The sequence below is a fragment of the Paenilisteria portnoyi genome, from assembly GCF_014322795.1.
Classification (GTDB): Bacteria; Bacillota; Bacilli; order Lactobacillales; family Listeriaceae; genus Listeria_A; species Listeria_A portnoyi.
In genome coordinates this window covers 57,672-115,342 of the sequence record NZ_JAASTT010000005.1, presented here as the reverse complement: position 1 = coordinate 115,342, position 57,671 = coordinate 57,672, and the positions used below count along the sequence as shown (strand labels likewise).

The 57,671-nt window shown below is 43.2% G+C and carries 50 protein-coding genes and 1 other annotated feature (2 of these 51 cut by a window edge); of the genes, 40 read left to right on the top strand and 10 right to left on the bottom strand.

What is annotated here, in order from left to right; all coding sequences use genetic code 11:
- Positions 1 to 87, bottom strand: the 5' portion of a protein-coding gene (locus HCJ66_RS05370; protein ID WP_036066947.1) for a YjzD family protein. The gene continues 102 nt to the left of window position 1, outside the view; 87 of the gene's 189 nt are visible here — the first part of the coding sequence; it begins with the start codon at positions 85 to 87; the stop codon falls past the left edge of the window.
- Positions 88 to 763: 676 nt separating this feature from the next.
- On the opposite strand from HCJ66_RS05370, the gene HCJ66_RS05365 reads away from it, so the two are divergent.
- The 4 genes from HCJ66_RS05365 (at position 764) to HCJ66_RS05350 (ending at position 4,144) form a co-directional block, all read left to right on the top strand.
- Positions 764 to 1,702, top strand: coding sequence for a beta-ketoacyl-ACP synthase III (locus HCJ66_RS05365; RefSeq protein ID WP_181676066.1), 939 nt, complete (start codon positions 764 to 766; stop codon positions 1,700 to 1,702).
- A gap of 219 nt (positions 1,703 to 1,921) precedes the next feature.
- The gene (fabF, locus tag HCJ66_RS05360) at positions 1,922 to 3,160 is read left to right on the top strand and encodes a beta-ketoacyl-ACP synthase II (RefSeq protein ID WP_187132203.1); all 1,239 of its coding nucleotides are present in this window, start codon (positions 1,922 to 1,924) and stop codon (positions 3,158 to 3,160) included.
- Between the two features lie 119 nt (positions 3,161 to 3,279).
- The gene (locus HCJ66_RS05355; RefSeq protein WP_181676064.1) at positions 3,280 to 3,744 is read left to right on the top strand and encodes a MarR family winged helix-turn-helix transcriptional regulator; all 465 of its coding nucleotides are present in this window, start codon (positions 3,280 to 3,282) and stop codon (positions 3,742 to 3,744) included.
- Positions 3,728 to 4,144: an organic hydroperoxide resistance protein gene (locus tag HCJ66_RS05350; protein ID WP_187132202.1), complete on the top strand. Its 417-nt coding sequence runs from the start codon at positions 3,728 to 3,730 to the stop codon at positions 4,142 to 4,144. Before HCJ66_RS05355 ends, HCJ66_RS05350 begins: the two co-directional genes overlap by 17 nt.
- A 53-nt stretch (positions 4,145 to 4,197) precedes the next feature.
- Here HCJ66_RS05350 and trpS read toward each other — a convergent pair whose 3' ends face one another.
- Positions 4,198 to 5,199, bottom strand: coding sequence for a tryptophan--tRNA ligase (gene trpS / locus HCJ66_RS05345; RefSeq protein WP_187132201.1), 1,002 nt, complete (start codon positions 5,197 to 5,199; stop codon positions 4,198 to 4,200).
- A 51-nt stretch (positions 5,200 to 5,250) separates the two neighbouring features.
- Positions 5,251 to 5,482, bottom strand: a binding site (T-box leader).
- A 48-nt stretch (positions 5,483 to 5,530) separates the two neighbouring features.
- Positions 5,531 to 5,881 carry a DUF3899 domain-containing protein gene (locus HCJ66_RS05340; RefSeq protein ID WP_181676062.1) on the bottom strand — a complete coding sequence of 117 codons (351 nt, stop codon included), beginning with the start codon at positions 5,879 to 5,881 and terminating at the stop codon, positions 5,531 to 5,533.
- Positions 5,882 to 6,125: 244 nt separating this feature from the next.
- Here HCJ66_RS05340 and HCJ66_RS05335 point away from each other — a divergent pair, with 244 nt between their 5' ends.
- The 10 genes from HCJ66_RS05335 (at position 6,126) to pepF (ending at position 19,208) form a co-directional block, all read left to right on the top strand.
- The gene (locus HCJ66_RS05335; RefSeq protein ID WP_187132200.1) at positions 6,126 to 7,784 is read left to right on the top strand and encodes a peptide ABC transporter substrate-binding protein; all 1,659 of its coding nucleotides are present in this window, start codon (positions 6,126 to 6,128) and stop codon (positions 7,782 to 7,784) included.
- Between the two features lie 617 nt (positions 7,785 to 8,401).
- Positions 8,402 to 10,069, top strand: a complete 1,668-nt coding sequence (locus HCJ66_RS05330) for a peptide ABC transporter substrate-binding protein (protein WP_187132199.1) — start codon at positions 8,402 to 8,404, stop codon at positions 10,067 to 10,069.
- Positions 10,070 to 10,412: 343 nt separating this feature from the next.
- Positions 10,413 to 11,339 carry an oligopeptide ABC transporter permease gene (gene opp3b, locus HCJ66_RS05325; RefSeq protein WP_181676059.1) on the top strand — a complete coding sequence of 309 codons (927 nt, stop codon included), beginning with the start codon at positions 10,413 to 10,415 and terminating at the stop codon, positions 11,337 to 11,339.
- Between the two features lie 2 nt (positions 11,340 to 11,341).
- Positions 11,342 to 12,361: an oligopeptide ABC transporter permease gene (gene opp3C, locus HCJ66_RS05320; RefSeq protein WP_187132198.1), complete on the top strand. Its 1,020-nt coding sequence runs from the start codon at positions 11,342 to 11,344 to the stop codon at positions 12,359 to 12,361.
- A gap of 17 nt (positions 12,362 to 12,378) precedes the next feature.
- Positions 12,379 to 13,458 (top strand): ABC transporter ATP-binding protein, encoded by a 1,080-nt coding sequence (locus HCJ66_RS05315; protein ID WP_187132197.1) that lies wholly within the window; start codon positions 12,379 to 12,381, stop codon positions 13,456 to 13,458.
- The gene (locus HCJ66_RS05310; RefSeq protein ID WP_187132196.1) at positions 13,451 to 14,416 is read left to right on the top strand and encodes an ABC transporter ATP-binding protein; all 966 of its coding nucleotides are present in this window, start codon (positions 13,451 to 13,453) and stop codon (positions 14,414 to 14,416) included. Before HCJ66_RS05315 ends, HCJ66_RS05310 begins: the two co-directional genes overlap by 8 nt.
- A 317-nt stretch (positions 14,417 to 14,733) precedes the next feature.
- Positions 14,734 to 15,129 carry a transcriptional regulator SpxA gene (spxA, locus tag HCJ66_RS05305; RefSeq protein ID WP_036059428.1) on the top strand — a complete coding sequence of 132 codons (396 nt, stop codon included), beginning with the start codon at positions 14,734 to 14,736 and terminating at the stop codon, positions 15,127 to 15,129.
- 297 nt (positions 15,130 to 15,426) lie between these two features.
- A complete protein-coding gene (mecA, locus tag HCJ66_RS05300; protein ID WP_187132195.1) occupies positions 15,427 to 16,080 on the top strand; it encodes an adaptor protein MecA in 654 nt (217 codons plus the stop codon).
- Positions 16,081 to 16,216: 136 nt separating this feature from the next.
- Positions 16,217 to 17,329 carry a competence protein CoiA family protein gene (locus HCJ66_RS05295; RefSeq protein WP_187132194.1) on the top strand — a complete coding sequence of 371 codons (1,113 nt, stop codon included), beginning with the start codon at positions 16,217 to 16,219 and terminating at the stop codon, positions 17,327 to 17,329.
- A gap of 67 nt (positions 17,330 to 17,396) precedes the next feature.
- Positions 17,397 to 19,208 carry an oligoendopeptidase F gene (gene pepF / locus HCJ66_RS05290; protein ID WP_187132193.1) on the top strand — a complete coding sequence of 604 codons (1,812 nt, stop codon included), beginning with the start codon at positions 17,397 to 17,399 and terminating at the stop codon, positions 19,206 to 19,208.
- A 448-nt stretch (positions 19,209 to 19,656) separates the two neighbouring features.
- On the opposite strand, the gene HCJ66_RS05285 is transcribed toward pepF, so the two are convergent.
- Positions 19,657 to 21,027 (bottom strand): Nramp family divalent metal transporter, encoded by a 1,371-nt coding sequence (locus tag HCJ66_RS05285; protein ID WP_187132192.1) that lies wholly within the window; start codon positions 21,025 to 21,027, stop codon positions 19,657 to 19,659.
- A gap of 127 nt (positions 21,028 to 21,154) precedes the next feature.
- Between HCJ66_RS05285 and HCJ66_RS05280 the strand changes: the two genes are divergently transcribed.
- The 6 genes from HCJ66_RS05280 to HCJ66_RS05255 all read left to right on the top strand — a co-directional run bounded on the left by HCJ66_RS05280 (position 21,155) and on the right by HCJ66_RS05255 (position 30,390).
- On the top strand, positions 21,155 to 22,693 hold the full coding sequence (locus HCJ66_RS05280; RefSeq protein ID WP_187132191.1) for a TIGR02677 family protein: 1,539 nt from the start codon (positions 21,155 to 21,157) through the stop codon (positions 22,691 to 22,693).
- Positions 22,677 to 23,813, top strand: coding sequence for a TIGR02678 family protein (locus tag HCJ66_RS05275; protein ID WP_187132190.1), 1,137 nt, complete (start codon positions 22,677 to 22,679; stop codon positions 23,811 to 23,813). The genes HCJ66_RS05280 and HCJ66_RS05275 overlap by 17 nt, the downstream gene beginning before the upstream one ends.
- Positions 23,810 to 27,916: a TIGR02680 family protein gene (locus HCJ66_RS05270; protein WP_187132189.1), complete on the top strand. Its 4,107-nt coding sequence runs from the start codon at positions 23,810 to 23,812 to the stop codon at positions 27,914 to 27,916. The genes HCJ66_RS05275 and HCJ66_RS05270 overlap by 4 nt, the downstream gene beginning before the upstream one ends.
- Complete coding sequence (locus tag HCJ66_RS05265; RefSeq protein ID WP_187132188.1) at positions 27,894 to 29,138, top strand: DUF2399 domain-containing protein; 1,245 nt, start codon at positions 27,894 to 27,896, stop codon at positions 29,136 to 29,138. Before HCJ66_RS05270 ends, HCJ66_RS05265 begins: the two co-directional genes overlap by 23 nt.
- 185 nt (positions 29,139 to 29,323) lie before the next feature.
- Positions 29,324 to 29,902: a bifunctional transcriptional activator/DNA repair enzyme AdaA gene (locus HCJ66_RS05260; RefSeq protein WP_187132187.1), complete on the top strand. Its 579-nt coding sequence runs from the start codon at positions 29,324 to 29,326 to the stop codon at positions 29,900 to 29,902.
- Positions 29,899 to 30,390, top strand: coding sequence for a methylated-DNA--[protein]-cysteine S-methyltransferase (locus HCJ66_RS05255; protein ID WP_246438567.1), 492 nt, complete (start codon positions 29,899 to 29,901; stop codon positions 30,388 to 30,390). The genes HCJ66_RS05260 and HCJ66_RS05255 overlap by 4 nt, the downstream gene beginning before the upstream one ends.
- Here HCJ66_RS05255 and HCJ66_RS05250 read toward each other — a convergent pair.
- The 3 genes from HCJ66_RS05250 to HCJ66_RS05240 form a co-directional block, all read right to left on the bottom strand.
- Entirely contained in the window at positions 30,387 to 30,686 is a 300-nt protein-coding gene (locus HCJ66_RS05250) for an MGMT family protein (protein WP_187132230.1), read from the bottom strand. The genes HCJ66_RS05255 and HCJ66_RS05250 overlap by 4 nt on opposite strands.
- Before the next feature lie 72 nt (positions 30,687 to 30,758).
- A complete protein-coding gene (gloA, locus tag HCJ66_RS05245) occupies positions 30,759 to 31,142 on the bottom strand; it encodes a lactoylglutathione lyase (protein WP_222717413.1) in 384 nt (127 codons plus the stop codon).
- Between the two features lie 62 nt (positions 31,143 to 31,204).
- Entirely contained in the window at positions 31,205 to 32,050 is an 846-nt protein-coding gene (locus HCJ66_RS05240; RefSeq protein ID WP_187132186.1) for a YihY/virulence factor BrkB family protein, read from the bottom strand.
- A gap of 292 nt (positions 32,051 to 32,342) precedes the next feature.
- Here HCJ66_RS05240 and HCJ66_RS05235 point away from each other — a divergent pair, with 292 nt between their 5' ends.
- From HCJ66_RS05235 to HCJ66_RS05185, 11 genes are all read left to right on the top strand, one after another.
- Positions 32,343 to 32,969 (top strand): MBL fold metallo-hydrolase, encoded by a 627-nt coding sequence (locus HCJ66_RS05235; protein WP_187132185.1) that lies wholly within the window; start codon positions 32,343 to 32,345, stop codon positions 32,967 to 32,969.
- Positions 32,970 to 32,984: 15 nt separating this feature from the next.
- Positions 32,985 to 33,383, top strand: coding sequence for a VOC family protein (locus tag HCJ66_RS05230; RefSeq protein WP_181676027.1), 399 nt, complete (start codon positions 32,985 to 32,987; stop codon positions 33,381 to 33,383).
- A 4-nt stretch (positions 33,384 to 33,387) separates the two neighbouring features.
- Positions 33,388 to 34,254: an AraC family transcriptional regulator gene (locus HCJ66_RS05225; RefSeq protein WP_181676026.1), complete on the top strand. Its 867-nt coding sequence runs from the start codon at positions 33,388 to 33,390 to the stop codon at positions 34,252 to 34,254.
- Positions 34,255 to 34,326: 72 nt separating this feature from the next.
- Entirely contained in the window at positions 34,327 to 35,403 is a 1,077-nt protein-coding gene (locus tag HCJ66_RS05220) for a Gfo/Idh/MocA family protein (protein WP_187132184.1), read from the top strand.
- Positions 35,400 to 36,137 carry a sugar phosphate isomerase/epimerase family protein gene (locus tag HCJ66_RS05215; protein WP_187132183.1) on the top strand — a complete coding sequence of 246 codons (738 nt, stop codon included), beginning with the start codon at positions 35,400 to 35,402 and terminating at the stop codon, positions 36,135 to 36,137. Before HCJ66_RS05220 ends, HCJ66_RS05215 begins: the two co-directional genes overlap by 4 nt.
- Positions 36,137 to 36,859, top strand: coding sequence for a ThuA domain-containing protein (locus HCJ66_RS05210; RefSeq protein WP_187132182.1), 723 nt, complete (start codon positions 36,137 to 36,139; stop codon positions 36,857 to 36,859). Before HCJ66_RS05215 ends, HCJ66_RS05210 begins: the two co-directional genes overlap by 1 nt.
- Before the next feature lies 1 nt (position 36,860).
- On the top strand, positions 36,861 to 37,829 hold the full coding sequence (locus HCJ66_RS05205; RefSeq protein ID WP_187132181.1) for a sugar phosphate isomerase/epimerase family protein: 969 nt from the start codon (positions 36,861 to 36,863) through the stop codon (positions 37,827 to 37,829).
- Complete coding sequence (locus HCJ66_RS05200; RefSeq protein WP_187132180.1) at positions 37,829 to 38,878, top strand: Gfo/Idh/MocA family protein; 1,050 nt, start codon at positions 37,829 to 37,831, stop codon at positions 38,876 to 38,878. Before HCJ66_RS05205 ends, HCJ66_RS05200 begins: the two co-directional genes overlap by 1 nt.
- 249 nt (positions 38,879 to 39,127) lie before the next feature.
- On the top strand, positions 39,128 to 39,892 hold the full coding sequence (locus HCJ66_RS05195; protein ID WP_181676020.1) for a DUF2653 family protein: 765 nt from the start codon (positions 39,128 to 39,130) through the stop codon (positions 39,890 to 39,892).
- Positions 39,893 to 40,154: 262 nt separating this feature from the next.
- On the top strand, positions 40,155 to 41,213 hold the full coding sequence (locus HCJ66_RS05190) for a Glu/Leu/Phe/Val dehydrogenase (protein ID WP_187132179.1): 1,059 nt from the start codon (positions 40,155 to 40,157) through the stop codon (positions 41,211 to 41,213).
- Positions 41,214 to 41,288: 75 nt separating this feature from the next.
- Positions 41,289 to 41,966: a histidine phosphatase family protein gene (locus tag HCJ66_RS05185; protein ID WP_187132178.1), complete on the top strand. Its 678-nt coding sequence runs from the start codon at positions 41,289 to 41,291 to the stop codon at positions 41,964 to 41,966.
- A gap of 53 nt (positions 41,967 to 42,019) precedes the next feature.
- On the opposite strand, the gene HCJ66_RS05180 is transcribed toward HCJ66_RS05185, so the two are convergent.
- On the bottom strand, positions 42,020 to 43,051 hold the full coding sequence (locus HCJ66_RS05180) for a YdcF family protein (RefSeq protein ID WP_187132177.1): 1,032 nt from the start codon (positions 43,049 to 43,051) through the stop codon (positions 42,020 to 42,022).
- A 211-nt stretch (positions 43,052 to 43,262) separates the two neighbouring features.
- On the opposite strand from HCJ66_RS05180, the gene HCJ66_RS05175 reads away from it, so the two are divergent.
- Positions 43,263 to 44,393: an Lmo2079 family surface lipoprotein gene (locus HCJ66_RS05175; RefSeq protein ID WP_187132176.1), complete on the top strand. Its 1,131-nt coding sequence runs from the start codon at positions 43,263 to 43,265 to the stop codon at positions 44,391 to 44,393.
- A 160-nt stretch (positions 44,394 to 44,553) separates the two neighbouring features.
- On the opposite strand, the gene HCJ66_RS05170 is transcribed toward HCJ66_RS05175, so the two are convergent.
- Positions 44,554 to 48,378 carry an immunoglobulin-like domain-containing protein gene (locus HCJ66_RS05170; protein ID WP_187132175.1) on the bottom strand — a complete coding sequence of 1,275 codons (3,825 nt, stop codon included), beginning with the start codon at positions 48,376 to 48,378 and terminating at the stop codon, positions 44,554 to 44,556.
- Positions 48,379 to 48,620: 242 nt separating this feature from the next.
- Here HCJ66_RS05170 and tsaE point away from each other — a divergent pair, with 242 nt between their 5' ends.
- From tsaE to HCJ66_RS05145, 5 genes are all read left to right on the top strand, one after another.
- The gene (gene tsaE, locus HCJ66_RS05165) at positions 48,621 to 49,079 is read left to right on the top strand and encodes a tRNA (adenosine(37)-N6)-threonylcarbamoyltransferase complex ATPase subunit type 1 TsaE (protein WP_187132174.1); all 459 of its coding nucleotides are present in this window, start codon (positions 48,621 to 48,623) and stop codon (positions 49,077 to 49,079) included.
- Positions 49,076 to 49,759, top strand: coding sequence for a tRNA (adenosine(37)-N6)-threonylcarbamoyltransferase complex dimerization subunit type 1 TsaB (gene tsaB / locus HCJ66_RS05160; protein ID WP_187132173.1), 684 nt, complete (start codon positions 49,076 to 49,078; stop codon positions 49,757 to 49,759). The genes tsaE and tsaB overlap by 4 nt, the downstream gene beginning before the upstream one ends.
- Complete coding sequence (gene rimI / locus HCJ66_RS05155) at positions 49,752 to 50,198, top strand: ribosomal protein S18-alanine N-acetyltransferase (RefSeq protein WP_187132172.1); 447 nt, start codon at positions 49,752 to 49,754, stop codon at positions 50,196 to 50,198. The genes tsaB and rimI overlap by 8 nt, the downstream gene beginning before the upstream one ends.
- Positions 50,198 to 51,223: a tRNA (adenosine(37)-N6)-threonylcarbamoyltransferase complex transferase subunit TsaD gene (gene tsaD / locus HCJ66_RS05150; protein WP_187132228.1), complete on the top strand. Its 1,026-nt coding sequence runs from the start codon at positions 50,198 to 50,200 to the stop codon at positions 51,221 to 51,223. The genes rimI and tsaD overlap by 1 nt, the downstream gene beginning before the upstream one ends.
- Positions 51,224 to 51,337: 114 nt before the next feature.
- Entirely contained in the window at positions 51,338 to 53,308 is a 1,971-nt protein-coding gene (locus HCJ66_RS05145) for a KUP/HAK/KT family potassium transporter (RefSeq protein ID WP_187132171.1), read from the top strand.
- A gap of 46 nt (positions 53,309 to 53,354) precedes the next feature.
- Here HCJ66_RS05145 and HCJ66_RS05140 read toward each other — a convergent pair whose 3' ends face one another.
- Complete coding sequence (locus HCJ66_RS05140; RefSeq protein ID WP_187132170.1) at positions 53,355 to 55,301, bottom strand: ABC-F family ATP-binding cassette domain-containing protein; 1,947 nt, start codon at positions 55,299 to 55,301, stop codon at positions 53,355 to 53,357.
- A 378-nt stretch (positions 55,302 to 55,679) separates the two neighbouring features.
- On the opposite strand from HCJ66_RS05140, the gene HCJ66_RS05135 reads away from it, so the two are divergent.
- The 3 genes in view from HCJ66_RS05135 to HCJ66_RS05125 are tightly spaced (at most 58 nt apart) and all read left to right on the top strand, a layout consistent with a single transcriptional unit that may run on beyond the window.
- Positions 55,680 to 56,321, top strand: coding sequence for a redox-sensing transcriptional repressor Rex (locus HCJ66_RS05135; protein WP_036064009.1), 642 nt, complete (start codon positions 55,680 to 55,682; stop codon positions 56,319 to 56,321).
- 58 nt (positions 56,322 to 56,379) lie between these two features.
- Positions 56,380 to 57,192: an aminoglycoside 6-adenylyltransferase gene (locus HCJ66_RS05130; RefSeq protein ID WP_222717412.1), complete on the top strand. Its 813-nt coding sequence runs from the start codon at positions 56,380 to 56,382 to the stop codon at positions 57,190 to 57,192.
- 2 nt (positions 57,193 to 57,194) lie between these two features.
- A protein-coding gene (locus HCJ66_RS05125) for a DNA glycosylase AlkZ-like family protein (RefSeq protein ID WP_222717411.1) crosses the window boundary here: on the top strand, positions 57,195 to 57,671 show its start. 600 nt of this gene lie beyond the right edge of the window; the window shows 477 of its 1,077 coding nt (coding positions 1-477); it begins with the start codon at positions 57,195 to 57,197; the stop codon falls past the right edge of the window.

Below are 57,671 nucleotides of genomic sequence, written 5' to 3'. Positions count from 1 at the left end.
GTAAGTCGTTGCAATAACCGAAGCCGCAACATACTCAGACATTTGAGCTAAAATAAACACCCAGAAAAATGTAATGATATAACGCATGACACAACACCTCCGTTCAAGGATTCCTCGATTCATTCTAGCATAAAAAAGAGCGATTGAACAAGTATTTGTTTATGGCAAGATAGGATAAGAATAGCTTTAAGTATAAGAATAATCTAGGGCGTATAAATAAAATGGAAAAGGCGTTGTGAAATTATCATGATAATCGTGTTTTAGTAACCATCATGATAAAATACAATTATTGTGATAAATCGAAAGGTAGTTGACTATGAAAATAGAACCCTTGAGGAAAATATTCGATGTAATATTTAAAGTTGACAATCATAGATTATTTTAAAGTTTATAGGTAAACGATAAAGTAAACTAGAAGATTTCTATTGTTAAAAATATGAATCTCTGTTAAAATTAGGACCAGGTAATAAAAAAAGCCGAACACGCCGGTTCATCCCCGACAGAAATAGTGACAAGCATGGTGAAAGCCATCACTTAGGCTTTTGCCGTGTTTGTCACTATTTTCGAGGGGGTGGCGTGCGAGGCTAGATTGGGGAAAATACCAACTCCCCCTCGCCAATTATCCACAAAAAAATTGGCGAGGCTCAAAACCCCCAAAGTTACCACCAAACCATTAGCAAAACCAGCAATTATACTTTTTTATATGTTATATCCGAAGCGAGTTAAGGCGCTTCACAACTAATTTTTCTTGGAGGAATACGAAATGAATGCAGGTATTTTAGGTGTAGGTAAATATGTACCAGAACGCGTCCTTACAAACGCAGATTTAGAAAAAATGATGGATACATCCGACGAGTGGATTCGCTCAAGAACAGGAATCGAAGAACGCCACATCGCGCGTGAAGATGAATATGTACACGATATGGCTTATGAAGCAGCAAAAGCAGCGATCGAAAACGCAGGATTAACACCAGCAGACATCGATTTAATTATCGTGGCGACAGTAACACAAGAATCCAATTTCCCATCCGTGGGTAACATTATTCAAGACCGTTTAGGCGCAAACAACGCCGCAGCAATGGATTTAGGAGCAGCGTGTGCCGGTTTCACATTCGGAACAGTAACAGCCGCACAATTCATCCAAACAGGCGCATACAAAAATATTGTCATTGTCGGCGCTGACAAACTATCCAAAATTACAGATTGGGATGATCGCAGTACCGCGGTTCTTTTCGGCGATGGTGCAGGTGCAATCGTGATGGGGCCAGTATCTGACGGTCGTGGCTTATTATCCTTTGATCTAGGTTCAGACGGATCAGGTGGAAAATACCTCAACCTCAATGAAAAACGTAAATTGTACATGAACGGCCGCGAAGTTTTCCGTTTTGCAGTACGTCAAATGGGGGAAGCATCATTACGCGTCCTCGAAAAAGCAGGGATGGCAAAAGAAGAATTAGACTTGCTTATCCCGCATCAAGCAAACATCCGCATCATGGAAGCATCACGCGAACGCTTAGACTTACCAGAAGAAAAACTGATGAAAACCGTTCACAAATACGGCAATACATCGGCATCTTCTATTGTATTAGCGTTAGTTGACGCTGTAGAAGAAGGTCGCGTGAAAGACGACGATAATTTACTATTAGTCGGATTTGGCGGCGGTCTAACATGGGGCGCGCTAATCCTCAAATGGGGTAAATAAAACACAACAATGTCTGGGATAACGCACGATTCAATCCCAGACTATTTTTCAAATTAGGAAGGAAATACGTCTTTTTGAGAAATCGTATTTTATTTATGATATAATGAAGGTGTCTTTTTATATTTTGTTATTAGTAATAGCATTTTTTGTATGACCAACTACTGCTAAATTAGCGGAAGTTATTTTTTGTGTGATAATTGTAGAAGAGGAGATGAAAAAATGGAGAACAAACGTGTGGTAGTAACGGGTGTTGGTGCCGTTACGCCAATAGGTAATGACGCCGATACAGCCTGGGAGAATGCTAAAAAAGGTGTAAACGGTGTTGGAGAACTTACACGACTTAACCCGGATGATTTCCCAGTTAAAATCGCTGCGGAATTGAAGGATTTTGATATTGAGAAGTACCTTGATAAGAAAGATGCGCGCAAAATGGACCGTTTCACGCATTACGCGATTGCAAGTTCGGATATGGCGGTTGCGGATGCAGGCTTAACGATTGACGACTCGAATGCAACGCGCGTTGGTGTTTGGATTGGTTCGGGAATTGGCGGTATGGAAACGTTTGAAACACAATACGAAACCTTTTTAAATCGCGGACATCGCCGTGTTAGCCCGTTTTTCGTACCGATGATGATTCCCGATATGGCGAGTGGTCAAGTATCGATTCGTCATGGTGCAAAAGGGATTAACTCAGCGACCGTAACGGCTTGTGCGACTGCGACAAACTCGATTGGTGACGCGTTTAAAGTCATTCAACGTGGTGACGCGGACGTGATGATTACAGGTGGTGCTGAGGCGCCGATTACGAAAATGTCTGTGGCTGGTTTCGTTGCAAATAAAGCCCTATCACTTAATTCTGACCCTGAAACAGCATGTCGTCCATTCGACGTGGATCGCGACGGTTTTATCATCGGAGAAGGCGCTGGTATTTTCATTTTAGAAGAATTAGAACATGCCAAAGCCCGCGGTGCAAAAATTTATGCGGAAGTGGTTGGTTATGGCGCGACAGGCGATGCCTACCATATTACAGCGCCAGCTCCAGGCGGAGAAGGTGCCGCTCGTTCGATGCAAATGGCGTTAAAAGACGCAGAAATCGGCGTAGATGGCGTGGATTATATCAATGCCCATGGTACGAGTACACCATACAACGACGATTACGAAACACAAGCAATCAAAACCGTTTTCGGTGACAATTCTAAAAAACTCGCAATCAGCTCTACAAAATCAATGACAGGCCACACACTAGGCGCGTCCGGCGGTATTGAAGCCATTTTCAGCGTGCTAGCAATTCGCGATAGTGTCGTGCCACCAACGATTCATTTGAACAATCCAGACCCAGTCTGCGATTTAGATTATGTTCCAAACGTAGCTCGTGAAATGAACGTCGATGTAGCGATGTCCAACTCTTTTGGTTTTGGCGGACACAACGCAACATTAGTATTCAAGAAATATCAATAAAAAATGCAAGAGAGATGCCAAATTTTGAGGTGTCTCTCTTTTTTTGAGCAACAAACTAGCATTTCTTTCAATAGTAGCTTACAATTAAATTGTGCACAAATTAATTAGGAGGAAGAACGATGGCAAGCCAAAAACGAATCCTAGACGAACAACTATGTTTTTCGATTTATACCGCTTCACGCGAATTCACGAAATTTTATCGGCAAGCATTGGAACCTTTTCAACTTACTTATCCGCAATATTTAGTCCTTTTGGCGCTTTGGGAAGAACCGAAGCAATTAGTGAAAGAGCTAGGAAGCCACCTATCACTCGACAGCGGAACCTTAACGCCGATGTTGAAGCGAATGGAAGGCATGGGACTAGTCAAGCGATCACGCAGCAAGGAAGACGAACGAAAAGTATACATCGAGCTCACCGAAAAAGCAGGGCAAATGAAGTCAGCCGTTTTAGAAAGTGTGGCGGACTGCATTTCCAAGCTCGCATTCACCGAGCAAGATTATAAACAGATGTTACAGGGAATAAAAGAACTGACAACCAAAATTCAAGAAAATAATGGAGGAACAAAAAATGAAAAAATTATATGAAACAACAGTAATCAATACCGGTGGACGTAAAGGGGAAGTACATTCTCCAGATAATATTTTCTTCCAAGACATCGTATCACCAAAAGAACTAGGCGGCGAGGGCGGTTCAGGCTCTAATCCAGAACAATTATTTGCAGCTGGTTACTCCGCATGTTTCAATAGTGCGCTAGAGCTCGTGATGTCCAAACAAAAAATTGAAGCAGCAAGCACCGTAGAAGGAACCGTATCGTTATATAGCGATCCCGAAGATAACGGCTTCAAAATCGGCGTTGTCCTAGCTGTCCATATCGAAGGCGTTGATGCAGAAACGGCGCAAAAACTAGTAGAAACCGCTCATCAAGTCTGCCCTTACTCGAAAGCAACACGCGGAAATATCGAAGTAGAATTAAATATTATCTAATACGCAAAAAAATCCTGCCATCCCTTTTCTAAAAGGTGTGACAGGATTTTTACTTATTTTCTTCGTTTGCGACCTAGACCAATCGCGTTTTCCATTTTCTTCAGCGTTTTATTAGCCACGCGAGCCGCTTTTTCAGCACCTTGATCTAAAATATCATCCAGTTCAGGAGACTTCAAGAAATGCTCGTAACGCTCTTGAATCGGCGAAAGTTCATTCACAACCACCTCAGCAAGGTCCGATTTGAAATCACCGTAACCTTTGCCCTCATATTTTGCCTCAAGGGCCTTCACTGGCTCACCCGTCATCGCAGAATAAATCGCCAACAAGTTCGAAATTCCAGGCTTGTTCTCCTTGTCAAACTGCACAATACCGGAAGAATCTGTCACGGCACTCTTAATTTTTTTCGTGATCACATTTGGTGGGTCCAACAAGAAAATCGCATTCTTCTTATTATCATCCGATTTACTCATTTTACGCGTCGGATCTTGAAGCGCCATCACGCGCGCGCCTTGCTCAGGGACATAAATATCCGGAACAACGAATACGTCCGCATCCTCATTTTTCTTATTAAAACGCTCTGCCAAGTCACGCGTCAGCTCAATATGCTGCTTCTGATCATCGCCAACAGGCACCAAATCCGTTTGATACAGCAAAATATCCGCAGCCATCAAAGGCGGGTACGTCAATAGCCCAGCGCTCACACCAGCCTTGCCAGTCGATTTATCCTTAAACTGTGTCATCCGCTCCAATTCACCGATATACACGTTACACTGCAGAATCCAAGCCGCCTGCGCGTGTGCAGGAACCTCCGATTGAATAAATAGCGTCGACTTCTCCGGATCAAGCCCAACCGCCAAATAAAGCGCAGCGAGATTACGAATGCTCTGGCGCAACTTCAAACGATCTTGCGGAACCGTAATCGCATGCTCATCCACGATACAATAAAAACAATTATAATCCTCCTGAAACTGTCCAAACTGCTTCAAAGCCCCGATATAGTTCCCTAAAGTTAAATCCCCACTTGGCTGAATTCCTGAAAAAATTGTTTGCTTCATCCTAATTTCCTCCTCCAATTAACTACAAAAAAACGCCCATCCCCACATAAAAATAGGGACGAACGTTATATCCGCGGTACCACCCTAAGTACTCCAAAACAGAGTCACTTAGCGAAATGAAAAATCATCTCTAGAGTTAACGGTCTAACCCGTCATTTGCTACTTCCATATTCACAAATGATGCCAAAGAACCCATTCAAGCAAGGTCGCTATCTGTTCACACCAACCACAGACTCTCTAAAAAGCGTCACCCAGCCATACTCTTCTCTTTGCTAACACATTTCAATTATATAACTCAATAATACCAAGGAATAAACACTGCGTCAATGCTTTAACTATAGTAAATCGCGAGCGCAATAAAGCTTGTTGCCAGCACTGTAAGCGAACTAAGCAAAAGACTCACATAACCGACATTCATCAGCTCAGATAACGGCACATCCGCGAATTCACTTTCCTCTTCCCGACGCATTTTTCTCGTAATTTTGCGCATGCCAGTATGTATTAAATCAAAGAAACCAGACTGCATCACATAAAGTATTAGACCTACTACAAATACAATTGCTGCTACGATAAAGGAAACATTTATATAATAAAGTAACGAGATATTCCAGTAAAAAGAGAGCATCAGAAAAAATATTAAAATCTCCTGAATAACCGTAAAAATGATTACACGCTTGAGCAAATATGCCACCTTCCCATCAAAAAATTCTATCCTAACTCTATCATAAAACCACTCAAAATACCATCTAGCATCGCGATATGTAATAAATATTTCTAACGCTTTAATACGTCAAAAGGTCAACGTGCGCAAGGTATTTGCATTTATGTAAAAAAATAAAAGTAATCAAATTTATAAAAAATACTTTATTTTTCTGAAAAAATAGTATATAGTGATTCTACACTTTAAAGAGGGAGAGGATTAAGTTATGAAGTTGAAGAAAAGTTGGGTATTACTATTGATGCTAACCATTATGTCCGCGGTACTTGTGGCGTGTGGAGGCAGCGATAGCACGAAAGACAGTGTCAGCACGTCAGGCAAGAAGACGGTCAATCTAATGGAATCGGCTGAAATTCCGTCGATGGATTCTAAAAAAGGGACAGACGGTGTTAGTTTTACGGCTCAAAACACTGTTTTCGAAGGCCTATACTACTTGGATAAAGACGATCAAGTACAACCCGGCGTTGCAAAAGAAGATCCACAAATCAATGACGATCAAACCGTTTACACAATCAAACTGCGCGATGATGCCAAATGGTCAGACGGCACACCTGTGACAGCCAATGATTTCGTATATTCATGGAGAAAAATAGTAGATCCAAAAACGGCTGCAGAGTACGCTGTCATTTTTAGCGGTGTAGTAAAAAATGCAGCTCAAATCACAGCTGGCGAAATGAAACCGGAAGAACTAGGCGTGAAGGCAATTGACGATACAACGCTTGAAGTAACGCTAGAACAGCCCGTGCCATATTTCCATTCGCTCCTAACATTCCCAACATTCTATCCACAAAACGAGGAATATGTTGAGAAGCAAGGTGCCGACTACGCAAAAGATAGCGATCACATGATTTACAACGGCCCATTCACGATGAAAGGCTGGACAAATACGAGCAAATCATGGTCTTACGAGAAGAATAGCAAGTATTGGAACAAAGGCGACATCAACCTCGATAAAATTAACTTACAAGTCATTAAAGATCCAGGAAGCGCCGTTAACCTATATACAACAGGAAAATTAGACCGCGCAACACTTTCTGGTGACTATGCGAAACAAAAACAATCTGATAAAGACTTCACATCAAGTCTAGATGCATTCGTGTACTTCTTGAAATTCAACCAGAAATTAGATGGTAAATCAACTATTTTTGCGAATGAAAATGCTCGTAAAGCCATCGCAACGGTGATTAACAAAGAAACGATGGTAGACACTGTTCTTGCCAATGGTTCCGAACCAATCGACGGACTAGTACCATCGAAATTCACATTTAATCCAGTAACAAAAGAAGATTTCCGAAAAGAAAATGGCGATTTGCTAACATACGACAAAGCCAAAGCGCAAGAATATTGGAAGAAAGCGAAACAAGAATTAGGTCAAGACAATATCACGCTTGAATTCCTAGGCGATGACCAAGAGTTCAGCAAGAAAATGTCGGAATATATCCAAAATGAACTAGAAAGCAACTTAGACGGACTGAAAATCAATATCAAAACAGTTCCATACAAATCACGTTTGAAATTGGATGAAACACAACAATACGAATTACAACTAGCGCGTTGGGGCCCAGATTATCAAGATCCATCCACATTCCTAGGTGTATTCGAAACCACAAGTAGTTACAACCGCTCAAGCTACTCCAATCCAGAATACGACAAACTACTAAAAGAAGCAGCAACAACACTAGCAACAAAACCAGAAGAACGTTGGAATACACTTCTTCAAGCAGAGAAGATTCTAATTGAGCAAGATACAGCTGTAGCACCACTTTATCAAAACGGTGTAGCCGCTCTACAAAATCCAAAAATGACAGGATTCGTAACCCATCTATTCGGTGCACCATACTCGTATCAATGGATTGATATTAAATAGTTAAACTAGATAGAAAGCGCGCTCCAATTTCAATTTTGGAGTGCCTTTCTTCTATATTAGAACTGGAAATGAAATCCTAAATATCCCGAATATCTAACAAAACTAGTGAAATTTTCTGTCATTGAATAAATTGTTAGAAATGGCATATATTAAGGCTTTGTAAAGTTTTTTTAAAAGTTTATTTATTTTTTAGTGTATTTATGTAGACAGATGACGAAAAAAAGTATATAAATAAATATAATCCTACTAAAAATTAGTGGATTGCTTTTCGAGTCGTTATACTTTCAAAAATTGAAATTGTTTTCAAGTACATATCGTATCTGAAACAGTGAAGCTCTGGGGGATATTATTTCAATCGATTTATTTATTCAGAAAACTTAATAAAAGGGAAAAGTAAATTGTAAGATAGTTTAGCTAAATAATCTTATGTGTCCATTTTTACACGAAAAAGTGTTGCGATAGGCTAATTGGGTTATCTTGCGGAAATTTTGCAATAACTTATAACTTTCATCCTTGTTTTCGTATATTTCGAAAAAATAATTTACAAAGCTGAAATTTTTAGAGTATAATAGTAATCGAAATGATTTTTCTGAAAAATAAAAAAGGGAGGTTTACTAATGAAAAAATCTAAATTGTTTTTAGTTTTAGGATTAACATTAGTACTAAGCTTAGTACTGGCAGCATGTGGAGGCGGAAGCGATTCCAAATCTAGTGGAGGCTCAAGTGATTCCAAGCAAGAATTAAACTTGATGGAGTCGGCTCTTATCCCATCAGCGGATAGTACAAAAGCAGATGATGCAGTTGGATTAAACGTAATTAACCAAACGAATGAAGGTCTGTACGCACTTGATAAAGATGGTGTAGCACAACCTGCAGGCGCTACTGAGAAAGCAAAAGTAAGCGACGACAAAAAAGTGTATACATTCAAACTACGTGATGACGCAAAATGGTCTAACGGAGATCCAGTAACAGCAAAAGATTATGTATACTCATGGCAACGTGCCGTTAATCCAAGCACAGCAGCAACTTATTCCTACTTATTTGATGGATTAGTTCAAAATGCTTCTGAAATCATCAAAGGTGAGAAAAAACCTTCTGAATTAGGCATTAAAGCAGTCGACGATAATACATTAGAAGTAACACTGGTTCAACCAGCTGCTTACTTTGATTCATTACTAGCTTTCCCAACATTCTTCCCACTTAACCAGAAGTATGTTGAAAGTAAAGGCGACAAATATGCTTTAGATAGCGATAGCATCCTTTACAACGGACCATTCAAATTAACAGATTGGAATGGAACAGGAAAAAGTTGGGCGTTTGTGCCAAACGATAAATATTGGGATAAAGACAAAGTAAAACTTGATAAAATCAATGTACAAGTAGTTCAAGATCCTGGAACTAGTGTTAACCTATACAACACAAGTAAATTAGATAAAGCATTATTGACAGCTGAATACGCTGCTCAAAACAAAAATAAAGACGACTATAAAGTAGAAGAAGAGTCTTCTGTATTCTACATTAAATTTAACCAAGAACGTAATGGTAAGAAAACACCATTAGCAAATAAAAACATCCGTAAAGCATTGGCATTGTCTGTTGATAAACAAAGCTATGTGGACACAGTACTACAAAATGGTTCTATCCCAGCTAACGGTTTAGTTCCTAAGAAATTCACTTTCGATCCTAAAGATAACAAAGACTACCGCGATGAAGTTGGCGATGTTGGCGTTTATAACTTAGACGAAGCGAAAAAAGCATGGACACAAGGCTTGAAAGAGCTTGGCGTTACTTCTCTAAACCTTGAGTTTACAAGTGATGATACTGAAAATGCTAAGAAATCAAGTGAGTTCTTACAAAACCAATGGGAGAAAAACCTATCTGGCTTTAAAGTAACACTTAAAAACGTACCATTTAAAATCCGTTTAGCAAATGATCAAAGTCAAGATTATGACTTCTCACTAAGCGCTTGGGGTCCTGATTATCAAGATCCATCAACATTCTTGAACTTGTTCAGAACTGGTAACTCACAAAACAGAATGAGCTATTCAAATGCCGCTTACGATAAAATTATCGACCAAGCTGCAGGCCCACTTGCCGGTGATACACAAGGTCGTTGGGATGAAATGCTTAAAGCTGAACCAATTCTAATTGATGAAGATTATGCCATTCAACCACTTTACCAACGTGCGAAAGCATTCTTGCAACAACCATACGTGAAAAATCTACAAAAAAATGCGTTTGGTCCAGACTATACATTCAAAACAACGTATATTGATGGAAAATAAGTAAACGCATATCATTTTAAGAAATGCTTGACTGTAACCTGAGAGAGTATATTCTATATACTCTCTCTTTTAATGATGAAATAGGGTGTGCTACATATCCGAATAATAAACACGTTAAAATGTCAGTTTATTATGGTTACGTTTAGAATAATCACAATGAATTTTTAGATAACTTGGTATGTTTTGGGGACAAGAAGGAAGTATAAGCGTATTCTTTTATGACTAAAATGGATTCGTGAATTTAAAAAAACAATGAATTGAGAAAACAAAGCTCGCTATGGTTGCAGGCTTATGATAAAATAAGAAAATATTCTACAAAATAAATTTTTCGGGGGGTGTAGAGATGATTAAATATGGATTGAAACGGCTCTTATATATGGTTATTACAATGTTTATTATTGCAACGGTGACATTCATTTTAATGCAATATCTACCAGGTTCACCGTATAGAAACGAAGCTAAAATGACGCCAGAACAAATTCAGATTATGAACGACCAGTACGGACTAAATGATCCAGTGCCAGTACAATATCTTCACTACATGGGAGACTTATTACAAGGGAATCTAGGGGTATCTTTCCAATTGGATAATCGACCTGTATCTGAAATATTAGGAAACTTGATTGGACCATCGATTACAATTGCCGTTGAAGCCATTGTATTCGGACTGCTATTTGGTATTATACTAGGAGTTGTAGCAGCCATGTTTCAGAATAAGTGGCCCGATTACACCAGTACGTTTATCGCGATACTTGGGAAATCGATACCATCCTTCGTGTTCGCCGCCATGCTACAGTATTGGATCGGCGCAAAATTACAGTGGTTGCCGGTTGCCGGTTGGGGTACCTTTGAATACACCATACTGCCAGCACTTGCGCTTGCCATGTTCCCACTCGCCACAGCCGCTCGTTTTATGAGGACAGAGCTTATCGATGTGTTCGGTTCGGATTATGTGTTGCTTGCAAAAGCGAAAGGGAATAACCGTGTGGAAGTTGCTTGGAAACATGCGATTCGTAATGCACTGATTCCACTGATTACTGTTATCGGACCTCTAACTGTGGCCTTGATGACGGGTTCACTTGTTATCGAAAATATCTTTGGTATTCCGGGTATCGGAAGCCAGTTTGTGTCATCTATACAAACCAATGACTATCCTGTAATCATGGGAACTACGCTACTCTTTGCAGGTATGCTTGTTTTCGTTATTCTAGTGGTAGATATTCTTTACGGATTGATTGACCCTCGTATCCGTGTGTCGGGAGGTAAATAATTATGACAGAGCCAAAAATTTCAAAAGAATTATTCCAACCCGCGCATATACAAGAAGCAGAACATGAGAAAATTCTACGTCCAAGTCTTACTTTTATGCAAGATTCTTGGATTCGTATCAGAAAAAATAAAGCCGCATTAGTGAGTATTATCGTGTTGGCGCTTGTTATTATCATGGCTTTTGTTGGCCCGCTGATTTCTGGATACACGTATTCAGAACAAACAACATCTAATGCTTCACTACCACCTAAAGTACAAGGTTTTGATAACATGCCATTTTGGAACGGTAAGCAAAACATTGGTGGCGAAGAAGTAGACGTTTATAAGCAAAAAAATGTACCTGAAGGAACGTATTATTGGTTCGGAACGGATACACTCGGCCGTGACCAATTTACGCGTGTTTGGAAAGGTACTCAAATTTCACTATTCATCGGTTTAGTAGCCGCATTCTTTGACTTACTTGTTGGGGTAACATACGGTATGATTTCTGGTTATTCTGGTGGTCGTGTCGATAACTTTATGCAACGTATTTTGGAGGTTGCTTCGGCGATTCCAAACTTAGTTGTTGTTATCCTCATGTTGCTCGTCCTCGATCCTGGTATCATGTCCATTATCATTGCGATTGCGATGACGAGTTGGATAACGATGGCGCGGGTTGTACGTGGACAAGTTTTGAAATTGAAAGATCAAGAGTTTGTATTAGCGTCTAAAACACTTGGTGGTTCGACGCCGAGCATTTTATTCAAGCATTTGTTGCCCAACGTATCGGGTGTTATTATCATTAACGTTATGTTTAGTATTCCAAGTGCGATTTTCTTCGAGGCCTTCCTAGGATTTATCGGGTTAGGTATTCCTGCACCACAGGCATCGCTTGGAACACTCATTAGCGAAGGGTACAAGACATTGCAAGTACTGCCGTATATGGTTCTTTATCCAACGCTCGTACTATGTATTATCATGATTGCATTTAACTTAATTGCTGACGGCTTACGTGATGCGTTTGATCCGAAAATGCGTGATTAAAGGTGAGGTGAGGAAAAATGGAAAAACTATTAGAAGTAAAGGACCTGCATATCTCGTTTCATACGTATGCTGGTGAAGTAAAAGCAATTCGTGGCGTGAGCTTTGACCTAATTAAAGGGGAGACGCTAGCGATCGTTGGTGAGTCTGGTTCGGGGAAATCCGTAACGACTAAGTCCATCATGCGCCTATTGCCAGAAAGTAATTCCAAAATTAAATCAGGAGAAATCCTATTTAACGGCATAGATATCGCGAAAGCATCTGAAAAACAAATGCAAAAAATTCGTGGTAAAGAAATTTCGATGATTTTCCAAGATCCGATGACCTCATTAAATCCAACAATGACCATCGGCAAACAAATTGCAGAACCGATTATCAAACACCAAAAAATTGGTAAGAAGGAAGCCTTGAAAACAGCGCTTCGTTTGCTTCAATTGGTTGGTATTCCGAATGCAGAGGAACGTTTAAAACAATATCCGCATCAGTTTTCCGGTGGTATGCGTCAACGTGTTGTTATCGCGATCTCACTTGCTTGTAATCCGCAAATCCTGATTGCTGATGAGCCAACAACGGCACTCGATGTTACGATTCAAGCGCAGATTTTGGACTTGATGAAAGATTTGCAGAAGAAAATTGATACGTCGATTATCTTCATTACGCATGATCTAGGTGTTGTAGCGAATGTAGCCGATCGTGTAGCGGTTATGTACGGTGGTAAAATTGTTGAAATCGGAACGGTAGATGAGATTTTCTACAATCCGCAACATCCATACACATGGGGACTTATTAGTTCGATGCCGACGCTGGATACGGAAGAGGAAGAACTGTTTGTTATTCCTGGTACGCCTCCTGATTTGCTTGATCCTCCAAAAGGGGATGCGTTTGCGGCTCGTAATAGATACGCGATGCAAATCGATTTAGAACAAGAACCACCAATGTACAAAGTCTCTGACACGCATTATGCAGCTACTTGGTTATTGCATCCAGATGCACCAGAGGTAATGCCTCCTGATGCCGTATTACGTCGTCAAGAGCAATTTGCAACGGATCATCCCGGTATGCAAGCTGTTCACGCGAAGGGGGTTGAAGTAGATGGCTGAAAAGTTACTCGAAATTAAGAATCTAAAGCAATACTTTAATAAAGGCAAAGCAAGTGAAGTCCGCGCTGTGGATGGTATCTCTTTTGATATTTATAAAGGAGAAACGCTTGGTCTTGTAGGCGAATCTGGTTGTGGGAAATCGACAACTGGGCGTACGATTATTCGTTTATATGATGCAACAGATGGCGAAGTACTCTACGACGGCGTGGATGTACATGGTCGTAAATCACGTACAGAAATGCATGAGTTCCGTCGCAAAATGCAAATGATTTTCCAAGATCCGTATGCATCGTTAAATCCGCGTATGAAAGTTAAGGATATTATTGCAGAGGGTATTCGTATTCATGGTCTGGCAAAAACTCCGTCTGAGCTAACGAATCAAGTCTATGAGTTACTAGAAACGGTTGGTTTGAGCAAGGAACACGCTGGTCGTTATCCACATGAATTCTCTGGTGGGCAACGTCAACGTATCGGGATTGCTCGTGCGCTTGCTGTTCAACCGGAATTCATCATTGCCGATGAACCGATTTCGGCCTTGGATGTTTCGATTCAAGCGCAAGTCGTCAACCTGCTAAAACAATTACAAAAAGAAAAAGGCCTGACTTATCTGTTTATCGCGCATGATTTGTCGATGGTCAAATATATTAGTGATCGTATCGGCGTTATGTATTTCGGTAAATTGGTGGAATTAGCACCAGCTGATGACTTATATCGTGCACCGTTACATGCGTACACGGAATCATTACTTTCCGCGATTCCATTACCTGATCCTAACTATGAGCGTACTCGTATCCGTAAAACGTACGATCCAGCAGTTCATAATTATACAGGAGAAGAAGATTTACAGATGCGTGAAATCGCACCAGGACATTTTGTGTATTGTTCTCCTGAAGAAGTAGCTACTTATCAAGAGAAGCACGCCAAATTAACTGCCGCAGCAACTGCAACTGCTGAATAATAATGAGAGGCCATCCTGATTTTCGGGGTGGCCTTTCCAATGGCATTCTAACAAATTTCTCATTAAATTCTAATCTAAAGGCTTATTTTTTCATCGGATTCTAGTTTTAAAGCGGTATAGTAGGGGTAACATACATATAACGAGCAACTTTCAATCTGTGTGAGTTGGATAACTTTTTTTGAAATAGTGTGTTGCTTTTTGCTATTTTGGTGTATAATGAAAGTAGGTCTTAAAAGAGATCGTTTCCAATAGATATATTGTTAGGAAATTCGTTACATTGAATGAAACAATAAACCAATAAGGAGTGTGAATGTCTAATGGTAACGTTATACACTTCACCAAGTTGCACGTCTTGTCGTAAAGCTCGTGCATGGCTAGAGGAACATGATATCCCATACAAAGAGAGAAATATTTTCTCGGAGCCATTAAGTTTAGGCGAAATTAAAGAAATTTTACGAATGACAGAGGATGGTACGGATGAGATTATTTCCACACGTTCTAAGACATTCCAAAAATTAAATGTGGATTTAGATAGTTTACCGCTTCAAGAATTATTTGAACTAATCCAAAAAAATCCAGGTTTGTTACGTCGCCCAATTATTATTGATGAGAAGCGTTTGCAAGTAGGCTATAACGAAGATGAAATTCGTCGTTTCCTACCACGTCGCGTTCGGACGTACCAATTGCGTGAAGCTCAAAAACTGGTTAATTAATCTTATTTGGACTACCAATGCTTTTTTAGGTATTGGTAGTTTTTTTGGAGTAGATTAGGGTTTTCATGGATTATTATCATAATTTTTTTATAAATATAGGCTTTTTTGAGGGAATTGGGAGTTTCTACTCTTGAATTCTGGGTAAATATAGGCTAAGATAGTATTCTTCAATTAAATAGTGGCTTTTACCGAAATCAATTATTAGCCCTTTTTTTTGAATTAGGCTACAATGATACTAACAACAAATGAATTACCCTTCATTGTCAATGTTGAAGATGGAAGGGAGAGTGTGTGACGATGGAAATTGAACGTATTAATGAGAATACCATAAAGTTTTATATCTCTTATATGGATTTGGAAGAACGCGGTTTTAATCATGAAGAAATTTGGTATGACCGTGAGAAGAGCGAGGAGCTTTTCTGGGATATGATGGACGAACTTAAGTATGAGGACGAGTTCTCTCCTGATGGACCACTCTGGATTCAGGTACAGGCTTTGAAGCACGGTTTAGAAGTGCTAGTTACGAAGGCTAACCTAGGCAAGGGTGAATCTGGCTTTGAGATTAACATGGATCAAGCCGATGAGCTAGCCGAGGAACGTATTGAGAAGCTGCTAGAAGAACATTTTACTCCTGCCAAGATTACCGAGGGCGGGGATGAAGATACGTTAGAATTTATTTTGCAGTTCCGCGAATTTGAGGACTTGATTACCTTGTCTAAAGCGACTGGGCTTGATCAGTTATCAACGAAACTGTACCACTACAAAGATAGTTATTATCTGTATGTGGAGTTTCCTGAAGCGAAATTTGATGAAAAAAACATTGACAATGTAGTCAGTATTTTATTAGAGTATGGCGATGAAACGAATTTGACGGGGTATGTCCTTGATGAATATGCCAAAGTTATTTTTGAAGACCCTGCCTTACCACAAGTAAAGAAATATTTTAATTAAAAAAGCTTTTAGACTCGATTTACGCTGTGAAAAACACGTGAATCGAGTCTTTTTGCGTTTTTGGAAGAAGAGGGAGGAGTTACGGAAGATTGGGCGAATATAGTTAGTATACAGACCTAGAGAGGCAGTGAAAATTATGTTTACCGCAAAAGATCAGAATGGACGAGATGTTGTTGTGACACGGGGAAATGTGGCTTTTTTGAAAGCGAAAAGAGATCAATATACGTGTGGGTGTTGCGCAGAACGGTTAATTTTGAAGGCTGGTGAGATTAATATGCCTCATTTTGCACATTTGGCTTCAAGCAAGTGCGTATTTGCCTCGGAAGGTGAGTCGGAGCGACATTTGAGTGGAAAAAAGTATTTTTTGGAGTGGCTGATTTTGCAGGATCGTCAGGCGGATGTAGAGGTCTATCTACGCGATATAAAGCGCCAGGCGGATATTCTTGTGGATGGGCGTACTGTGATCGAATATCAGTGTTCTACGGTCCCTGTGCAGGAGTTGCGGCAGCGAACCGAGGATTATCATATGGCGGGGCTTTGCGTGCACTGGATTCTAGGTCAGGATATTAGGATGGTGAAGGGGAGATATTATTTAACGGCTTTTCAGCAGGCTTTTATTAAGAAGGCGCCGAATTTGGGTTATTATTTAATGCAGTATTTGCCAGAAGTGAACCGCTGGACGGTGTTATATCATATTACGATGGATACGACGAATCGCTTTTATGCGCGAGCAATGACGTTTGATGGGCGTGTGGGAGTGGCGGTAATTAAGAAGGCGTTGCAGCGGATTAAGTATGCGACTTTTTATGTGAAGCGGGATTTGGCTTTTGAGAGGCAGAAACAGTGCTATTTTTATACGCGGTTTAAGAAGCAGAGCGGCTTTTTGAAGGATGTGTATGAGCAGGGTTATTATTTGCAACATTTGCCGATGGAGGTTGGTGTTTCATTGCCGATGCAATTTAGAGTGAAAACACCGGCGATGGAATGGCAGTTTTATTTATGGAGTCTGTTTTTCCGTCTGTTGGGGACGGGGGATTCGTTTATGATTGCCGGTGTATTGGCGATTTTTGAGAAATACATTGTTCCGATGCCGCTGATTTGGGATGAGGACCGGGAGGAGCTTTGTTTGGCTTATGTGCAGTTTCTTTGTAAGCAGGGAATTTTGCATGCGAACGAGGCAGGTGGCTTTACGGTGATAAGGCAGATGAAGGAATTGATGAATGAAGAGGCGAGATTTTTGGATGTTTGATTTTTGCAATTTTAATTGGATTAGCTCATAATGAATGAAAAAGTAATTATTGGAGGTATCGTATTTTATGAGTGAGAATAAAGTAGCTGCATTACCAACGCGGGAAGAAGTGCCGGTAAGTGCAACATGGGATTTAACGACGATTTTTAAAGATGATGCTGCGTGGGAGAATGATTTTGCGCAGTTGAAGGATAAAGTGAAGGAAGGTAAGGCGTTTCAAGGGAAGCTAGGAGATAGCAGTGATAGTTTGTTGCAAGCGTTGCGTTATCGTGATGAATTGTATGATCGTTTAGGGAATCTGTATGTTTATGCGCATTTAAAACAAGATCAGGATACGACGAACACAACGTATCAGGGATTAAATAGTCGTGCGGGGAGTCTGTTGACGGAAGCTTCGGCGGCAATTTCTTATTTTGAACCGGAGATACTGGCGATGGATGAGGCTAAATTGAAGGGCTTTATCGCGGAGAATAAGGATTTGCAATTGTACGCGCATTTATTGGAAGAAGTGAATTTGAATCGCCCGTATGTGCTTACTGAGAAGGAAGAGGCTTTGCTTGCTCAGGCTGGGGAAGTTCTAGGGAATGCTTCGCGGACGTATAGTATTTTAAATAATGCGGATATGAAGTTTCCAATGATTGAGGATGAGAACGGCAATCAGGTGGAGATTACGCATGGTCGCTATGGCAAGATGATGGAAGGGAAGAATCGCGATGTTCGAAAAGCGGCTTTTAAAGGGATGTATAGCGCTTATGATGGCTTGAAGAACACGTTGGCAACAACATTAACGGGTCAGGTGAAGAAGGGGAATTTCTATGCGAAGGTCCATGGCTATAAGTCTGCGCGTCATGCGGCTTTGTTTGGGAACCATATTCCGGAGGCTGTGTATGATTCGTTGGTAGAGGCTGTGAATGATCAGTTGCCGTTATTACAGCGTTACGTTGGGCTGCGTAAAGAGTTGTTGAATCTGGATGAATTGCGGATGTATGATATGTATACGCCGCTTTCGACGGATGTGCATTTAGCGTTTACGTATGAGGAAGCGAAGGACATTGTTTTGAATGGTTTGGCGCCGCTTGGAGAGGAATATCAGGCTATCTTGAAAGAGGCGTTTGATAATCGCTGGATTGATGTCGTGGAGAATAAAGGAAAGCGTAGTGGAGCGTATTCTTCTGGCGCATATAATACGAATCCGTATATTTTGATGAACTGGCAGGATACGATTGATAACGTGTTTACGTTGGCGCATGAGTTAGGCCATAGTGTGCATAGTTATTATACGCGTAAAAATCAGCCATTTGTTTATGGGGATTACTCGATATTCTTGGCGGAGGTAGCTTCGACGACGAATGAGAATTTATTGACGGATTACATGTTGAAGAAATATGATGATCCGAAAGTGCGTGCGTATTTGCTGAATCATTATTTGGACGGCTTTAAAGGAACGGTATTCCGTCAAACGCAATTTGCTGAGTTTGAGCATTTTATTTATCAAGCTGATCAGAATGGTGAAGCTTTGACGGCTGAGTTCTTGACGGAGAACTATTTTACGATGAATGAGAAATATTATGGTAGCGAGATTGTGTATGATGAGGAGATTGGGCTTGAGTGGTCACGTATTCCGCATTTTTATATGAATTATTATGTGTTCCAATATGCAACAGGGTTTAGTGCAGCATCGGCGCTTAGTGATCGTATTTTGCATGGTGGGGCTGAGGCTGTTGAGAAATATCTGGCATTCTTGAAAGCGGGAAGTTCTGATTTTCCAATTGAAGTGTTGAAAAAAGCTGGTGTAGATATGACGACAGCTAAGCCTGTGACGGATGCGTTGAAGGTATTTGAGCAACGATTGGATGAGTTGGAGAAGTTGGTTAAATAGGGTAGGATTGTGAAAAGTAATTGATTTAGAAAATAAATTTATATTTTTGTTAGTGATAAAATAGGGTTCTTGAATGAGAATCCTATTTTGTTATTTAATTGGTTTTAGGGTGAGGAAAACGCGGGTTTTATGGGGAATTTGTGTAGATATGCGAGTTATTCTTTGTTAATGTCTATTTTTATTTGCGAATGAGGATTATCTGGATGGAGATGAAAAGATATATTATAAAAATAAAGTTTGTGAAATGTTGAATTATTTATTTGGATGTGGTATATTAATGACGTGAAATAAATCACAATACAAATACCCCCTTTATTTGATTGTGTGAATTTCTCCTTTTGATTGCGCTGAAAAAAGCTGTGGCCTTGTGTCGCGGCTTTTTTCGATTTTATACAATACAAAAAAATCCAGAGCCGACTCAGATTTAGAGTGACTCTGGATTTTTTTATCAGCCGATTCCTGAGAGTGTTTGGATGATTAGCTGGATGTTGAGGACACTCAGGACAACGGTTATGATCCATGCTAGAATTGTGACCCATAGGTGGTTTTTGAAATCGCCCATTAGTTTTTTGCTGCTGGTGAAGATGGTGAGTGGAATCATGGAGAATGGTAGGGCGACGCTTAGGAATACTTGGGTGTAGATTAGAAGTTGCTCGACTGCGTTTTCTTGGTCGCCGTAGATTACGATGCAGATGATGACTGGGATGATGGCGAGTACGCGTGTGATAAGTCGACGAATCCAGACGGGTAGTTTCATATGGATGAAGCCTTCCATGACGATTTGGCCGGTTAGTGTGCCTGTGATGGTGGCGTTTTGTCCGGATGCGAGTAGGGCGACAGCGAAGAGAACGCTGAGGACGGGACTCGCGATGGCCCCAACGATAGCATTGTTTTGTAGGGCATCATAGAGTTGTGTGAATTGGCCTAGGTTGCTGGTGTCTTGCCCGAAGAATAGGGCGGCACCGAGTATTAAAAGTAAGCAGTTGACGACGAATGCTGCGGTTAGCTGGATGTTGGAATCGATTGTCGAAAATTTGATGGCTTCTTTTAGTGATTTTTTGTCGTTGCGGTCGTATTTTCTGGCTTGGACAATGGATGAGTGTAGGTATAGGTTATGTGGCATGACGGTCGCGCCGATGATGCCGAGTGCCAGGAATAGTGCGCCTTTGTCTGTGATGACTTGTTTTTGTGGGATGAAGCCGCCGAGCATGTCGGACATGTTTGGGTCGGATAGGATGACTTCATATAGGAAGATTACAAGTACCGTGATGATTAGTGTGACGACGATGGCTTCGATTTTTCGGAAGCCGAATTTGGCTAGTACGAGAAGTAGGAAGACGTCGAGCACGGTGATGATGACGCCAAGTATGAGTGGTATGCCAAATAGCAGGTTTAGGGCTACGGCGCTACCGATGACTTCGGCGATATCTGTTGCCATGATGGCGAGTTCGGCTACGATCCACAGGGCAAAGCCGCCTTTTTTACCGGTTTTTAGACGGGTGGCTTGGGCTAGATCGAGACCTGTAACGATGCCGAGTCTGGCGCACATGCTTTGTAGGAGCATCGCGATAAGGCTGGACATTAGGATGACGCTGAGGAGTAGATAGCCGTATTGGGACCCACCTTGAATGGATGTGATCCAGTTACCGGGATCCATGTAGCCAACTGCGACGAGCGCGCCGGGACCTGAATAGGCGATGAGTTTACGCCAGAATCCGCCGTTTTTAGGGATGCTGACGCTATTATTTATTTCTCCCAAACTTGAACCGTTGGGTGGGGTATGTTGGATTATTTTTTTCTTTTCTTTTTTATCAGTCATGGTCAAAATCCTCTCAATGTTTCCTTCGTGCAACAAATTTAGTTTAATGCAGATAGAGGGATTTTGCAAGCTTTTTGGTCATGAATTTATGAAATATTTTGGGACTTTGTGTATTAGTAGAAGATATATGTTAAAATTTAAGAAAACGGTGGGTGATGGAATGGGCAGAATCTCGAAAAACTTAGAGGATTACCGAAAAATTAGTGAGGCTTCTTATTTGGTGGCGGACCAGAATGTGCATCGCTATCGGATTATTTTGCGTTATTTTTTTGTGGAGCATGAGCGGATGCGGGATTATTTGTATCCGAATGATATCTTATGGCATGTGCGGTCGGTGGAAGGTATGGAGGAGTATAAGGATGCGGAGTTAGAGCAGGATTTAGCGGCATTGGTGAGGTGGGGAAATATTACGCCACGTCAAGAAGTTCGGAATCCGAAGACGATTATGGAGTTTAATAAGAAGTCTTTTCGTTATCAGATTGCGCCTTATACGGTACAGATTGAGCGGATGTTGGCGGGATTGGAGCAGTCTGGTGATGAGTTTCAGGGGTCGCTTGATAAACGTCCATTTGAGAAGTTGTTGCTTGCGTTGCGTGCTTTTTTGAGCCAGGATGATGTGCCGATTTTGGAGAAGTGGCAGGATATGATTGATTTGTTTTCGACGATACGAACGAATACGGCGGATTATTTGGCGTATGTGAGTAGTGCGAATGCGGAAGAGAATATGCAAAAGGATAACTTTTTGGTGTATAAGGATCGGTTTGTGGCTTATTTACGCGATTTTATTGTGGGTTCGCATCAGACGGCATTAAAGATTCAAGCTATTTTGTTGGATTTGGATCGGGATGAATTGGACAGGATGTTTGATGAAATTAGTCAGAAACCAGATTTTGCGCCTCGTTTTGAGGAAATTGTACCTAATGTGGAGGAGAAGAAAGAGGAGTTATTTGAAATATGGGATAGTTTTGTGATGTGGTTCTTGGATCGAGACGGAAATCTGTGTGAGTATAGTATTTTGCAAGCGCGTACGGATGATACGATCAAGAAAATAACGCGGAATATTAAGCGTTTGGGGGAACGGCATCAGCAGCATATTAGTCGGAAGCGGGATTATTTGCACATTGCGAAATGGTTTGCGGAGGAGGCGGATATAGAGCGGGCGCATGAGTTATCGGCGATTGTTTTTGGATTGCCGGAAGTACGTCATTATGTTGTGACTCCGGAAACGGGTTCTGGGGCTTACCGGGAAATTTGGGAGACGGAACCGGATTGGAAACTGCTTAAACCGCGTGTGCAGGGGTATCGTGAGCGAACGAAGCCGACTAGTTTTACGTTGAATACGGAGGAGAAAGAGGCGGCGAAAGAGGCGTATTTACAAGCGTTGAAAAATACAGAGGCGAAGATGCTCGGGTATGTTCGGGATGGTGAAATTGATTTAAGTGTGCTGACTTATGTGGATACGAGTGTGCGTAAGGTTCTGCTAGGCTGGGTTTCGCAAGCGATGTTGGAGGAATCTAAGGTTGTGCTTACGGAGTTTGGAAATCGGGTGAGGGTTCGTGTGGATGAGAGTGAACGGATAAAAATCGAATCGGATGATGGCGTTATGGAGATACCAAAAATCACTTTTACATTTGAGGATGGTGACATCGATGTTAACGAAAGATGATAAGTTAAAGGACGGATTGCAGCTTTTGATGGATAATTATTGGGTGTTACGGAGTGTTTCGCCTAAGGAATATCAGTTTTTGCGTAGTATGGAGAAGGATTTGCGTCAGATTATTTCGGATAAATTTGGATGGCGGGTGTATTTTCATACGGATTTTATTAAGTTGGAGAAAATCCCTGTGGAGCCTGAAGCTTGGATGGGGATGCTGTCGTTTGAGGAGCCGATGGATTATGCGTTGTTTTGCTGTGGTCTCGCGTTTTTTGAGGAGAAGGATATTAAGGAGTATTTTTTGTTGAGTCATATTTGTGAGGAGATATTGGAGAGTTATCCGGGGACGCCGAAAGTGGATTGGTTGAATTATAATCATCGTAAGTCGTTGATTCGGGTTATTAAGAAGATGTTGGATTTGCATTTGATTGAGACGATTGATGGCGATATGAAGCGGTTTTTGTTTGAGGAAGATGCGGAAGTGCTTTATGTGACGACGGTTTATGCGCGTTATTTTATGCGGCCGTATCCTCAAAATATTTATGATTATGCGCATTGGTCGGATTTGATAGAGGATGAGACACTGGACAGTGAGAATGCGCAACGTCATTTGGTGTATAAGAAGTTGTTTATGCAGCCGCAGTTATTGCGCGGGGAAGTGAGTGAGGCGGATTTTTATTACATACGAAACCAGCGTCCGTCGATTGAGCATTTTGCGGAGCGGTATTCGGAGTATCACTTGGAGTTGTATAAGGATGTTGCGATGTTGGTGATGCATGAGAATAAGGCGAAAAGTGTGTCGTTTCCGTCGAACAAGGCGCTGGATGATATTTTGCTACATTTAATGGCTTTGGTGCGGAAGAAGGATTTTTCTGTGGATGCGCATGGGGAGATACATTTGTCGACGGGGCAGTGGGATGGTTTACTGGATGAGTTAATTGCGATATTTCAATTTGGCTGGTCCAAGGAATATCGGGATAAAAAGAAGGATGCTTTGGAAGTAGCGATTGTGCAACATGGCAAGTCGTGGGGATTTTTGGAGCGAGAAGTGACGGGGATTTGTATTTATCCGACTTTTGCGAGGTTTGCTGGGAAATATAGTTTGAATGGGAAGGAAGAGGTGGAGAAATGAGTGAGGCAAAGTGGCATTTAAATCGGGCTGGGATTTTTAATTATTGGTATTATGATGAGACGTACTTTGATTTTTCAGATGGGAAGATGTTGTTGCGGGGGTCTAATGGTTCGGGGAAATCGGTGACGACGGCGAGCCTTTTGCCGATGCTTTTGGATGGGAAAACAAATCCGACGCGACTGGACCCGTTTGGATCAGGGGCGCGGAAGATTGAGGATTATTTGCTTGGGGAAAAAGATATTTCGACGTATGAGGAGCGCACAGGCTATTTGATGTTGGAGTATAAGAGCGCGGGTATGGAGAAGTATATTACGACGGGGATTGGGATTCAGGCGAGGCGTGATAATAAGCCGACGAAATGGTATTTTGTGATTACGGATGGTAGACGGATTGGGACGGATATTGAGCTCTTGAAAAAAGAGGGGGATTCGAAGCGGCCACTTTCGCGTAAACAGTTGGAGAATGTTGTGGCTGGCGGTGGTTTTGTTGTTCAGACGAGGCGGGAGTATGCTGAGCTTGTGAATCGCTTTTTATTTGGGTTTGAAACGATGGATGCTTTTGAGGATATGGTTAATTTGTTGGTGGAATTGCGGAAACCGAAGTTGTCGAAGGATTTTACGCCGACGGTTATTTATAGTTTGCTTGAGGATGCGTTGCCGCCGCTCAAAGATGATACGCTGCATTCTGTGTCGGATTCGCTCGAAAATATTGACGTGGCGCAAGGGCAGTTGTTGCAGGCGAAACAGGAGTTTGATCTTTTGAAGCGGTTGGGTGATGTTTATTCGAAGTATCATCAGGCGGTACTTGCGAAGGTCGCTGATAAGTGGCTGTATGTTGAGGAGAAATTGGCGCAGAAAAAAAGTGATCTCATGGAGACGGAGCGAGAGCAGGAGTCATTGACGAGTCAAAAAGAGGAGATTGAGCGGGATCTTCATGTGATTCGTAATAGATTGGTAATTTTGAACGAGGAAGAAAGTAGTTTGAAGCAGCATAATGTGTTTATGTTGGGGAAGGAGCGCAAAAATCTGGAGGAGTTGGAGAGTCGGCTTACGAGGGAGCGGGCAGACGCGGAAGATCAGCTTGGTCGTAAGAAGCGGGATTTGATGAGTCAGCAGGTGGCTTTGGAAGCGCTTGTGATGCAATTGGAGACGACGCAAAAGGATATTCGGGAATTGCAGGAGGAATTGGAGGATCATGCGCAGGGTAGTGGTTTTAAGGCTCATGAAACGTTGAATGAGGATTACGCGCGGATGCTCGGGGAAATGGATTTTTCTTATTGGTCGAAAGAGGCGCGGGATCATTTGCTTTTATTGACGGATATTCGGGCAAAAATTGTGGAGCAGGATCGGTTGCTGGCGGCGCTTGTGGTGAGTTCTCGGAAAGTTGGGGAATGTGAGAAGGCGCGGGATACGGAGCTGATTCAAGAGAAGGATTGGTTACGGATTTTTGATGTGGAAATGGAGAAGATTGAGATGTCGCTTTTGAGTTGGAAAGAGGGGAGTATTTTTCCGATTTCTGATTTGGAGTGGCAAGAGGTATTGCAAAGATTGCATTTATTGTATGATGAGACACCGAGTTTGTACCTTGCGTTGGAGCCGATTCGGAAGGCTTTGGATCGTTTTAAAGGGGAACTGGAGCTTAAGAAAGTGGATTTGAATTATAAAATGGAGATGCAGCAGGGGTTGCTAGTGGAAACGAGGCGAGAGCTGGAGTCTTGGCAACAGACGGAGATACCGGAGCCAGAACGTGAGCCTGCTTTGAATGAGGAACGGCGAGAGCTTGAAGCGGCTGGGGAACGGGTTTGGTCGTTTTATGAATTGGTTGATTTTCATGAGCATGTGCCGCAAGATGTGAGAAATCGTCTGGAAGGGGCTTTGAATCAGGCGGGAATTATGGATGCGCTTGTTTCTGAGAAGCCACTGCAATTAAAGGCGAACAGGCAAATTATTGCGAATCCGGTTCTATTGTCGCCAACGTTAGAGGATTTTTTGTATCCTGTGGAGATAGGGGATGGGATTAGTTCTGCGCATGTGGCGGCGGTTTTGCAGTCGATTGAGGTGGATTCTGATGTGGCGCAATTGGCAACGGTTATTGCGAGTGATGGTAATTATCGGATTGGAATTTTGGATGGGACTAGTTTGCCGATGTATGAGGCGATGTATGTTGGTCGTGAGAATCGGGAGCGTTATCGGCAGTCGCGAATTGAGAAATTGGAAGCGGCTATTGTTGTGATAGAGCAGGAGAAGCTAGCCTTGCAGAATTCGATTCAGCAGATTGAGGAGCGCGTTGAGGCGGGAAATAGTGCATTACTTCGCTTACCGGTGGATACGAATTTGGTCGTGGCTGATAGGGAAATAAAGGCTACGCGCGCGAGGCTGCAGGAATTTGAAGCTCGGTTAGAGACGTTAAAACAAGAATTAGTCGAGCAAAAAGAAGCGCATTCCATTATTGAATTAGAGTTGAATCAGTGGAAAAAGGAATATGGGCTTAAAGTGACGGAAGCGGATATTTTGGATAGTATGAAATCGGCGAACGATTATATCGGAGCGTTGGGGGATTTGCAGGATAATAGTCGTAATGTGCGTCATACGGAACGAAATATTGTGGATAGTGAGTTGCGGTTAGATGGGATTCGTGAGGAGATTGATGAGAAGGAAATGGTGCTCTCAGATCGGTCGCGGCAGTTGGAGAAGGTGCTTGATTCGCTAGCTTCGATTAGGGCTCAGCTGGAATTGGAAGGGGAGCATGAGATATTAGCGCGTATCGATAGTTGTTTGAAAGAGAAAACGACATTGACGGCGGAGGAAATGAGTTTGCGCAATAAGCATCCGTATATTCTCGCTGATTTAAGGACGGCAGATCAGTCGCTGGCAAAATTGCAAACGGAGAATCATTTTTATGGGCAGATTACGGTTTCTTGGGAGCGACTTTTCAAGCTGGAATATGCGCGGTATGAGGACGGGGAATCGGCTGATTGGTCAGCTTTAGCGCTTTATTATCAGGAGCGATTTAAGGAAGATGGGACAGTCAATACTCGAAAACGGTTGGCTAATTTGACGGTGGAATTGATGCAGGATTTGAGTAAGTATAGCCCGACATTGCAGGAGTCGGTGATGTTGCCAGTGGAAAATTGGATGGAAGAAGCGTTTCCTGATGATTTACAAATGATGATTACGGAATGGCGGGAATACTCGGTTCGGCAATTGCTAGATGTGGCGGATGAGCAAAACCGGAGGGCTTCGATTTTTGCGGTGCTTGAGGAATTGCAGCTGTATATTTCGGAGCAAGAGGGTTATTTGAAAGCGGAGGATCACAAGCTATTTGAGGAAATTTTGCTTCATTCGATTGGAAATGTTTTGCGTCAACTGATTAATCGAGCGGAGAAATGGGCAATTCAGATGAATCAAATTTTGAAGCGGCAGGAGAATTCTTCGGGGCTTAGTTTGTCGATTGAATGGAGGGCAAGAGCCGCGGAGCAAGAGGGCGAGCTGCATACGAAGGATCTTGTGGAGTTGCTGCGTAGAGGTCCTCAGACGCTTAGTGAGGCGGAAGTGGAGCGGATGATTCAACATTTCCGTTCTAAGATTGATTATGCCAAAGTTGTGATGGAGAAGGATGAGGAGATTCAGACGCTTCATGATGTGATGAAATATGTGCTGGACTATCGTAAGTGGTTTGAGTTTAAACTGAGTTATAAGAAGGAAAATGAGCCGAAAAGAGAGTTATCGAATACGAAATTCTATCAGTTTAGTGGTGGTGAAAAAGCGATTTCGATGTATTTGCCATTATTTACGGCGGTGTATTCGAGATATCAGGACGCGGAGAATATGGCGCCGTATATCATTGCTTTGGATGAGGCTTTTGCTGGTATTGATGAGCTGAATATTGCGGAATTATTTAAAGCGACGGAGGAACTTGGATTTGATTATATTCTTAATTCGCAGTCACTTTGGGGTGATTATGCAACAGTGCAGGATTTGAATATTTACCAGCTTATTAGACCGAAAAATGCTAACTTTGTCACGTATTTGGCGTATCATTGGAACGGGAATAAGCGTGTGCAGATTGGAGAAGAAGTGGATGAGTCAGAAGCTGTTCGATGAGGCTGTTCTTTTTTTTAAGGGAAATAAGACGTATGTGAAAATTTGCGAGCTTGCTGGGAAGAAATATCGGACATATGGGAAGGTGACGGGATCTTTTTCGCTAGGGTCATTTGATGAGGCTGGACTGGCTGATATTGCAAATTTTCTCGGGGTTTCGGAATTTAGTTTGGTTGGTAAGAAGAGCATTCCTTTTAAGCGGTGGCTGGAGGTTTATGCGCGTGGGAGGTTTGCTACGGTGCCTTTTGAGGAGGTTGTGGCGAAGGTGACGGGCAAGGCTTTGGTTAGTAATTTGGAAATGCGAGAGCGGATGGAAATGGAACGTGAGGTATTTTCGAGGAAACTGATGGCACTTGATGGATTGCGATTTATGATGGGAAACGAGAAGTTTTTGTATGATGCGGAGCTTACGGATGCGGAGTTAAGTGTTTTGAACGAGGCGATGTTGATGTTGCCGGATGTGCCGATGAGACTTCCTGTTTTTGCGCAGAAAGTGACGGGGAATCCGCATGCGTTTGATTTACATGGGGAATTAGGCGGGCTGTTATACCGAATTTTACTTGTGAAATCGGACGATGTGGCGTATGGGATTTCTGATACGGAGCGGAAAAATCAGGTGTTGCTGGAGAATAATATTATTCGTGATGATATTATGAATTTTGTGACAGTGAATGGTCTGCTTGGGGAGCGAGATGGGAAGGTGCATCCGATGTGGCGTGCGGCGGTGGATGAGGATGTTCCTTGGAATGTGCCAGCAAAGCATTTATTAGAAATTGATGCGGCTTATCCGGCGAATGGGGATTCGGTTTGGTTGATTGAAAACTCGAGTATTTATTCAGCGCTTTTGGATGTATTTCCTGATTTACCTGCGATTTGTACGCATGGTCAGTTCCGATTTGCGACGTGGTTGTTGTTGAAAAGGATGTCGCCTGGGAATGTGATGTTTTATTACGCGGGGGATTTTGATCCGGAGGGTTTGTTGATGGCGGAGACGTTATTGCAGCGATTTGGGGATCAGGCGCAGGTTTTTGCGATGAATGTGGAATTGTATGAGGAATCGAATCCAGCGGGCGTGATTACGGAATCTAGTATGAAGAAATTGGATGGGGTGCGGTCGGATGCCTTGCTTGATTTGAAACGAGCGATTTTGGAAAAAGGGAAGGCTGGGTATCAGGAGAGTATTTTTGATGCGATGGTGGAGGAGATTAGGGGAAATTATGTGTGATGAGGAAGGCTGTATGTAAGCAGTGTTTGGGGACTGCTTGCGTACGGCTTTTTTATGTTTGCTAGAGGTGAATTTTGGACGATACAGAAAGACTATACTGCGGATTAACTTTACAAATCTTGCTTTTACGTTATTGATGGGTTATTTTTTCAGGAGAAAAGCGGTATAATGGGTGTAATGAGAAGATGGGAAGCGAGGTGGCGGATTTGGTGACGGTGGAGCAGTGGCGGGCAATTTGTGAAAATGATGCGAATTATGATGGGCAGTTTTTCTATGCGGTGAGTACGACGCGGATTTTTTGTAGGCCTTCGTGTAAGTCGCGGACGCCGAAGCTTGAGAATGTGCGGGTGTTTTTGTGTGCGGAGGATGCGATGGATGCGGGATTCAGGCCTTGTAAGCGGTGCAAGTCGGGTGGCGTGAGGTTGCCTGACGCGGATTGGGTCGCGCAGATTGAGGCTTATATTGGGGAGCATTATCGGGAGCATTTGACGCTTTCACGGATTGCGGATGGGTGTCATGGCAGTGCGTATCATCTGCATCGGGTTTTTAAGGCGCAGACGGGGATGACGCCGCTTGATTTTGTGCATGTGGTGCGGATTCGGGAGGCGTGTGTGTTGCTGGAAACGACGGAGATGCGGGTGATGGAGATTGGTGCTGCGGTTGGGATGCCGAATGCGGCGCAGTTTGCGACGTTGTTTAAGCGGGCGCAGGGCGTGACGCCGAGCGGGTATCGGAAAACGTGGAAGGAGTTGCATGTGCGATGAAGCAGATTTTTTATGATCGGCTGGATGTGGCTGGGATGGCGCTTTATATTGGGATTAGCGAGCGTGGATTGGCGTTTGTTGGTTCGGATGGGGCGGATATAGTGGAGTTGGAAAAGTGGGGCGAGCGGGTTCGCGCGGATTTGACGGTGGATGAGACGCGGGTGAAGCCATATGCGGAGGGGATTGAGGCGTATTTGACGGGGGCGCGACGGGATTTTGATTTGCCGCTAGACATTGCGGGGACACCTTTTCAGGAGGCGGTTTGGCAGGCGCTAGTCGCGATTCCTTATGGGGAGACGCGGACGTATTCGGAGATTGCAAGTGAGATTGGAAAGCCACAAGCGGTACGGGCAGTTGGGACGGCGATTGGGGCGAATCCAGTTTTGATGGTGGTGCCGTGTCATCGTGTGATTGGGAAAAATGGAAAAATAACGGGGTACCGTGGTGGTATCGCGATGAAGGAACGGTTGTTGGGATTAGAGGCTTAACCTTGCCAAAAACAGTTTTTTAAGCGAACGTTGCCATTTGGTGTGAAGGGGATGCCTTCTGCTTTTAGTAGGTCATATTGGGCGGACCACCCCGGAACGAGTCGGCCTTGGGAGTTGACAACGCGGTGGCTTGGGATGCTGGCGTCGCTCGGTGTTAAGCGCATGGCTTGGCCAACAAGTCGTGAATTTTTCGGGCGTCCGAGCATATACGCGATTTGACCGTATGTTGTGACTTTTCCATGTGGGATTTGGTGGACGAGATTGTAGATGTCTTGCTGAAATCCGGCGTGTTGCATCATGACTTTCCTCCTATTATATGTAGTAAAAGAGAGCAATGATAGAAGCTGCTCTCTTTTTTTGCGTTCTAATTAGCGATTTTGGATGACTTCGGTTTTGTAGCCGTCTGGGTCCATCACGAAGAAATAGGATGGTTTTGTTCCTGGTAGGCCTTTTAAGTCGGTGACGCTGTAGCCGGCTTTTTCGAAGGTTTCGTGTGTTGCGGATAGGTCATCGACGCCAACTGCGAGGTGTCCGTAGCCGTTTCCAAGATCGTAGGCTTCTGCTTGATCGTAGTTGTACGTCAATTCTAATTCGAATCCGCCTTCTTCAAATGCAAGATAAACGAGTGTGAATTTGTGATCTGGGAAGTCTTTGCGACGTGTTTCTTTCAGGCCAAATGCTTCGGTGTAGAAAGCTAGCGATTTGTCTAAGTCCTTGACGCGAATACACGTATGTAGCATTTTGATACTCATGATAAAATTCCTCCTAAATAGCGATTTTCTCTCATTTTCATTGTAATATATCCACGCATTGATTACAAATTTTGTTGTTTGTAGGAGTCGGTGATGACGTTTATAAACGCGCCGAGTAGCAGGATAATCGAGACGAAATAGAGCCAGAGCATGATGACGATCATGATGCTGAGACTGCCGAAGCCGAGAATTTTATCGCCTTGAAAACTGACGTACGCGGAAAGCAGTTCAGTTGCGGCGAGCCAGCCGACTGTGGCGAATAGGGCACCGATGACGCTTTTTCTGATTTTCCATTTGATGTTTGGAACGAGCCAGTAGATGATGAGGAACAGGATGAATAAGAAAATTGGCGTGATGAACCATTTTGCAGCGCCTAAATTAGCGAGGGCATCGAGATTTAAGTCGAATTGGTCTTGCAAGAAGCCTACGATTTGTTCGCCAAATGCGAAAACAAAGACGACAGCGCCGAGTATTACGATCATAACGAGCATCATCACGAATGACATGATGCGGGTAACGATGAAATTTTTGCGGTCAGGGGCTTGGTAGACGATGTTTAGGACTTCTTGTAGGGCGCTGAAACATTTCGAAGCGGACCAAATCGCGGTGATTAAACCGAGTGAGATGGCGGTGCCGCTTGCGTTGGTGAGCATGCTTTCGATCACGGGATGCAGGATATCGTACACTTCTGGTGGCATGAATGTTTGGAGCGTGGAGTAGACTTCTTCTTTTGGGATTGGGAGTAAAGGGATTAGATTGCCGAATACGAGCATCATCGGGAGAATGGAAAGCAATATGTAAAAGGTTAGCTGGGCGGCGTGGGAGGTGATTCGAGCGCTTTTCCAGTTTGTTTTGGCGAGTTCTCCTACTTGTTTTAGTTTGACTGTTGTTTGTTTTTTTAGTGGCATGTGCGTTACATCCTTTCGTGAAATGGGTTCTTATAAATAGGTTTCCCCTTCGTTTGTAAGTTTTAAACGTCATCTAACCTGCTATGATCTTTATTAGAGTTATCGGAAATAAACAAAAATAATCCAGATCTTGCTTTGAGATAGAAAATGAATGGGTAGTTATATTTTGAAAGAATGACAAAAGAAGAGGGCTCCAGTATAATGGGGCTATCTTTGTGAGATGCTCCGCCTTGGTTATTTTTTTCATTTGCGATATACTTTAGGAAATGAGAAGGAAAAGGTGGCGCATAATATGGTGAAAATTAGTGGTTTAGCAACGGGTTTTTTGCAGGAGAATTGTTACGTGATTTCGGATGAAAAGCATAGTTTAATTGTCGATCCGGGCAGTGACGCAGAAAATATCATCGCAAAAGTCGAGGAAACAGGGACGAAGCCGGTCGCGATTTTATTGACGCATTGTCATTATGATCATATTGGGGCGCTGGAGGAGATTCGGGCGCATTACGGGGTGCCGGTTTATGTGAGTCCGCTAGAGCAGGAATGGCTCGGGAATCCGGAGTTGAACGGTTCGGTTGGCATGTCGCAATATAGCAAAGAGGAAATCATTTGCGTGCCTGCGGAGAACGAGTTTGAAATTCGGGATTATAATATAGAAGGTTTCGAGTTCCGTGTTGTACCGACACCAGGGCATTCAATCGGTAGTGTGAGCTTTATTTTCGACGATTTTGTGGTCGTTGGGGACGCACTTTTTAAAGGAAGTATTGGGCGTTCGGACTTGTATACGGGCGATTTTGATACGCTGATTGAAAGCATTACGACTCAGTTGTTGGTGTTGCCTGATGAGACGCGAGTGTATGCGGGGCACGGGGACGCAACGACAATTGGCCATGAAAAAGCGACAAATCCATATTTAACGTGAGGGAGATGGGGAAAAATGAGGATTAATTTAGCGAGTGTATTTGTGGATGATCAGGACAAGGCGTTACGTTTTTACACGGAAATTCTAGGATTTGTGAAAAAAGAGGATGTACCGGTGACGGAGAAGTTTCGCTGGATTACGGTCGTTTCAAAAGAGGAGCCGGATGGTGTGGAGCTGGTTTTAGAGCCGGATGAGAACCCCGCGGTGGGCCCATTTAAAGCGTCGATTTATGCGCAGGGGATTCCGTTTACGTCGTTTGCGGTGGATGATGTTTACGCGGAACATGAGCGGTTGCGCGGGCTTGGTGTCGTGTTTACGAAGGACCCGGCGTCGCACGGACAGGTGACGATTGCGGTTTTTGATGATACGTGTGGGAATTTGATTCAGATTATGCATATGAACGAGGCGGCGTAGCGACGTGGGACTCTATTTGGAGTTTCCAGCGTTAGATAAGGATTTTCCGATGCGGAGTTTTACGAATGAGGGTGGCGTCATTGTGTATCCTCACTGGCACAAGGAGATTGAGCTTATTTACGTGATTGAGGGGCGTTTGAACCTTGGCGTGAATGATGTGCCGATTCAGATGGCAGAGGGCGAAATTTATGTGATTAATGGCGGCGATGTGCATTATTTCTTGGCATCGCCGAACAGTGAACGGATTGTGCTACAGTTTGACTTGAATGTTTTTCAGGAGTTTTCGCTCACGGAGGATGAGGGCAAGCGGTTGCGCGATTTGTTTTTGCATGTGTCGCCGTCGAGTGCGGATTGGAATCCAGATGTGGCGAAGCTGGTTGCGGAATTGATGCAGGTGATTCATCTGGAGAGCTCGCAGCGCAAGGCGGGCTATCGCTATGTTGTGAAGGCTAAATTGTACGAGATGTTGGCGGTTTTGGAGCGGGATGTGCCAAGGCTTGTGCGTGATTCTGCGGAGGACGCGACGAGCAAATCACAGGAAACGCTTGAGAAATTGCAGCAGATTTTTGCGTATGTCGAGGAACATTATCAGGAGACGATTACGCTTGGGCAGGTCGCGGATCATGTTGGGTTTAGTTCGTATTATTTCACGAAGCTTTTCAAGCGCAATATGGGGATTACGTTTATGACTTTTGTAAACGATTACCGACTCAGCAAGGCGAAATGGATACTGCTAAATGAGGAGACGCCGGTGACGGAAGTGGCTGAGCTGGCGGGGTTTAGTAGTGTGAAGACATTTCATCATGCCTTCAAGCGTGCCATGGGTGTGTCGCCGCTCAAATATAGGAGGACAATATTCGGGAATAAGTAAGCAATAAAGTAGGAAGAAAAACCTCGGTTTGTTTTGTATCATGGAGATAATAAAACAAATGGAGGTTTTTTGATGACTTTAAAAATTGGAATTATAGGCTGTGGCGGTATTGCAAATGGGAAACATATGCCGAGTTTGGCGAGTGTGGCAGAAGCAGAAATGGTCGCGTTTTGTGATATCGTCGTGGAACGTGCGGAGAAGGCGAAAGTGGATTTTGGGACGACAGATGCAAGCGTATACACGGATTATAAGGAATTATTGGCAGATAAAACGATCGATGTGATTCATGTTTGTACGCCGAATATTTCACATGCGGAGATTTCGATTGCGGCGATGGAAGCTGGGAAACATGTGATGTGCGAGAAACCAATGGCGAAAACAACGGCAGAAGCGCAAGCGATGATTGATGCTAGCGTGAAAACGGGGAAGAAATTGACGATTGGGTATCAAAATCGGTTCCGGAAAGATTCGCAATTTTTGCATGAGGTTTGTGAGAATAACGAATTGGGCGAGATTTATTACGCGAAGGCAAAAGCGATTCGTCGTCGCGCGGTTCCGACTTGGGGTGTGTTCTTGGATGAGGAGGCGCAAGGTGGTGGCCCGCTGATCGATATTGGGACGCATGCGCTCGATTTGACGCTTTGGATGATGGATAATTATAAGCCGAAATATGTGGTTGGGAACGCGTATCACAAGTTGTCACAACGCGCGAATTCGGCGAACGCGTGGGGACCTTGGGAACCGTCGAAGTTTACCGTGGAGGACTCGGCGTTTGGTTTCATCACGATGGAAAATGGGGCGACGATTGTGCTCGAATCAAGCTGGGCGCTGAATACGCTGGATGTTGGCGAGGCGATGACGACGCTTTGCGGGACGGAAGGTGGCGCGGACATGGAAGACGGTTTGCGGATTAACGGCGAATCGCATGGTCAAACGCATCAAACGGAGATTGAGCTTGAGGTTGGCGGTGTTGACTTTTACGATGGAGCGGGCGATGATCCGGCAGAACTTGAGGCGCAACAGTGGATTGATAGTATTTTGAACGGAACGGATCCTGTTGTGAAACCGGAGCAGGCGCTTGTCGTGACGCAAATTTTAGAGGCGATTTATGAGTCTTCGAAGACGGGCCAACCGGTGTTTTTCCAATGACAACGCCGATTGCAATTCAGTTGTGGAGTGTGCAGGACGCGTGCGCAGAGGATTTCTTCGGAACGCTGGAACACCTTGCTGAGATGGGATATGATGGCGTGGAATTCGCGGGTTATTACGACAAGTCAGCGGCGGATTTGAAGGCAAAATTGGCGGAACTCGGGCTTGGGATTGCGGGCTCGCATATTCCGTATGAGCGGTTGCGCGATGAGCTCGACGCGGTGATTGCTTTTGAAAAGGAGCTTGGAAATGACTACCTCGTTTGTCCTTATGCGGATTTTGAGACGGAGGCGGAGTGGATTGAATTTGCGAAGTCGCTACGTGTAATTTCCGACAAAATTCGCGCGGCTGGACTGCATTTCGTGTATCATAACCATGCACATGAGTTTGAAAAGTTGGGCAATGACTACATTTTGGACGTGTTGTTAGCGGGCGTGCATGGCTTGGAAGTCGAGCTGGATACGTATTGGGTGCATCATGCGGGCGTTGACGTGGTGCCATATATGGAGCGTTGGGCCGACCGGATGCCGCTCATTCACTTAAAAGATATGAAACGTGCGCCAATCGAAAGTACGGAGATCGGCAACGGTGTATTGGCTGTGAGGCGTTTTGCAGAACTCGCAGAACAAAACGGCGTGAAGTGGTTTGTGATTGAGCAGGAAGCATTTGAAAAGGCACCGCTTGTGAGTGTGGAAATTGGCTTGAAGAACTTAAGAAAGATGGTGGGCAAATAATGACGAAAGTAACGGTTTGGAATGAATTTCGCCATGAAAAAGAGAGCGAAGAAGTTGCCGCAATTTATCCAGATGGCATTCACGGTCAAATTGCGAGCTTTTTAAAAGCGTCAGGACTCGATGCCAAAACGGCGACGCTAGACGAGCCAGAGCACGGTTTAACCGAGGCAGTTTTGGCAGATACAGATGTGCTCGTTTGGTGGGGACACATCGCGCATGATCAGGTCGAGGAGGAAATCGTGAACCGCATCCATAAGCGAGTTTTGGAAGGAATGGGCTTGGTTGTTTTGCACTCTGGGCACATGTCGCGAATTTTCATGAAGCTCATGGGTACAAGTTGTGATTTAAAATGGCGTGAAGCGGACGAGAAAGAACGGCTTTGGGTCGTGGCACCGAATCACCCGATTACAGCTGGCGTTCCTGAATATATCGACCTTGAAAAAGAGGAGATGTACGGCGAGCATTTCGACGTTCCTGCTCCTGAAGAATTGATTTTTATCAGCTGGTTCGAAGGCGGACACGTATTCCGCAGTGGCGCCACGTATAAACGCGGTAACGGCAAGATTTTCTACTTCCAGCCGGGTCACGAAACGTATCCAACGTACCATAACGAAGACATTCAAAAAGTCATTACGAACGGCGTCAACTGGTGTGCCCCGACTTCATGGGTATATCCAAAATACGGTAACGCAGAACCATTAGAAAAGATCGGAGGAAAATAACATGAAATTAGGCGTATTTACACCACTATTTGCAAATTTAAGTTTGGATGAAATGTTGGACAAGGTAGCAGCCGCAGGACTTGGCGCAGTAGAAATTGGCACAGGTGGGAATCCTGGAAACCATCATTGCCCAACCGACGAATTACTCGCAAGCGAAGAAGCACGTTTGGCTTATTTGAAGAAATTTGAAGATCGTGGTTTAATCATTAGTGCGTTTAGTTGTCATGATAATCCGATTTCACCAGATCCAGAAGAAGCGCGCGCGGCCGATGACATTTTGCGGAAATCGATCCGTTTGGCATCGATGATGGGCGTACCAGTCGTGAACACGTTCTCAGGGACAGCGGGTGACAGTGATGAGGCGAAAGCTCCGAACTGGCCAGTAGCGCCTTGGCCAACGGTTTACAGCGATATCAAAAAATGGCAATGGGAAGAAAAGTTAATCCCTTATTGGAAAGAAATTGGGCGTTTAGCAGAAGAATACGACGTCAAAATCGGCATCGAACTTCACGGCGGATTCCTTGTTCACACGCCGCATACGCTCTTAGAACTGCGCACAGCAACGAGTCCAGCAATTGGCGCGAATCTCGATCCAAGTCATCTCTGGTGGCAAGGCATCGATCCCGTTGGCGCAATCAAGATTCTCGGTAAAGAAGGTGCGATTCACCATTTCCACGCCAAAGACACATACCTTGACCAAGACAACATCAACCGCTACGGCCTGCTCGATATGCAACCGTACGGCGATGTCCAAACACGCGCGTGGACGTTCCGCTCAGTTGGTTGCGGGCATAGCGTGAAAGAATGGTCTGATATGATGAGTGCCCTGCGCACGTTCGGCTACGATTACGTTGTCAGCATCGAGCATGAAGATCCGCTGATGTCAATCGACGAAGGCTTCCAGCGTGCCGTGACGAATTTGCAAACCATCTTAATCAAAGACGAACCACTAGACATGTGGTGGGCGTAATGAAAAATTTAGTTATCATCGGTTTTGGCGGTATGGGCAGTTATCACGTTGAACTTATTGGCGCAGCTAGCGGAATCACTGTGACAGGCGTCTACGATATTGCACCCGACCGCATTCAAGCAGCCACGGAAAAAGGTCTTGAAACGTATCCAAGCTTCGAAGTCGTACTTGCTGACGAAAAAGTAGACGCAGTACTAATCGCGACACCGAATGATAGTCATAAAGATCTCGCAATCCAAGCGCTAGAAGCTGGTAAAGACGTGGTTTGTGAGAAGCCAGTCACGATCACGAGTAGCGATTTAGAAGCCATTCTCACGGTTGCCAAAAAAGAAAACCGAACATTCATGGTTCACCAAAATAGACGCTGGGATTCTGACTTTCTAATCGTACGCGACATGGTTCAAAAAGAAGCCCAAATCGGCAACGTATTTCATGTTGAGTCCCGCGTACAAGGCGCAAACGGAATCCCTGGTGATTGGCGCCATCTCAAAGAACAAGGTGGCGGCATGGTACTTGATTGGGGCGTACACTTACTTGATCAACTCCTATTCATGACCGACAGCAAAATCAAGACTGTATCAGCGAACTTAAGCTACATTCTTGGCGATGAAGTTGATGACGGATTTACAAGCTTCATCACATTCGAAAACGGCGTCACAGCCCTAATCGAAGTCGGCACAACCAACTATGTTAAACTGCCACGCTGGTACGTTAAGGGCACAGAAGGCACAGCCGTCATCGAAGACTGGGATTTAAGCGGTGAAATTATCGCACCAGATCGGACCGTTGCCAAAGTCGAGCCAACGCCAATCCAAGCAGGTCAAGGCCTCACAAAAACAATGGCACCACCATCCGAAGAATCCACAACGAGAAGCCCAATCACGCCGGTAGCAGCCGATATGTCCGGTTTCTACGATAATTTTGCAGCAGTCCTAAATGCCGAAGCAGAGCCTATCGTAAAAAATGACGAAGTACACCGCGTTCTCCGCTTAATTGAAGCCCTAATCGAAGCAGGCGAGCAGAATAAAGTCGTTTTTTTCAAAGAATAAAAGCTCAATAACTTGCGAAACCCAGCGTAGTATACTATACTTACCTTATTCAAAATCAGTACGCCCGATAAGGGGAGTAGCAGTATAGCAATGTCGTCAGTACGGGATAAAACCCCGGCATTGTTAGCAATTTTTGTCGATTGTTTGCGAGACCTTACGTTTATTCGTGAGGTCTTTTTATTGCGCTTAAATGGCAGAACGCTCAGGCAAGTTGATGCGAACAATCTAGTCAAAACAGGAGGAAAACTATTGAAGAAATTACTTTTTTTCGTGATGTCAATGATGCTCGTTTTTTCACCACTGGGTACCGTGACATACAACACAATCATGCCGTCAAAATATGAACAAGTAAGTGAGGCGCACGCCAAGGGCTACCGCTCGCCAAGTCGATCTTACCGACCAAATAATAACCAGGTCAAACGAAATAACAACAGCACGACAAACAAAGCAACAAATAACCAAACTGCCAAAAAATCCAATCGTGGCTTCTGGGGCGGCCTAATGTTTGGTGGCTTAGCGGGTCTACTATTCGGTAGTATGCTCGGCAATATGGGCGCATTCGGCGATATTTTAGCCCTAATTATCAACGTTATCGCGATTATTGTCATCATCCGCCTATTGATTTATCTCTTCCAAAAATGGCGTAACCGTAATAATCCGAAGCCACAAGCGAATGTTTTCGATCACCAAGGAACGACGAATGCAACACAGGAAACTGGGAATAGCACGATTGTTCTCGACGAAGGAAATATTTCCAACGCGGTCATCCATTTCTTCACACACGAAAAAGGCTTACAATTAGAGGACGTAGAAGTTATTTTGACATATGACGATCAAAAAGGTTTCGGCGCAGATGTCATGAAAAACAATACACTAGTTCAGGCTTTAGATCACTTTTCACTCATCCAAGCTATCCGCTACTGGGCGACAAAAGAAGCCCATTTCGATCCAAACTGTGGCTTAGAATTACGATTCTCTGAAACGGAAGGAATCACAGCGATAGTAACTGAATAGAACGCAATAAGGGAGAAGGCGTCTTTGACAGGCGTCTCTTTTTTATGTATTAGTGCTAACGGCAATATTACAAAAATAACGGAAAGTAATGATTTATACCCAGGTTTATCCGCCTTTTTTTGTCCTTTTTAAGTAAGCGCTTTCTATGTCTTTTGTCGTGCATTTGGATATAAAGTATGAAAAATGTTATATATAATCTAAAAATTTCCCTTCAATTGTCTCATTTCGTATAATAAGAGAGAAGATATGAGGAGGGATTGCAATGTTGTTTGAGGATATGGAAAAGTATGATTATGAACAGGTTGTTTTTTGTCACGATAAGGCTTCAGGGTTAAAAGCGATTATCGCGATACATGATACGACGCTCGGTCCAGCGCTTGGTGGATGCCGGATGTGGCCTTATGAAACAGAGGAAGAGGCGCTTCAGGATGTACTCCGCTTGGCTCGGGGCATGACATATAAAAACGCAGCTGCCGGACTTCCCCTTGGCGGCGGAAAAACGGTTATTATTGGTGATCCGAAAAAGGATAAATCAGAGGAGATGTTCCGCGCGTTAGGACGCTATGTGGAGCGACTAAACGGAAGCTATATTATCGCGGAAGACGTTGGTATCACAGTAGCTGATATGGATTTAGTGCATGAAGAAACGAAACATGTGACGGGAATATCCGAGCGTTTTGGCTCATCTGGAAACCCGAGTCCGATGACAGCATTCGGCGTTTATAGCGCGATGAGACGCACAGCTTTAGAAGTTTTTGGAACAGATTCTTTAGCAAATAAAACAATCGCGGTACAAGGCGTTGGAAATGTTGCTTTTGCGCTATGCCGATTGCTTCATGAAGACGGCGCGAACTTGATCGTGACGGACATTAATACCGAAGCCGTAAATCGTGCTGTGACGCAGTTTGGTGCGAAAGCAGTGGCATCAGCGGATATTTATGATGTCGAAGCAGATATTTTTACGCCATGTGCACTGGGTGGTATTTTGAACGATGAAACGATTCCTAAGTTAAAAGTTGCGGCTGTTTGTGGTAGCGCTAACAATCAACTGTTGGATGCGACGAAACACGGGGAAATGCTGGCAAACGAAGGCATTCTATACGCGCCAGATTACATTGTCAACGCTGGCGGAGTTATCAATATTGCCGATGAACTGAACACATATAACGAAGCACGCGCGCAAAAGAAAATCGGTGAAATTTATGATCAGATTGGAAAAGTATTTGAAATTGCAAAAATGGAACAAGTGACACCAGCAGAAGCGGCGAATCGCATGGTGGAAAATCGGATGGAAGCGGCTAAAACCAGTAAAATAAGCTAGCTCTATTATTTTTTAGAACCTTCCAAATATGGTATAGTAATGAAAGAAGGACATATCGATTTGGAGGGAAACGGAATGAATAAACCATTATCACTGTATTTTGTGCGTCACGGTCAAACGTATTTAAATAAATATGAGAAAATGCAAGGTTGGGCAGATTCACCATTAACTCCCGAGGGAACAGAAATTGTAAAAGCGAGCGGTCGGGGTCTTGCGGATACAGAGTTTGTTGCAGCATACTCCAGTGATTTGCACCGTACGATTGCGACGGCAGAGCTTATTTTAAAGGAAAATAAACATGGTTTTGGTTTAACGCTAGAGCCACGCAGTGAATTCCGGGAAACTTTTTTCGGCTCATTTGAAGGCGATGCGAGTGCGATGACGTGGGACCGGGTTGCTAAAAAGATGGGATTCGCCTCAAAAGCAGAACTTTACGCTAAGGCAAATGTGCGCGAGACGATGAACGGTACGAAAGTCGCTGATCCGACGCATGATGCAGAGGATTTTATGACATTTTGGAATCGTGTGGAGCAAGGTTTTCTGCATGTGGTCAATGCGCATCGGGAAACGGGTGGTAATGTGCTGATTGTGGCACATGGCAATACAATACGAAACATTGTACATGAACTAGAGCCAAGCGTGAAAGCCGATTTCGTGCTAGATAACGCTAGCGTGACGGTCCTTACCTATGAAAACGGCCTATTCAAAATTGAGCGCCTGAACGATACATCTCATTTTATTGAGAACGTGTAAAAAATAAGCTAAAACTTACGCCGAAATGTAAGTTTTAGCTTATTCTTGTGTAGTTATCTAAAAGCAATATTAACAATACCTATGGCTAGCATGCCTAATAAAATAAGTACTGTGACTGTAATATGCCATCTTTTATACATCACAATAATCGCAATAAATTCACGCATCAGTGCATTTGGTAAATAATAAAGTGCTGTTTTGGAGCTAATACCCTGACTTTTTAATCCAGCCTTCCGTGCATAGAGACTAGCTCGAAACAGATGGAAATTATTTGTGACAAAGATGCTACGGTATTTCGGTTTTAAATCATCCATTAAAGTTTTTGAAAAACGCATATTTTGCAATGTATTGACTGACAAATCTTCCAGCAGGACATGATTTTCCGGAATCCCTTTATCAAGAAGGTAGTTTTTCATCGCGAAAGCTTCGGATACGAGTTCATTAGGCCCCTGACCGCCAGACACGATAATCTGAGGCGCAAATTTTTTCGCAGCTTGTTTATAATAAAAAACAATGGCTCGGTCCAATCGACTAGCAAGAAGTGGGGGGACTCTGGTTCCATCTATCAGGCCGCTCCCTAACACGATGATGAAGTCCTGCTGTAAGCGCGGTCGATTGTATTGATAAATATAGGAGGAAGTCAGGAAACTGAAGAGTAGGAATGAAAAGTAGCCTAAAATCAAGAATAATGCGGTAAAAAAGATACTTAACCAAACCGAGTCGAATATCGTGATTTGCAATATGATGAGGACGATGAGCGCAAGAATCATGATGCCAACAAATAATGTAAGTAGATTCGGTATTTTCCGACCTTCGCGCTTCGCCATAAGTCGCCCATTATAAACTAATCCGATGCCCAAACCGACGATAAGGAATGGGAAAAGCGCCAAAATCAAGAAGAATACACCAACGACGATGAGCGCTATGAGATTGCTATCCGTTGACATTAAACCATACGCCACGGCAAGAATGGTGAAAAATAATGCGATTGTGAGAAAAATGCCGTTGCTCACTCTCCGTTTGTCAATAATGAATAATATCAAAAATAAAATAAAAAAAAATCCTGCGATATAAGCGAGTACCATAATTATAACCTCTTTTCTATACCTACACTCCTAGTATACTGGGTATGCTTTCGGAAAGGCAAGTCAATTTTTCGTAGGTAGGCAAAATAGACATTCCTAAAGGCGAGATAATTAGGATTTGTCAAATTTGTGAACAAATGCATAAGGGGATTGAGTTCCTATGTCTTTTATGATAGATTTAGACTATAAAAGAGAGTGAGGGAAATGAGAGATGAAAATGAAAAAGCTTACATTGTTAGTCTTAACTTTGGTTATGGGGATTGTCCTAGCAGCATGTGGCAATACGCCGCAAGAAAAATTTACGAAAAGTGTTGAAAAAACGTCAGAACCAGCCGATCAGTCGACTTCCACAATTGGCATTACGGTTGATGAGTTACCAGCAACATTAAAAGCGCAACAAAGTGCGGCAATGTTGGAAGGCTTAACTGTTAAAATGACGGTCGCTAATGACCAAAAAGCGCAAAAATCGGCGACTACGATTGCTGTTAAAACGGCGGGATTAGTAAATTTAGACACGACAGTAGATCTATTGGTAGATTCAAAAGCAGAGAAAGTATACTTCCCATTGAGCGATTTATATGATGATAAAGGAAATTTAACAACATTACTTGATCAAGTAACAAGCGGTATGTTCTCACAAATCAAGAAGGATAATCCAGATTTAGCAACGAAATACGTGGAATTTTCTGATCTTGCAAAAGATTTAACAGATGAGAAAGCGAAAAAAGAAGCAACAAATACGAAAGAAGTAGAAAAAGCAACGAAAGATTTAAGCAAAAAAGTAACAAAAACAGTAACGGACTACTTCAATAGCCTACCAGAAGATCGTTTTAAAGAGGGTGACGATGGAGAGGTGACAGTGAAGCTAACAAAGACTGATATCACAAAATTGGCAAACGAATTAGTGAAATTAGCTGATGATAAAGACGTTAAAGCTGATTTGAAAGTCATCGCAACATCACAAGGTGTCTCGAAATCTGACTTTGATGAGCAATATGCATCAGCAGTGAAATCAGCGAAAGATACCATTAAAGATCTAGAGGATGAGAAAGACGCAGCAATCACAATTGATGCAACGATCAAACCTGGTAAAAATGACTCGATTGAAAACATGAAAATGAAAGTAAAAATCACGGATACATCAGACAAGGAAAATCCTGAATCAATGGCCTTTACAATGACGATGAAAACGACAGATTCAGCTAAACTTCCGAAATTCCCAGAAGCATCTGATGTGATTTCGACAACAGAGCTACAAAAAATAATGGAAGAAGCAACCGCGAGCTATTATAAGTCGATGTATGGCGATGCTTTAACGGATACATCAGATATAGTTCAATAAATCTAGAAGAAAAGATGCTGGATCATAATTTGAATACAGCATTAAAAACTCAAAAATAAAAAAGCAGGAATCTTGTATAAAGCCATTATAGAGAATGGAATATACAAGATTTCTGCTTTTTTCATTTTAGAGCCTCTTTTGTCCCAGGGCTGTTCTTATATTATTTTTTTCTACGCAAGAAAATGGCGCCAAGTGCTGCGAGTAAGCTTCCAAAAAGGACGGTTGATGTCGTGTTTGTATCGCCTGTATTGGGTAGAGTCTTGGTAGGGCTCATTTCTGCGGATGGATTGACGTTCACTGGTACAACCGGACTTGTCGGTTGCCCTGGTGTTCCAGGTTGCGCCGGTGTCACTGGCTTTGCTGGATCTACCGGTGTAATCGGATCTACAGGTAAAATTGGCTGTGCTCCTACAATCACTGTTATCGTGAACTGTGTCTCATTACCATCGCTATCTGTTACGCTGTACGTTACGTGGTAGATACCTGCTTGTTGTGGATTCACGTCGTTGCTGATGACTTTGATTAGGCTCGTGATGTCACCGTCTTCTAAGTCTTCTGCTGAAACGCCTGCCATCGGATCAAAGGCTTGACCGAATGCTAGTGTGACGTCGCTTGCGTGAATCATTGGTTTTTCATTTGTTAATACAGTTACCGTGTACGTTTGTTCCGTTGTGTTGCCATCGGAATCGGTGATGCGGTAGGTCACATGATACACGCCAGCAACGTCAGGATTCACATCGTTTGTGACAATCTGGATGTTTGCTGTGATATCGCCATCTTCTGTATCGCTTGCTGTGATTCCAGCCAATGGATCAAACGCGCGACCAGCTTTGAAGCTACTGTCCTGACCTGTAATGACCGGCTTGTCATTGCTTAGGACGGTGATAGTGCTTGTTTTCTCGGTTGTGTTGCCATCTGAATCAAGGACGCTATATGTGATGTGATACACGCCAGGAACGTCGATGTTGACGTCGTTCGCGATGATTTTAACAGCGCTGCTTAAATCGCCATCTTCCAAATCTTCTGCGGAAACACCTGTCATCGGATCAAACGCTAGATGCGCTTTGATAGTGCGGTCGGCTGCTGTGATGACTGGTTTTTCATTCGTCAAAACAGTGATTGTGATGGTTTTTGTTGTTGTGTTTTTATCTGAATCGGTGATGCTGTATGTGATGTGATACGTTCCTGCGACAGCCGCGTTCACATCATTGGCCGTGATTTGGATATCTTTTGTGACATCCCCATCTTCTAAATCGCTCGCGGAAACAATCGTCATTGGATCAAAGGCAAAACCAGCTTTGAATGTTTGATCCGATACGTGAATTTCTGGCTTGTCGTTTGTACGCACGTATATGTGACGTGTTGCTTTCGTTGTATTACCATCGGAATCGGTGACGCTATATTCAACAGTATACAATCCGTCCATTTTCATGTTGACATTGTTGGCTAGCACTTGAATTTTCAGTGTTACATCGCCATCTTCAAGGTCACTTGCTGTCACGCCATCGAAGGGATTAAAGGTATCGCCAACTTTCAAATAGACGTCCTGGGTGTTGATAATTGGTGCATCGTTTGTCAAAATAGTAACTTTGATCGTCTTCGTTATTGTGTTGCCGTCGGAATCGGTGACGCTGTATGTGACGTGGTATACGCCGGCTTTTTCTGTGTCGACATCGTTGCTTGTCACCGTGATTTTGTTGGTGATATCGCCGTCTTCGGTATCCTGTGCAGTAACTGCTTTTTTCACGTCGTAGGTGGTGTGAATACGTTGCACGATGTCCGATGCGGTAATCGTTGGTACGTCATTACTTGTTACCGTTACGGTGATGGTTTTCGTTGTTGTGTTACCATCAGAATCTGTCACGCTGTATGTCACATGATAGGTGCCGACTTTGCTTGTATCGACGTCATTTGATTGGACAGAAATTTTGTTTGTTAGAGTCCCATCTTCTGTATCACTTGCTGTTACGCCTGCTTTCGGGTCAAACGTTTTCCCTTTTTTCACCGTTTGGTCTATCGCAGAAATCACGGGTGCATCATTACTTGTTACCGTTACAGTGATGGTTTTTGTCGTCGTGTTGCCATCCGAATTAGTCACCGAATACGTGATGTGGTACGTTCCAATTTTGCTTGTATCGACATCATTTGCCGTTACAGTTACTTTTCCGGTTACGTCACCATCGTCGGCATCACTTGCTGTCATACCAGCCAAAGGATCAAATGTTTTGCCTTTTTTCACTGTTGTATCTGCGGCTAAAATCGTTGGTGCAGCATCACTTGTTACCGTCACAGTGATAGTTTTCTTCGTCGTATTACCATCAGAATCCGTCACAGCATACGTCACATGATACGTTCCGACTTTACTTGTATTCACATCATTCGCTGTAATCGTCACATTTGCCGTCACGTCCCCATCTTCCAAATCGCTCGCCGTCACACCTGCCAAAGGATCAAAGCTACTGCCTTTTTTCAAAGATTTATCCGTCGCTGAAATCACAGGTGCATCATTGCTTGTCACTGTTACCGTCACAGTTTTCGTAACGGTATTATCATCAGAATCAGTCACGCTATATGTCACATGATACGTCCCAACTTGGTTTACATTCACATCGTTTGCTGTTACAGTAATCTGGCCTGTCAGATCTCCATCCTCCATATCATTAGCAGTTACACCAGCCAATGGATTGAATGCAGTACCTTTTTTCAGAGAAGAGTCATTAGCTGTAATTACGGGCTTGTTTCGAGGTGTAATCAATCGAATGGAATTTTCAGAAGTATATTTTACACCATTGACGCTTCCGATACCATGTATATTCAAATTAGTTCCTTTTGGCGCGGCATCAGATTTTACATTAATTTCATAAGACAATGTGAAAACATCGGTGCCCTTAGAAAAAGGAAGTTCGACCGTGTGATCTAGCAATGCGCTTTTTGAAACAGTAAATGTTTGGCCATCATTACGTGTTAGTACTATGTTTTCAATGGAAGTCTCATCAAAAAGAGGGGCGATATCTGCGCCGTACTTCATGGTAAAGGCACTAGCGTTTGTAGTCTCATTAGAAATAGTATCATGAACGTATACTTTTTCGGACGGTGCTGCCGTTTGGATGTTATTATTTGACTGGTCGGTGATAGCTAATTGTAATTTAGGAGATATACCATTGATTTGGAGCTTCGTGATAGAAAGTTCTTGAAGGTTACTTCTGTCCCCAGTTGATCCTACAAAGCCAAATTGTACCTCGGTTCCTCCAAATGTTGCTTGTAAATCATCTACTTGATAACTTCCTGTATATCCGATATAGTCATAGCTCAATGTTTTCGTATCGGCATTCCATTCAATCTTCAGAGTGTGTTTTTGACCATCTTCAAAATAGGAACCTTCGGGTAGTACATTTAGTGCATTGTGCTGAATGACAGGACCAACACCTGGTACAGTGATAGCCATATGTTTATTTTTAGGAAGCACATCACGATCCCATGCTTCAGAGTAGTCTGTGCCATCATTAATGTACGTATCAAATTCTATCGCAAGTGCATTTTTGATATAACTATAGCCATACATGCCCATCGCTCCACCAGCTGCTGAGATAGCTTTATTAGCACGAGGGTCATTTTGAATGACAAAAGCCATTCCGTCAGCACCAAGAGGATCATCGCCCATATATAAGTCAGCTTCTAAATAGAAGTTTTTAGTCAAATCCACTTTATTATCACTACTTGACCACATTCCACCAGCTTGTCTTTTCTGATTTGGTGTAATCGTAACGTTATTTTTATCGATACTTGATCCTGTGCCAGGTACAACTGAGAAGTAATCTGTTACATCGAGAACGTTGTCGCTACTCGTTTGTAGTCCCTTCAGTTTGTTCTCCGCTTTATTTGCATATACGGGTGCTGCTTCTGATGCTAGAACAATTGTTTGTAGTGGTAACCCAGCGCATAAAACAAATGCAGCGGATGCTACCCCAATTTTTTTCATAATCATTGTGTTTTTCCTCCTTATACTCAGCGCATATACTACTTATCTTGCACTCATATAATCAGTCTAGCAATATAGCGATGAGAGAAAAATACCAAAACTCTCTAAATGTTCCTGTTTAAATGAATTAATTATGAACTTTTCGACACAAATGTAGGTTTTGGCTAAATGGATACTAGCGAGCATTACTGACCAGTCTCTATTTTTATGGTATGATATGTACAGAAAATGATAAAAAAGGTGAAGCGATGAAGTATACAATAGAAACAATAAAGGAATCAAACACGCGTGAAGTAGCTAAAAAGATTGGCCTGAAAATGCAAGCGGGAGATGTTATCTTACTTGAAGGTGATCTTGGAGCAGGCAAAACGACATTCACTAAAGGGCTTGCAGAAGGGCTAGACATACCACAGATGGTTAAAAGTCCGACATTTACAATTGTTCGCGAATATACAAAAGGACGTATCCCGCTCTATCATATGGATGTTTACCGACTTGAAAACGCAGAGGATGACTTAGGATTGGATGAATATTTTCAAGGAGATGGTGTGTCCGTGGTTGAATGGGCCCACTTTATTGAGCAAGATCTCCCGGCTGAGTATATTCGAATTACGTTGAAGCACCTGACAGAAAATACGCGTGCAATGGAGATAGAACCAGTGGGCACAAGATATGAAGCACTTTGTTCGGAGGTTTTTGGAGAATGACAATACTTGGAATTGATACATCCAATGATACGCTAGGTGTCAGTTTATGGCAGGATAATAAGGTCATCGGAGAACTCGTAACGAATTTGAAAAAAAATCATAGCGTTCGATTGTTGCCAGCGATCGCAGAGTTGATGAAGGAATGTGATGTGACACCGCAAGCGCTGACGAAGATTGCAGTCGCAGAAGGTCCTGGCTCTTATACAGGGCTTAGAATTGGCGTAACAGTCGCAAAAACAATGGCTTGGGATCTCCAAATTCCACTTGTCGGAGTTTCCAGCTTAGCGTTAATGGCGCAAAATGGGCGCTTTTTTGATGGGTTTGTGGTGCCTGTGATGGATGCGAGGCGTGGCAATGTTTACGCGGGAATCTACACAGCGCAAGGGAAGAATGTGGAGCCAGATCAACATCTCGCATTCGCAGATTTACTTGCGAAGCTTGATACAGCAGCTAACATTCTTTTTATCGGCGATAGTTTAGCGAATTTTGAAGCAGATATTACGGCGACAATTGGGACGCGTGCGACGATTGCAGATGCAACTCTCTGCTATCCACGACCAGCTTTTCTCGGTGAACTCGCAAAAACAAAAGATGGTGTTCCGGCGCATACATTTGTCCCGACATACTTAAAATTAGCCGAGGCGGAGAGCAAGTGGCTTGAGGCAAACAAACATGAATGAGGTCACTTTTCGTCAAGCGACTATAGCCGATGTCAAAAGTCTATTACGAATTGAAACAGCCGTATTCAGCTCACCGTGGAGCGAGAAAGCTTTTCGAAATGAATTTTACACGAATCAGTTTGCGCATTATATTGTGGCGGAGCAAAACGAAACGGTTATTGGATACGCAGGTGTGTGGATAATTCTTGATGAAGGCCATATTACGAATGTCGCGATGCATCCTGATCAACAAGGAAAAGGCTACGGACAAGCACTGTTAGCCGAATTACTGCGGATTGCGAAGGAACAGGGCGTGACGCGTTTAACACTAGAAGTCCGCATCTCGAACACGAAAGCACAACAACTATATAAAAAAATTGGATTTAAAGATGGCGCGATTCGGAAAAAATACTATCCGGATAATCAAGAAGACGCGCTAGTTATGTGGGTGGAAGAATGATGAAAAAAAATACATTAATACTTGGTATCGAATCAAGCTGTGATGAAACCGCGGCGTCTGTTGTTAGAAATGGCACAGAAATGCTATCGAATGTTATCGCGTCCCAAATTGAGAGCCACAAACGGTTTGGCGGTGTTGTCCCAGAAATCGCGTCTCGTCATCACGTCGAGCAAATCACGATTGTCATAGAAGAAGCTCTGTCGCAAGCTGGCGTCACGATGAACGATATCGATGCGATTGCAGTGACAGAAGGGCCAGGACTTGTAGGCGCGCTCCTCATCGGCGTCAATGCAGCCAAAACACTGGCGTTCATTCACAATAAACCGATAATCGGCGTCCATCATATCGCAGGACATATTTACGCGAACCGTTTCGAAACCGAAATGACGTTCCCGCTCCTATCCCTCGTCGTGAGTGGTGGACATACAGAACTGGTTATCATGCACGAACACGGCAAGTTTGAAATCATTGGTGAAACACGCGATGACGCTGCCGGCGAAGCGTATGATAAGGTAGCACGGACACTCGGTTTAACTTATCCAGGAGGCGTCCAAATCGACCGTTTAGCAGCGACCGGCGAAGACACGTTTCATTTCCCGCGCGCGATGATGAACGAAGCCAGTTATGACTTTAGTTTTAGCGGACTCAAATCCTCTTTTATCAATACAGTTCATAATTTGCGTCAGAAGGATATGCCAATCAACGAAGCCGATTTAGCAGCGAGTTTCCAAGCAAGCGTTGTCGACGTTCTTGTGGCAAAAACAATCCGTGCGGCAAAAGAATTCAATGTGACACAACTCCTTTTAGCAGGTGGCGTTGCGGCGAATCAAGGCCTTCGCGAGCGGCTCATTAAGGAAACCACGCTAGAAATTCCAAACGTCCAGCTCATCATTCCGCCCCTATCACTATGCGGTGACAATGCAGCGATGATTGCGGCAGCTGGAACTGTATTATTTGAAAAAGGAATCCACGGCGATTTAACGATGAACGCGAGTCCAGGCTTACTTTTTGAAGATACGTATTAAGTTAAGACGAATACATTTCTGCCCTGAAAAATAGGAGTAGAAATATATTCGTCTTTTTAGAGTATTGGTGGTATAATACGTCCATGTTGTATAGCGTTTATGAGGGGGATACAAATGGAAAGAAAAGATAAAATTCGGCTTGGGTTGGCAATCGGTACGCTCGGCATTGTTTATGGCGACATCGGTACGTCACCTCTATACGTGATGAAGTCGATTGTCGCGAGTAACGGCGGGCTAAATCACGTATCTGAGGATTATATTATAGGCTCATTATCGCTTATTTTTTGGACGCTGACGTTACTTACGACAATCAAATATGTCATTATCGCGCTACGAGCAGATAATCATGGTGAGGGTGGCATATTTTCTTTATATGCCTTGGTTAGAAAACGTGGCAAATGGCTCGTTATTCCCGCGATGATCGGTGGGGCAGCCCTGCTCGCAGATGGTGTCTTAACGCCCGCTGTAACGGTCACATCAGCCATCGAAGGATTAGAAGAAATTCCAGCCTTTGACGCACTATTCACTGGGAATACAACACTTATTATTATTATCGTTATCGTTATTCTTAGCGCTATTTTCTTTATGCAACGATATGGAACGATGTTTATCGGGCGGATTTTTGGTCCGACAATGTTTCTCTGGTTTTCCATTTTAGGCATATTAGGCATTATCAATATTCTTGGCGACTTATCGATTTTCCGAGCGTTTTCGCCATATTATGCTGTAGAACTACTTTTTAGCGATCAAAATAAAGCCGGCTTCCTCATTCTCGGTAGCGTATTTCTAGCCACGACAGGTGCCGAAGCCTTGTATTCCGATCTAGGGCACGTCGGTCGTAAAAATATCTACATCACATGGCCGTTCGTCAAAGTGTGCCTATTACTCAATTATTTTGGACAGGGCGCGTGGATTATCTCACTAAAAAATGTTGACGATCCTTTCGTGAACCCATTTTTCCAAAGTATGCCAGAACCGTTCATTATGTACGGCGTATTAATTGCGACACTTGCGGCAATCATCGCCTCACAATCCTTGATAACAGGGGCTTATACGCTGGTTTCCGAAGCCATCGCACTGAATTTATTACCGCGCTTGAGCATTCGTTATCCATCCGAGACGAAAGGGCAGGTTTATATTCCAACCGTCACGACCGTGCTCTGGATTGCCTGTGTGGGAGTAGTCCTCTATTTCCAAGATTCGACGCACATGGAAGCAGCATACGGACTATCCATCACCGTAACGATGTTAATGACGACTGTACTTCTTTTCCAATTCCTATTACGAAAAGGATTCTCAAAACTGGTTACGACAGCGATTCTCATGACATTCGGCGTGCTTGAATTTGCATTTTTCATCTCAAGCGCTGCGAAATTCATGCATGGAGGCTTTGTAGCGGTTATTATGGCAGTCGTAATCATGGCGCTCATGTACATCTGGTTCAGCGGCTACCAACTAAAAACGAAGCTAGTGAAGAACGTCTCTCTGAAGAAATTCATACCGATGCTTGCGAAATTAAAAGTAGATACAGCCTATCCAAAATTTGCGCATAATCTGGTTTATTTGACAAGTAGCCGAAACCCATACCGTGTCGAACATGAAGTCATGGCATCGATTCTTGATAAACGTCCAAAGCGTGCGGATGTCTATTGGTTTGTGAACGTCCAAGTTGTTGATGGGCCATACGCCGCGTATTATACGGTCGAAAGTTTTGAGAGTGATTTCGTTATCCGCGTTCAATTGAAACTAGGTTTTCGCGTCGAGCAAGATATTAATGTTTTCCTCAAACAAATTGCGAAAGACCTTATTGCCAAAGGAGCACTCGAACAACAAAAACGAAAATATACAGCGAAGAATGGCCGAAAACTCGGCGATTTCTGCTTCGTTATTGTAAAAGATGAGCTGAGCGCAGAGGCTGACCTTACGAATTGGCAACGCGTCATCATGAGAAGTAAATTGTTCATCAAGCGATTCACCACCTCACCAGAAAATTGGTTTGGCTTAGAATACAGCGATGTTCAAGTAGAAAATGTCCCACTATATCTCTCGAAGAAGAAAGTCGTGAAGATTCGCAAATGGGATTAAAAAAAACAGGTTGCATCACGAAACGCGGATGCAACCTGTTTATATGTTATTCTTCTAATTCCTCACTCAGAATCGTCCATTCCTCCATCAAATTCTCACTTGATTGCTTCAGAAGGTCGAGTTGCTCTGTCCGTTCATAAGCAGCTTCATGATCTTGATATACGGCAGGATCCAAGAGCTCTTGCTCCATCTCGCTTATTTTGAGATCGGTTTCTTCCATACGCTCCTCGATTTCCTCTAATTTACGCTTTTTCTGACGCATCACTTTTTGCTGTTCCTTATCCAAATGATACGCCTGCTTATTCGTTGCTAATTGCTTCTCCTCAGGGGTCGTTTGTTGTTTTTGCAACGCATCAAGTCGCGCGTGTTCCTTTTGCTCTGCTATTTTATCCTGATAATAATCGTAATCGCCGAGGTAAACCTGCGCGTGCTCCGGATGCATCTCAACAATTTTGGAAGCGATACGGTTGATAAAATACCGGTCATGCGATACGAACAAAATCGTCCCTTCAAAATCAATCAACGCTGCTTCCAAAACTTCTTTACTCTCAATGTCCAGATGGTTCGTCGGCTCATCCAGAATCAGCAAATTAGCACCAATCAAGGTCAATTTTGCAAGGGCAACACGCGCTTTCTCGCCACCACTGAGCGTATTGACCACCTTCAAGACATCGTCATCAGAAAATAAGAAATTCCCCAATGTCGTGCGAATCGCCTGCTCATTTAGTTCAGGATAATCATCCCAAAGCTCGTGCAGAATCGATTTATTGGAGTTCAGTTTCGCCTGCTCTTGATCATAATAACCAATCTGAACGTTGGTACCAAAGCGAAACTCACCAGAAAGCGCCGGAATATCTTTAATCAATGTTTTGAGCAACGTCGATTTCCCAATCCCATTCGGTCCGACGAGCGCGATACTTTCATGACGCTTCATATCGAAAGTCAGTTTTTCAGAAACCCGCTTATCCACCGCATACCCAATCGCCAAATCCTCCACAAAAAGGACATCCTTACCACTAGACCGGTCAAATTGGAAACCAAAATGCGCTGTTTTCTCACTACCTTGCGGGCGGTCTAGCCGATCTAATTTCTCCAACTGTTTTCGGCGGCTCTGCGCCCGTTTCGTCGTTGAAGCCCGGACGATATTCCGCGCCACAAAATCTTCTAATTTTGAAATTTTATCCTGCTGTTTATCAAATTCTTTCCACTGTTGCTCCAACTTCGCCTGCTTTTGAACGAGGTAGCGCGAGTAGTTCCCAACATAGCGATCAATCTGCGTGCGGCTAATTTCGTACACTTGGTTCACGACTTTATCCAAGAAATAGCGATCATGCGAAACGATGAGTAGCGCCCCCTTGTAGTTCTGCAAGTAAGACTCGAGCCAAGAAAGCGTCGCGATGTCCAGATGGTTCGTCGGCTCATCGAGAATCAGAATATCATGGCGCGCCAGAAGCAGTTTCGCCAAAGCAAGCCGCGTTTTTTGACCACCGCTGAGGGATGCAATCAATTTCTCATAATCCGCTTCGAAAAAACGCAAACCATGCAAGACAGAGCGAATATCCGCCTCATATTGGTAACCACCTTGCTCCTTAAACGAATGCTGCAATTGGTCGTATTCCTTCATTGTTTGCTCATACTGCTCTTTATTCTCATAAATAGCAGGGTCACCAAGCCGCGTCTCCAGTGCGCGCAACTCTTGCTCCATCGCTCGCAGCCCCGTAAACACACCCAGCATTTCATTCCAAATCGTTTTCGAAGATTCAAGGCCAGTATTTTGCGCTAAATAACCAATTTGAACATGTTTCGGCTTCGAAATCGTGCCACCATCATAGCTAATTTGCCCAGCAATAATTTTTAAAAGGGTGGATTTACCCGCACCATTTCGACCAACTAGCGCAATTCGATCATTCGTCTGCACTTCTAATTTTATATTTTCTAATATCGTTTCAGCGCCAAAATTTTTGACAATCTGTTGCACTTGTAAAAGTATCATTCTAATTTTCTCCTTCATCTCAAAAATCTATCTCTTCCATAGTTTATCGCAAAGCAAGGCGAGAAGCAATGTCTTGAGAAAGGAAACGCTTACGATAGAATAATTCACAAACTAATCCTTGTGAACTCACTAGCAATATTGTATCTTTTGCTGTATAATGTAACTTAACAAGCGTTGTAACAAAATAGTAACACAACATTTGAGCAAAAACATTGTGAAATTTATGTGAAATGTTTATAGTGAATAAGCAAGCATGTGAAATAAACAACGATATGAATTAGCGCAATCGTTTTTGTTATATCTCCATGTTTAGTAGCACAAGGACGGCGCGCGAAAGCCACTGTCCACTCACAAATCAAAAGGAAGAAGGGAACACACATGATCGAGGAAACGGGCAAGATTCCACAAGCCACAGCAAAGCGTTTGCCGCTGTACCACCGCTATTTGAAATATTTGCATGAATCAGGAAAAGAACGCGTATCATCCGCAGAATTAAGCGAGGCTGTGAAAGTTGATTCAGCAACGATTCGCCGCGATTTCTCCTATTTTGGAGCACTTGGCAAGAAAGGCTACGGCTATAACGTGTCCTACATACTGGACTTTTTTAGTAAAACGCTGAGCCAAGACAAGCAAACGAATGTAGCCATTATCGGTGTTGGTAATTTGGGGACCGCACTATTACACTATAATTTCATGAAAAATAATAATATAAAAATTGTCGCAGCATTTGATGTTGACGCAAATAAAGTTGGAACGGTGCAACAAGATATTCCAATTTATCACTTAAACGACATGCAAGATTTGCTGAAAGAGAACAAAGTCGAAGTCGTTATTTTGACAGTGCCATCCGATGAAGCGCAAACGACTGTAGACCGCTTGCTAGAAGCCGATGTGAAAGGGATTCTAAACTTTACACCAGCACGTATTAGCGTACCAAAACATGTTCGCGTGCATCATATCGATTTGACAACCGAACTACAAACGTTGATTTACTTCTTAGAAAACTATCCAAACAAATAATAAAAGAAGAGCCAGACGCGATGTTTGGCTTTTTTTATGAATTTTAGGAGGTCAAATGATGCATAAGATGCTAGAAAAAATTGTTATGTGGGGGAAGCAACAAGATTCGGTCCGAGCGCTCGTGCTAGAAGGCTCGCTCGCCAAACAACAAGACGTGGACGAACTATCAGATTTAGACATCAACGTCTGGTTTACTGGCGAAGTGCCGTTTGGAAAAACAGTAGAATGGCTCGCGGATATTGACGATATACTCATCGAAAACCAATTACATATGGAGACACCAGCAGGCGAAGTAGCAACTCAACTCGTGATCTTCCAAAACGGCATCAAAGTCGACTTTTCCTTCTGGCCAATCGCCTATTTAGAAAATCCCTTCCCATACTATGAAAAAAAGGCAATCTTGGTAGATAAAGGCGCATACACCGACCAAATCAAACGATGCATCCGTGAAAAAGCGAAACCACCGATGGAAAAAGCAGATTTTGATAAAATCGTGAATGAGTTCTGGTTCGAGTTACATTACGTCGCGAAATTCCTAAAACGCAAAGAAATCTGGTTTGTGCAAGACATCCAAGCAGGTATCCGTACAAACTATCTGTTGCCGATGTTAGAAGAACAAGCCCGCATTACCAAACGAAATCCTTCTTTCTCAGGCCGCAAAATCGGAACTTGGCTAGATCCAGCCTATTTTAACCGCTTACCATCGATTTTTGCGGACTATTCACTTGAGGCAAACTGGCAAGCCATGTGGGCAGAAATCGTCTTATTTGAAGAAGTATCACATTTTATCAGCCAACATTACCAATTTGAACTGCCAACAGCTAAAATAGAAGGAATGAAGCGCTTATTACAAGCCATACAGGAGGGATGACATTGTTCACAAAAGCAGAAATAACGCAAATAAGACTTAGCAAACTTGGAATGAATAAACCATTCACAGATCCAACAACATTCATGAACCAAGCAATCGCCCTACAATCGCAAAATCATCAACCAGCACTCGTCAACTTTTTGCAACACGTAGACATAAGCTGGCATGACGCAGAACAATTCTTTGAAGATAACCAAGTCATTAAAATATGGGCAAACCGATTGACACTCCACACTTGTCTAGTATCAAATTGGGAAATGGTATTTCGCGTTTTTGGAACACGGATGAACATCGTACACCGACTTTGTAAAAAAGAAGACATTGATTTAGCGCTAATTTTGGCGGAAATAGACAAGCTTGGAAGAAGTCAGGAAGTGGTGAGTCGTATGGAACTGGAAGCGATCATTGGCGATTATTCCGCGCAAATCAGATCTGCAATCATTGCACAATCAGCGATACAAGGCATTTTATATCTGCTG

What these genes read in the sequence shown, in the direction of transcription:
- HCJ66_RS05365 (WP_181676066.1), top strand. Translation starts at nt 764, where the DNA reads ATGAATGCAGGTATTTTAGGTGTAGGTAAATATGTACCAGAACGCGTC.
- fabF (WP_187132203.1), top strand. Translation starts at nt 1,922, where the DNA reads ATGGAGAACAAACGTGTGGTAGTAACGGGTGTTGGTGCCGTTACGCCA.
- HCJ66_RS05355 (WP_181676064.1), top strand. Translation starts at nt 3,280, where the DNA reads ATGGCAAGCCAAAAACGAATCCTAGACGAACAACTATGTTTTTCGATT.
- HCJ66_RS05350 (WP_187132202.1), top strand. Translation starts at nt 3,728, where the DNA reads ATGAAAAAATTATATGAAACAACAGTAATCAATACCGGTGGACGTAAA.
- trpS (WP_187132201.1), bottom strand. Translation starts at nt 5,199, where the DNA reads ATGAAGCAAACAATTTTTTCAGGAATTCAGCCAAGTGGGGATTTAACT.
- HCJ66_RS05335 (WP_187132200.1), top strand. Translation starts at nt 6,126, where the DNA reads ATGAAGTTGAAGAAAAGTTGGGTATTACTATTGATGCTAACCATTATG.
- HCJ66_RS05330 (WP_187132199.1), top strand. Translation starts at nt 8,402, where the DNA reads ATGAAAAAATCTAAATTGTTTTTAGTTTTAGGATTAACATTAGTACTA.
- opp3b (WP_181676059.1), top strand. Translation starts at nt 10,413, where the DNA reads ATGATTAAATATGGATTGAAACGGCTCTTATATATGGTTATTACAATG.
- opp3C (WP_187132198.1), top strand. Translation starts at nt 11,342, where the DNA reads ATGACAGAGCCAAAAATTTCAAAAGAATTATTCCAACCCGCGCATATA.
- HCJ66_RS05315 (WP_187132197.1), top strand. Translation starts at nt 12,379, where the DNA reads ATGGAAAAACTATTAGAAGTAAAGGACCTGCATATCTCGTTTCATACG.
- HCJ66_RS05310 (WP_187132196.1), top strand. Translation starts at nt 13,451, where the DNA reads ATGGCTGAAAAGTTACTCGAAATTAAGAATCTAAAGCAATACTTTAAT.
- spxA (WP_036059428.1), top strand. Translation starts at nt 14,734, where the DNA reads ATGGTAACGTTATACACTTCACCAAGTTGCACGTCTTGTCGTAAAGCT.
- mecA (WP_187132195.1), top strand. Translation starts at nt 15,427, where the DNA reads ATGGAAATTGAACGTATTAATGAGAATACCATAAAGTTTTATATCTCT.
- HCJ66_RS05295 (WP_187132194.1), top strand. Translation starts at nt 16,217, where the DNA reads ATGTTTACCGCAAAAGATCAGAATGGACGAGATGTTGTTGTGACACGG.
- pepF (WP_187132193.1), top strand. Translation starts at nt 17,397, where the DNA reads ATGAGTGAGAATAAAGTAGCTGCATTACCAACGCGGGAAGAAGTGCCG.
- HCJ66_RS05285 (WP_187132192.1), bottom strand. Translation starts at nt 21,027, where the DNA reads ATGACTGATAAAAAAGAAAAGAAAAAAATAATCCAACATACCCCACCC.
- HCJ66_RS05280 (WP_187132191.1), top strand. Translation starts at nt 21,155, where the DNA reads ATGTTAAAATTTAAGAAAACGGTGGGTGATGGAATGGGCAGAATCTCG.
- HCJ66_RS05275 (WP_187132190.1), top strand. Translation starts at nt 22,677, where the DNA reads ATGTTAACGAAAGATGATAAGTTAAAGGACGGATTGCAGCTTTTGATG.
- HCJ66_RS05270 (WP_187132189.1), top strand. Translation starts at nt 23,810, where the DNA reads ATGAGTGAGGCAAAGTGGCATTTAAATCGGGCTGGGATTTTTAATTAT.
- HCJ66_RS05265 (WP_187132188.1), top strand. Translation starts at nt 27,894, where the DNA reads ATGAGTCAGAAGCTGTTCGATGAGGCTGTTCTTTTTTTTAAGGGAAAT.
- HCJ66_RS05260 (WP_187132187.1), top strand. Translation starts at nt 29,324, where the DNA reads ATGGGAAGCGAGGTGGCGGATTTGGTGACGGTGGAGCAGTGGCGGGCA.
- HCJ66_RS05255 (WP_246438567.1), top strand. Translation starts at nt 29,899, where the DNA reads ATGAAGCAGATTTTTTATGATCGGCTGGATGTGGCTGGGATGGCGCTT.
- HCJ66_RS05250 (WP_187132230.1), bottom strand. Translation starts at nt 30,686, where the DNA reads ATGCAACACGCCGGATTTCAGCAAGACATCTACAATCTCGTCCACCAA.
- gloA (WP_222717413.1), bottom strand. Translation starts at nt 31,142, where the DNA reads ATGAGTATCAAAATGCTACATACGTGTATTCGCGTCAAGGACTTAGAC.
- HCJ66_RS05240 (WP_187132186.1), bottom strand. Translation starts at nt 32,050, where the DNA reads ATGCCACTAAAAAAACAAACAACAGTCAAACTAAAACAAGTAGGAGAA.
- HCJ66_RS05235 (WP_187132185.1), top strand. Translation starts at nt 32,343, where the DNA reads ATGGTGAAAATTAGTGGTTTAGCAACGGGTTTTTTGCAGGAGAATTGT.
- HCJ66_RS05230 (WP_181676027.1), top strand. Translation starts at nt 32,985, where the DNA reads ATGAGGATTAATTTAGCGAGTGTATTTGTGGATGATCAGGACAAGGCG.
- HCJ66_RS05220 (WP_187132184.1), top strand. Translation starts at nt 34,327, where the DNA reads ATGACTTTAAAAATTGGAATTATAGGCTGTGGCGGTATTGCAAATGGG.
- HCJ66_RS05215 (WP_187132183.1), top strand. Translation starts at nt 35,400, where the DNA reads ATGACAACGCCGATTGCAATTCAGTTGTGGAGTGTGCAGGACGCGTGC.
- HCJ66_RS05210 (WP_187132182.1), top strand. Translation starts at nt 36,137, where the DNA reads ATGACGAAAGTAACGGTTTGGAATGAATTTCGCCATGAAAAAGAGAGC.
- HCJ66_RS05205 (WP_187132181.1), top strand. Translation starts at nt 36,861, where the DNA reads ATGAAATTAGGCGTATTTACACCACTATTTGCAAATTTAAGTTTGGAT.
- HCJ66_RS05200 (WP_187132180.1), top strand. Translation starts at nt 37,829, where the DNA reads ATGAAAAATTTAGTTATCATCGGTTTTGGCGGTATGGGCAGTTATCAC.
- HCJ66_RS05190 (WP_187132179.1), top strand. Translation starts at nt 40,155, where the DNA reads ATGTTGTTTGAGGATATGGAAAAGTATGATTATGAACAGGTTGTTTTT.
- HCJ66_RS05185 (WP_187132178.1), top strand. Translation starts at nt 41,289, where the DNA reads ATGAATAAACCATTATCACTGTATTTTGTGCGTCACGGTCAAACGTAT.
- HCJ66_RS05180 (WP_187132177.1), bottom strand. Translation starts at nt 43,051, where the DNA reads ATGGTACTCGCTTATATCGCAGGATTTTTTTTTATTTTATTTTTGATA.
- HCJ66_RS05175 (WP_187132176.1), top strand. Translation starts at nt 43,263, where the DNA reads ATGAAAATGAAAAAGCTTACATTGTTAGTCTTAACTTTGGTTATGGGG.
- HCJ66_RS05170 (WP_187132175.1), bottom strand. Translation starts at nt 48,378, where the DNA reads ATGATTATGAAAAAAATTGGGGTAGCATCCGCTGCATTTGTTTTATGC.
- tsaE (WP_187132174.1), top strand. Translation starts at nt 48,621, where the DNA reads ATGAAGTATACAATAGAAACAATAAAGGAATCAAACACGCGTGAAGTA.
- tsaB (WP_187132173.1), top strand. Translation starts at nt 49,076, where the DNA reads ATGACAATACTTGGAATTGATACATCCAATGATACGCTAGGTGTCAGT.
- rimI (WP_187132172.1), top strand. Translation starts at nt 49,752, where the DNA reads ATGAATGAGGTCACTTTTCGTCAAGCGACTATAGCCGATGTCAAAAGT.
- tsaD (WP_187132228.1), top strand. Translation starts at nt 50,198, where the DNA reads ATGAAAAAAAATACATTAATACTTGGTATCGAATCAAGCTGTGATGAA.
- HCJ66_RS05145 (WP_187132171.1), top strand. Translation starts at nt 51,338, where the DNA reads ATGGAAAGAAAAGATAAAATTCGGCTTGGGTTGGCAATCGGTACGCTC.
- HCJ66_RS05140 (WP_187132170.1), bottom strand. Translation starts at nt 55,301, where the DNA reads ATGATACTTTTACAAGTGCAACAGATTGTCAAAAATTTTGGCGCTGAA.
- HCJ66_RS05135 (WP_036064009.1), top strand. Translation starts at nt 55,680, where the DNA reads ATGATCGAGGAAACGGGCAAGATTCCACAAGCCACAGCAAAGCGTTTG.
- HCJ66_RS05130 (WP_222717412.1), top strand. Translation starts at nt 56,380, where the DNA reads ATGCATAAGATGCTAGAAAAAATTGTTATGTGGGGGAAGCAACAAGAT.